The following is a 57,671-nucleotide window of genomic DNA, read 5'->3' on the forward strand; positions in this document are numbered from 1 at the left end:
CAGTATGGAGGCTGAGTCAGATGCCGTCTACGTTAGCCATTGGTCATCTTCTGTGTGAGTGAGTTGAAAAGAGGGTGCCAGACTGGCCTGCGGGCTGGTACATTGGGACACTGCTCAGCCAATACCCTGGGTTTCAGGCCACCGCTGACAACCCGGCAGGCACCAACCACAATAACAACCTTCCCCCAATAGGCGACCAGGCAGGTGAGATGTTGAGTACTTGGACCTTTATGAAGCGCTTCGCGCGGTCACCGGCGGCCATTGGCAGCATCGTACCCAGTAGCCGGTTTCTGGTGACCCGGATGCTGGAAAGCGTTGACTGGCAAGCCACCGACCATATTGTTGAGCTCGGCGCGGGTACCGGCGTCATCACCGCCGCCATCGATGCTCAGCGCAAACCCGGCTCAACGTTCATCAGCTTTGAGCGCGACGACGACATGCGCCACGAGCTGAACGCGCGCTTTCCGGATGTACACACCCATCACGATGCCTTTTTGCTGCCCGATGTTCTGACGAAACATGATCTGAACAGCGTCGATTGCGTGATATCTGGCCTGCCGTTTGCTAATTTTGACAACCAGCAGCGCCATGCCCTGTTTTCAGACATTCACGCGGCCCTGCGCCCGGGCGGGGTATTCATCGCCTTTCAATATACCCGGTTGTTGCAACCCTACTTTCTGTCGGTCTACGGTCGCTACGAATGCAAGCGCGTGCTGATCAACATACCGCCTGCGCTGGTCTATTTTTGCACCAAGCAGTAGCCGACGCTCTTATCTGCTCGGACCCCACCTGAGATATGCCTCTGGCTTAGCCGGTGCGCCGCCCTGCTTTTTGTTGACCTATGCCTGGCTGCAACAGAGCGTACTAACCATGAAACGCCGCAAAATCGTACACTGACCCCAAATCAAACAGCGGAGAGCCCCATGAAGAATCTGAAAGACACGCGTCGCATCGGCCTTGGCTGCATGAACCTGTCGCACGCCTATGGCCCGCGGCCAGCCGAAGCCGACGCCATTACCTTCCTGAATGAAGCGCTCGACCTCGGCTATGACCACCTCGATTCAGCCGCCCTCTACGGCTTTGGCAACAACGAATCGTTGCTCGGCAAAGCCGTGATGCACCGTCGCGATGAGTTTTACCTGGCCAGCAAATGCGGCATGTTCAAGGACGAAACCGGTCAGCGTTCGATCGATGGCCACCCCGATGTGATCAGACAAACCTGTGAAGACGCCCTGCGCCGCCTGAACACCGAGGTCATCGACCTCTACTACCTGCACCGCTGGGACAAGCGCATCCCCATTGAAGAAAGCGTTGGCGCCATGGCCGACCTGGTGCAACAGGGCAAGGTACGCCACCTGGGCCTGTCGGAAGTCTCCGCCGAGACACTGGGCAAGGCGCACCGCGAACACCGGATCACCGCCTTGCAGACTGAATACTCTCTGTGGAGCCGCAACCCGGAAATCGCTGTGTTGCGCGCCTGTGAAGAACTCGACATTACCTTTGTGGCGTTCAGCCCGCTGGCCCGGGGTTATCTGAGCGGCGAACTGACCGACCCGAACCAGCTACCGGAGAACGACATCCGCCGCAAGATGCCGCGTTTTTCAGAGGAACACTATCCGAAAAACCTGGCGCTGCTGGACCCGGTCAAATCAATCGCGGCTGACCTCGGCATCACCCCGGCTCAACTGACGCTGGCCTGGGTACTCAACCAAACGCCGACCATGGTCGCTATTCCCGGCACCACCCAGCTCGATCATGCCCGGGACAACCTGGCCGCCGCCGACATTAAACTCAGCGACGACGTTCTGGACGAACTCGACCGGGCCATCAACCTCGATACCGTCAGCGGCCCGCGCTACGGTAAGGCGACATTGGCTGAAATCGATACCGAGTTGTTCGACAGCGAAAAGGACTAACACGACAGCATCGGCGTTGCGCGGCTTAGAGCCAGAGCTGGGCAACGCCGATGCCACTGGTGATCAGCAACACCCAACCAAGGCCCTGATAAAACCGCGTGGCCTCGGTTTTCAGCAAGCGAGTATGGAAACGCAGCCCCATCACATGACCAATCGCCGCGGCAGGCAGTAACCACAGCTGATGAATCAGTTGCAGATCGACATCGAACGCGATAAACGCCGTCAGCTTGATGCACACCAGAATAAACCAGAGCACAAAGAGGGTGTCACGCAATTGAAAGCGCGGAATTTTTTGCGACACCACGGCGATGATCAGCGGTGCGCCGACCAGAGAAGTGCCGCTGATATAACCGCCTAATGCCAGAAAGACGCCATCAAGCCATTTACTGTTGCTGCGAAAGGGCATCTGCAAAATGTAGGTAATGGAATACAACCCGACAATGACGAATATAATGCCACTCATCACTGCATCGGGCAGGGTCAGCAAACCGAACACACCAACCAGCTTGGGGATCAGCAAGATCAGAATCACGGTGCGCAAATAGCGCCAGTTGATGCTGCCCTCTGCATGCTCCGTATCCGTTGCCTTGGGTCGATTACGATGGCTCTGCCAGACTGTGATCGACGAAAACACCAGCAGGTGAATCGCAATAATCGGCAGAAACACCACGGGACGGTCACTGATCAGCAACAGAAACGGCAACGCCAGAGCCGCCCCGCCAAACCCCAGACCGGAACGCACAAATCCGCTCCAGACAAAGGTCAGGAAGATACCCGTCAGTTGTAACCAGGAAAGATCAGCCACGGCAGGCTCCGTCGAATGGGGAGCACAGTGTAACCGTCTGCCAAAAAATGTCAGCGGTGGGGTTAATCAAGTTTCGACGAAAGGCTGTCCGACCGAACCGCCTGCAACGCCTCGTTCAGCGTTGAAAAGTACTGACTGACCCCCGATACCGGTTTTACCTTTGCGCGAGCGAGAGTTTTCAGCGGCTGGAATTGCAGGTCGGCGATGAAAATACGGGTGTTGTTTCGGCCACAATTTGCAATCAGTTTTTCCAGGGCGGCCAGTCCACCGGCGTCGAGGATGGGCACGCCATCCATATACAAAATGATGTTTCGCCGCTGTTGACACAGTTGCGCGATATCACCAAACACGCGATCGGCAGCCGCAAAAAACAAGGGACCGTTAATTTTCAATACCGTCCAATCTTCGGGCAAGTCACCTTCGACCTGCTTGCGATTTTGGCTGATGTCGGTAACGCGGGTCATCTCGGCGATTTCTTTCACGAACAATACAGCCGCCAGCAGAATGCCCACGGTAATCGCCATCACCATATCGACCAGCACGGTCAGTGAGAAACAGGTCAGAAACACCCAGATATCGCCACGCGGTGCGGTCTTTAGCAAGTGCACGGCTTTGGGCGCCTCACTCATATTCCAGGCGACCATCAGCAGCAAGGCCGCCATGGCGGGCATGGGTAGCCAGGCGAGCACCGGCGCCAGAGCCACCAGACCCAGCAGGACGACACCCGCGTGCACCATGGCCGAAACCGGACTGACCGCACCGTTTTTAAAGTTTGCGGCCGACCGGGCCAGGGCCGCCGTCGCGGTAATGCCGCCGAAGAAGGGAGTAACAATGTTGCCAATGCCCTGCCCCAGCAATTCACTGTTGGCACTGTGCCGCTTGCCCGACATGCCATCGAGCACCACGGCGCAAAGCAGAGATTCGATGGCACCGAGCATGGCAATCGCAAAAGCAGCGGGCAGCAATTCGATGACCAGCGCCCAGCTCAGCCCTACCGGTAAACCATCGCCGCCGGGGCGCTGCCAGGGCCACTCAAAGGCGGGCAGCACCGGTGGTATGCCCTGCCCCATCGACCCATCGGCCAGGGAATAACTGAACCGGCTGCCTATGGTATCGACTGACCAGCCCTGACTGTTCAGCCACCAGGCGATCAGAGAGCCCACCACCACCGCCGGCAAATGCGCCGGCACCGGCCAGCGCAACCGGGGCCAGAATACCAGCACGGCAAAGGTGGCGACGGCCACACACACACTGGGCCAGGCAAGTTCGGGGAGCGACTGTGCCAGAAGCCAGACCTTGTCGGCGGTGTGTTCCGGCATCGACTCGAGGGGTAAACCGAACGCATCCTTCACTTGCAAGACGGCGATCACAACGGCGATGCCCGCCGTGAACCCTAGGGTCACCGATTCCGGAATGTATTCAATCAGGCGACCCAGACGGAGCAAGGCCAGCCCGACCAGAATCAGCCCGGACATCACAGTGGCCAGTAACAGCCCTCCCAGGCCATAGCGCTGGGCAATGGGGTACAGGATGACAACGAAGGCGGCCGTCGGGCCGGAGATACTGAACCGGGAGCCCCCGGTAAGCGCGATGACAAAGCCAGCGATGATGGCGGTGTAGAGGCCATACTGGGGTGGCACGCCACTGGCAATCGCCAGGGCCATGGCCAGGGGAATGGCAATGATGCCGACAGTAATGCCCGCCAGCAGATCACGCACCAGTTTTCGGGGGTCATAGCCTTCCGCCATGACCTCGCGCAAGGCGTGGGCGGGTCGCAAGGAAAACAGATGAGCGCGATGGGGCATGGCAGGTAACGGCCTCTACATTAGAAACACATTATATAACACGGCCAGGGCGCTTCGATAGTGATGCGGGTCAATCGTCTTCGGTTGAGGCAGCCCGGGCACCGTTGGTCCGATGATCTGCCGACAGTTCGGTGGCCACACTGTCCGGCAGTTTCTGGCGCACGGTAGCGCCCAGCTCTTCGAGTATTTCAACCTGACGCACCAGTGACCCGCGACCATCGCGCAGAGTTTTCCAGGCGGTGTCGTAGGTGTTGCTGGCGGTGTTGATCTGGCTGCCGAGCTTTTCCATGTGCATCGCAAAGGTGCGCAATTTGTCGTACACCTTACCGGCCTGATCGAACAGTTGCTTGGCGTTCACATTCTGGCGTTCGAGCGTCCACAGGTTGGCCACGGTACGCAGCGTGGCCAATAAGGTGGTGGGCGTTACGACAACGATATTCTGTTTGAAGCCATCGTTGAACAACGCCGGGTCGGATTGAAAGGCGGCGACAAAGGCAGGCTCGATGGGCATGAACATCAGCACGAAATCCGGTGAGTTCAAACCGTTAAGATGTGGGTAATTTTTATCACTCAAGCTACGAATGTGCTGGCGCACCGCCGCGACGTGCCGTTTCAGGGCCAGGTCGCGTTCCAGTTCAGTGTCTGCAGCGACGTACTGCTGGTAATCGTTCAGCGAGACTTTGCTGTCGATGATCAGGTGTTTGCCGTCGGGCAGGTTGACCAGAAAATCCGGCCGCTTGTTCTGGCCGTTATCGTCTTTAAAGTTGGCCTCCCGGTCGTATTCACGGCCGCGTTGCAGACCGGCGCTTTCCAGAATTTTCTCGGCCTGCATTTCACCCCAGTTACCTTGCAGCTTTTTATCGCCCTTGAGCGCGCGGGTCAGATCATCGGCTTGCTGGTTCAGTTGGGTATTGAGGTCTTTGAGCTGGGTCAGTTGGCTCATCAGCTCAGTGTGGCCCCGGGTATCCTGAGTGTGAATGTCGTCGATGCGCTTGCGGAACTCCTGCACCTGTTCACGAAACGGGGTCAGCAAGGCGTTGAGGCTGGTCTGATTTTGTTCACTGAAACGCTTGCCCTTGGCTTCAAAAATCTCGTTGGCCAGTTGGCTGAACTCGGCCTTCAGGGCATCGCGGGTATCGGTCAGCAGTGCTACCTGTTCGCGATGGTGTTTTTGCTCGGCCTGTTGCTGGGATTCCAGCCCGGCCAGCCGGGTTTCGCGCTGACGCAGCTGTGCCAACAGGCGATCGTTCTGGGTTTGCACGTCGTCGAGCCGGGTTTCCAGTCGCTGCGACTCAGCGGTTTGCCGTGACAGGTCAAACAGCGTTTGCTGGTGTTTGACCTCGGCGTCTGCCAGTTCAGCCTCCAGCTGACGGCGTGTGCGAACGGCGAAACCGCCCACCACCAGCCCCCCCAGGGTGCACGACAGGGCCAGACTGATCCAGACTTCCGGCAATTGCCACCACAGCATCCGGCTCTCCTTGCTTATTGATCAACGGCAGCGCTGGCTTCCCGGGCCATCGGCATCTCCGGTAAGCCCAACGCGCGCCAACGCTCAAACCAGTGCCCGTGCGGAATGGCTTCGAAGGCGTAATGCCGGTCTTGCCAGTCGAATGCCAGACGGTGGGCATGCAGATACAGACGCTCGGCCTCGCTGCCGCCATAGCGTTTATCGCCGATGATTGGACACGACAGGCTTTTCATTGCCACGCGCAGCTGATGCGTCTTGCCCGTTTGGGGTAGCAAGGTATAGCCACGAATACCGGGGGCCAGGGAGATCGACGTAAAACGCGTAATGGCCGGGTGTTCCCGGGTTCGTGCCAGCATCCACTGACCGCGACGGCTGCGCACCATATCGCCAATGACGGCACCCTGTTTTTTACTGGGTTTGTGATCGCTGACGGCGAGGTACTGCTTTTGAATCTGACGATACTGAAACTGCATGCTCAACGCGCGGTTGGCGGCGGCGTTACGCGCCATCAACACCAGGCCGGTGGTCGGTTTATCGAGCCGGTGTACCGGAAAGACATCGCCACCGAGCTGGGCCCGCGCCCAGCGTAATAGCCCCCAACTGTCTTCGGATTCCTGGACCGTCCAGCCTGCCGGTTTGTCGAGCACGCAGAAGTGCGGATTGCATTCGATGATGGCCGGTGGAATCACGTCCAGACACTCAAATCATCGTCGTTGACCGGCAAGTCATCGTTGTGATGACACTGCAGGCGCAGTTTCATCAGGCGTTCGCCCCAGCGGGTGTTTTCGGCGGCAAGATCCGCTTCGTTCAAACGCCAGTCGCGATGTTCCAGCCGAATGGTAAAGCCGCGTTCGGCTTTTTCCAGGGTCCACAACACCAGAGTGTTTTCCCAGTCCGGGTCACCCAGCACGCACAGCCATTCCAGGGTTTTATCGGGCTCTTCCTCAACCACTTTGAGCGTTACCGGACTGTCCAGATCGTCCGAACTCAGTCGCCAGCAATCGCCGCCGGCAATACTGACGGTGCCATCCCACCAGGCTTGCAGGCCGAGCCGGGTTGTCAGCATTTCCCAGATTCGGCTGGCCGGTGCGTCGATTGTGATCTGATGAAGCAATGTAGCCATAACCACCCTCACCCGGCTTGGGCCGGATCTCGTTTCATTCATTCGTCAGCACTATTCTGACACGATTCGCCTGTTCAAGTCGCCCATCGCGAACTATGGTGGCGGGATGTTCATCGCTAACCCGCCCTTATGAATGCACATGGCTCACCGCTGGCGCTGACGCCGGAAGCTTCACTGAATCGCATGCCGGTCGTCATGACCGAGCAAGATAAACCCCGCCCTGCGCGGTACTGGGTTTCAACGCCGGCGTTGCTGTCGCTGATTCACGAACACACCCCGGGTGACGAACGTTCAGTTCGCCAGTTTCTGACGACCTTCAGCGGTGAAGCCGAGGCCGACCAAGCCATTCTGCGGACCTTTGCCAAGCGCTTGATCCGGGTGATCCAAACTGCCCGCACCGGCCAGGCCTGGGCAGACGGGTCCGACTTTCAACGCCAGTACGCGCAGCACTGGCAAAGCTGCGAAACGCTGGTGCTGGCGGGCGGGTTGACCAGTGGTGAGTTTGGCCAGCATCTGGCGCACCTGCTGGAAGCTGCGCTGGCGCCGCTGAACGTGCTGGTCTCTCCCTGGGCCGGGCAAACCGGTCTGGTTGGGCTGGCACAGCACTATGGTTCCGCCGAGCCACTGGTGGTGATGGATTTTGGCGCAACCGGCATCAAACGTGGGCTGGCCTACCATCATGGCAACCGCATTGTTCCTCTGCCAGAACTAACGGTAGACCACTGGCTGGACGATCAGGGCCTGTTCAGGGCAGATGCCTTCCGGGCGGTGTTGAAAGACACCCGCGAGCACCTCGACGGACGCTTGCCACTGGCCATCAGTCTGGCCTGCTATCTCGACCGCGGCCATCCGCACGATTATCACTCGGGCGTTTACCACCGGCTTATAGACGATTGTGAGCACCTGGCGACCACGCTGCACCAGCAGTGGTTACCCAGCGCCGGTTTCTCAGGCCTGGCCTTACTGGAGCACGACAGCACCGCAGCGGCGCTGGCCTTTCGGTTTTCAAAACCGGCCATGATGGTGACATTGGGCACGGGCCTCGGTGTGGGAGTATGCCCGCGGCACGGCGGTGTGTAGCCCGCAAAGGCTGTGCGCAAGTATGCTGAACGGTGCCATCATTTCCGCAGGCCATGGGCAGTGAAGCAGTATCCGCAAGCCTCTCATCAGGGCTATACTGAAAAAACACTTAACCAAGCCGAGGATAGACTGCATGCTGGTAGTGAGTCTGGTCACCGCGCTGTTGCTGTTGCTGGCGACCTTTTTCGTAGGCTCAACAGGTGGCGATGCAGCCCTTGCAGCCGCTGCCGCCACCGTCTTGGTAGTGAGTGCTTACCATCATAGAAACCTCACTGCTATGCACCTTGCCATGCTCGCAGCGGTTACCGTCGTTCCGGTAACCCAGTGGTTTGAAGTGCTGGTGATTGAACGAGACCGAAGTGAGCAACAACAGGTCGTCCGGGAACAGATTGGCCGTCTGTCCAGCCAACTGGAAACCGCGTTGATCGCCAATCGGGGGTATCTGGATGCACTGAGCTTGCTGGTGTCTACGGAACCCGAAGTCAGCCAGGCACGCTACCGGCAATGGTTACAGCAATTGATCCCGGCGCAGACCTTCAGCTTGCTGAATACCACCATCACCAACCAGTTCGTGATCACCCACGTTCACCCTCCCGAACCTCAGAATCTTGCCTTGCTCGGCACCAATCTGGCGCTGGTGCCCGACCAGGTCGATGATATCCGCGAAGTGATGGAAACCCAGGTGGCCAAGATCGTCGGCCCCTTGACCGTGTTGCAAGGTGACACTGCACTGGTCTACCGCCTGCCAATCTTCGGCCAGCCACACATGATCATTTCAGGCGTGGTCTCACTGGATCAGGTCATCGCACGGGCTGTGTCGGGTGTGGATAACCTGAGATTGGGCTTGTCGGTCAGCCGAGGGGATGAGACAACCCGCTTGTTCAGCCAGGGCACACTCGGCCGCCACCGGGTATCCACCCAGTTTGAGCACGGCGGTCTGTCCTGGTCGGTTCTGGCCGAACCCCAGGCCGGCTGGGCAACCCCCAGCCAAACCCTGTGGATGACCCGCGCCTCGGCCTTTACGGTCTGGCTATTCATCATCTTGCTGCTGGGTTCGCAGTACCGCGTCATGCGTCAGCGTGAACAGGAACGGCTGCAGTTGAAGATTCAGGAGGGGAAGTTGCTGGAAGCACAGCGGCTCGGCCGGCTTGGCTCCTGGACCTCGTTGCCTGGCGATCAGTTTGCTCTCTCGGCCCCGCTGATGGAATTGCTCGGCACCGATCAGTCCAAGCTGAATCGGGAGGCGATGATCAACTACATCTACGAGCCCGATCGGCCCTACTTCACCATGCATACCCAGAGCGTACTGGACGGCAGCCAGCCTTTTGCCCGCTTCGAACACCGCATCATTACGCCGAGCGCCCTGCTCTGGGTTGAACAAACCATTGCCGTAAACGACAACCAGGAACTGACCGGGATGCTGCGCGACATCACCGAGATCAAGTCAACCGAGGCCGAGCTGCAAAAGCTGAACTACTACGATTCACTCACCGGGGCGTCCAACCGGAATTTCTTCGGCAAGCAGGTGCAACAGGGCATTTCGCTGTCGCAACGCAACCAGAACCACCTGGCGCTGGTGTTGTTTGACCTCGACAACTTCAAAACCATCAATACCAACTACGGCCACACCGTCGGCGATGAGGTACTCAAGCAACTGACCGAACGCATCAAATACGGCATTCGCACCAGCGATACCGTTGCCCGCCTGTCTGGCGATACGTTCGCCATTTGCCTGCAGAACCTGAAAGACCCGAGCCATTCCATCTTTGTGGCCGATACCCTGCTGAAATCCATCACCGAGATCATTGAGATCGACGAGGTGCGCATCAGCATCACCGCAACGCTGGGCATCGCCACCAGCCCGACCGACGACACCGACTACGAAGGCCTGGTCAAGAAAGCCGAGATCGCCCTGCGCAAGGCCAAAGAGGTCGACCGCGGCAGCTACCAGTTCTATTCCGACCAGATGAACCTCGAAAACGATCGCCGCCAGGACATACTGCGCCTGTTGCCCTATGCCCTGCAAAACAACGAATTTCATCTGGTGCTGCAACCCCGGGTCGACCGGGTCGATCAGCGCTGGCGCAGCCTGGAAGTCCTGTTGCGCTGGAACAGCCAAGAACTGGGCGTGGTGTCACCGGGCGAATTCATCCCCATCGCCGAAGGCAGCCATTTGATCGTGGAAATCGGCAACTGGGTTATCCGACGTGCCCTGGAAGAGTTCAGCGAGCACCTGGATCAGCTTGACGATGACGTCGTCATGTCAATCAACCTGTCACCCAAGCAGCTGGAAGAACGGAATCTCAGCCTGTTCATCGCCAGTGAGATACACCAGGCCAATGTGCCTGCACACCGCGTTGAATTCGAGATAACCGAGCATTCACTGACCGAAGAATCCGACACAACCCTGACCGCCATGGCCGAGCTGTCCTCCATGGGCATTCGCTTTGCCATGGACGATTTCGGCACCGGGTACTCCAACCTGGGCATGTTGCAAGCGCTGCCGCTGCACGTCCTCAAAATTGATCAGCGCTTTATTCAGCGGCTCGAAGACGGGCCCAGGCATCTGGCCCTGGTAGAGGCCATTATCGATCTGGGCCATACGCTCGATCTGACGGTGGTCGCCGAAGGTGTAGAAACCGAATCCCAGCTCAGACTGCTGGCGGAGTTGGGCTGCGACGAACTGCAAGGCTACTTCTTTTACCGTCCGCAACCTTTCACAGAACTGTTAAAAGAGCGCGTAAGCACCTAGCAGGTCAGCCCTGCGGTGCCGCCTCCCAGATAACCGGACTTACCTGGTTCATGGCACCAGGATGTCTAAACTGCGCTTTTAGCTTCAATCTGATCCCTGATCATCTTGCCCAGCGGCGGCAATACCGACCGCTCTACCTGAGCCGCCGGGTCCCACAGCCCCGCCGTTGTTAGTGACCGGGCGCAATGCAGAAAGACTTCTTCGATGTGCACGCAAATAACACTCATCGGTGTCTGCTTCAGGTGGGCAAAGTGCGCCAGGCTGGCGTCGTCGATGCGAATCTCGGCCTTACCATTGATGCGCAGCGTCTCGTGAATACCTGGCACCAGAAACAGACACCCGACCGAGGGGTTCAGCACAATATTGCGCAGTGAATCGAGCCGGTTGTTACCTTTGGCATCGGGGATCAACAGGGTGGTGTCATCGAGTATTTTGACGAAGCCGGGTTCACCACCGCGCGGCGAACTGTCGAGTTGACCCTCCTCGTTCGACGTCGACATCACCATAAATGGCGACAGTGACAGGAACTGGCGGGAGTGTACTTCAAGGGCGGACAATACTTTCTGACGAACCATGTCATGCGGATGGCCATAATGGTCCCGCAGAGCGGCTTCGGAGGTGAGTTTCATACCAATCCTTTCGGGCAGACAGGCCGGCCAGCAATAACCGACCTGAGAATGGGAATCACCTCAAATAATGCCAGATCGGGTGCCATAAACCCAGCCGCTTTCAAGCCAGCGTGCGCGGATCCACTGATTTTTCAGCCCATGCTTTACGGCGCGACCAGGCTGCTGCCAGAACCGTGGTGGCGGCAAATGCCGCAAACAACGCAGCGACCAGCCCGGCAGGCAATAGCCAGCCAGACACCCACCAGGGCAAAGTGGCACAGAGTAGCCAGAACGAGACCGCCAGCCGTGTAGCGTACTTGCGTTGCTCCAGAATCCGGCCATTGATATACAGCCCGCCGCCCAGTGGAACGAAATGCGCCAGTGCCAAGCCAAACGTCAGGTCATTGGTGAACAGCAGGAACCAGACGGTCCAACCCATCAGCACGATGTGTATCGCGACCACAACGGCACTGACGACAGCCGACGGTGCCTTGTTGAACTTCTGTTGCGTGTCCGGCAGACAACGCGGCAAAGGATGGTTTTCCTTAACGTCCTCCGGTCGCCAGCCGGTAGGCATAAACCAGATACGCAGTTTGTCTTTCCAGCTACGGGCGTGCCAGGCATCCTGAATCAGTTGCCCCCAGACATGCCAGTTGGCGAAAAACGGATTCCAGCTGTGCAGCGGCTTACGCACGCCATACGCACAGGGTTCGTCGGCAAGCTCCGGCTGGTACGTCCGGAACAGGCGGTCCCAGAGAATGAACACACCGCCAAAATTGCGATCGATATAAGGATCGTTAATGGCATGATGCACCCGGTGGTTCATCGGCGTCACAAACACCTTTTCATACCAGCCCAGCGTGCCGATAAAGCGGGTATGCACCCAGTACTGATAAATCAGATTCAGAGAACCGACGGTGACAATCACCTCGGGCGGAAAGCCGACAAACAGCATGGGTAAATAGAAAATCGAGCCGATCACAAAGCCATTGAACGGCTGGCGCAATGCCGTAGAGAGATTGAATTCCTCACTCTGATGATGCACCACGTGAATGCCCCAGAGCACATTGATCTGATGCTGACTGCGGTGGCTCCAGTAATAGCAAAAATCATAGAACACAAAGGCCACTACCCAGAGCAGCGGCGTCATGGTCAACTCGCCGTGGGGCAGCACCGCCCACAGCGTGGCATAGGCCAAGAAGCTTACCAGCCGGGTAGCAAAGCCCATGGTCTGGCTGAGCATACCCGTGCTGAGTGAGGCGATGGCATCATTGGTGCGGTAATAACCGGTTTGCTTGCGCCAGTCGACAACCAGCTCGATCAACAGCAACAGCATAAAGCCGGGAATGGCATAGAGAATCAGATTCACGCAGAACCTCCACTGGCTGACCCGACTGCAGTATAGCCGCCCGGTCGCCGTGTATTATTGTTATTAAAGCGACAGTCTGACCCCGCACGCGGGCCAAAGGCAACCGATGGTCCGCGCCTCCGCTTTAGAAGTGCCTAATACTCAAAACCGAACGCTGACCTTGGCGTTCTGTTCATCAATCCCGTAACGCTTTTTTTCAATCCCGCAACAAAGCCCGCACAATACAGAACTGGGCCAGGTAATAAGTCAGCATCACTGCCCAGGGTTGCCCCGGGAACGGCGACGCGAACAGGCCAATGGCGATCAGAGAGTCTGACAGAATAAACACCGCCGCCCCGAAAAAAGCCGGGTACAACGCAAAACGGCTGTTCAAGGCCGCCACGCCCATGAACAAGATGGCGACCATGTACGCCAGCACCGGCACTGTAAGAGCTTCCAGGTTTGGCCAGCACCAGATCAGCACCGCCATGGCCCACACCAGCAAAAACACCACCCAGGCAAACCGGTCAGGCCGCCAGGCAAAGCGCCGGGCAAACAAAACACCGTACGTCAGCTGCGCCACCAGAAAAGCACCGAGCCCAAACACAAAGAGGTTCAGCTCCAGCAGCACATCACCCAACGAACTGATCAGAATAGCCACTAATAACAATGGCTTCGCTGGCACCGAAGGCGCACGCAACACGGCAACGGCCAGCAACCAGATCGGCGCCGCCTTAATCACCCACTCGAACGCAAAGGGCGAGCCCAGCATGGCAATCAGGTAGATCAGCGCCAGTGCCCAGTAGCTTTGTTTAATCGCAATGCTCATTCTGCTATTCCTTTGGCTTTTTGCCGTAATTGCGTCAACAGCAAGGTCAACGCAACACCCACGATGACACAGACAATGCCCAGCCACTGAGCCCCCGACACCGGCTCACGCAGCACCACAAGTGTCAGCAACGCATTGAACAGCGGCGCCGTGGTCATCATCAGCCCGGCTATGTTGGCGTTACTGGCCCCCACCGCCTTGATCCAGGAAAAGAACGCGACCAGCGACGGAAACACCGCCACATAAGCCACCGTCCACCACAAGTCAGTCGGTGGTATCAGAATCTCGCCGCGCAAAGCCCCACTCAGCCAGAACGGTACGATCATCAAACTGCCCAGACCAATGAAAAAGGTCAGCATGCCCACGCTGTTCACTTCCCAGACCGGCAGCTTCTTCAGCATCACCGAATAGAACGACCAGCTGATCAACCCGATGAAAAAGATACCGTCACCAATCAGCGACTGGCCGCCAATACTGAGCGCCATCTGGCCATCGGTCAGCACCACAAAGGCACCAAAGACTGCCAACGTGGCGGTGAGCCACTGGGCAACGCTCATACGGCCTATGCCCAGCCAGGCACTGAGCATAAAGATCATCACCGGCATCAGCGCCGCCATGGCGCCCACATTCACCGGCTGGGTGTATTTAAGCGCCCAGTACTGAAGCGTGTTGTACAACGTGACACTCAACAACGCCAGTAACAGCAAGGTCTTGAAATGAGTGCGATACCAGGCCCACTGGCGTCGGATGTGCGGAATACCAAAAGGCGCGATCAGCAAAAACGCCAGCCACCAGCGAAACTGGGACAGCGTAAAGGCCGGTAGAGACACCACGGCAATCTTGCCGACGATGGCGTTAGTCGCCCAAAAAAAGTTGGCCATCGCCGAGAAACCAATAGCGATGAGGAGCTGGCGTGAAGTCATTATTATTCGCGTATCGTTGGAATTTATTATGGAGTGGGAGTGTCGGGGTTTTGGAAGTGTGAGGCAAGTTTTAAGGAGCTTCGAGCTTCGAGCTTCGAGCTTCGAGCTTCGAGCTTCGAGCTTCGAGAATACAGTATTGAACCGAAGCCGCATGATGCTAGTGTCAGGTGCCGGTTATGCCTATCCGGGGTAGTCCGCAACATGGATGTTGCGGTCTAGGCCCCATGGAAGGGTTTACGCCGACCCCGGATAGGCATAACCGGTAACTGGCACGGACTCCTTCCACGACACCGAAACCAAACTCCGAATTTTACGCAAAAAAAAGCGACCCGAAGGTCGCTTTTTTGACAAGCCACTAAAGCCTGTTATTTCTTGCCGCGCAGTCGCTTCAGTTCGCGCAGGGTACGCAACTGGGCTGACGCACGCGCCAGATCAGCTGCCACCACGGCGAATTCTTCTTCGGCGATTTTGCTGGCGATAACTTTCTCGGCATCGGCTTTGGCTTTTTCAGCCGCCGCCATGTCAATGTCACCACCACGCAATGCGGTATCGGCCAGAATGGTCACGACGTGCGGCTGGACTTCAAGGAAGCCGCCGGATACGTAGAACACTTCTTCCGACCCGTTCTGCAGAATCAACCGAACCGGTGCCGGGTTCAGCCGTGTCAGCAAAGGCGCGTGGCTGGGCTTAACGCCCAACTCACCCATTTCGCCCTCACAAACGACGGTTTCAACCAGCCCCGAGAAGATGTTTTCTTCCGCGCTGACGATGTCGCAGTGTACTGTCATAGCCATGTTAACCCCCGGCGCGATCAGCCCTTCTTGGAGCGAGCGTTGTAAGCTTCCATCACTTCATCGATGGTGCCTTTCATGTAGAAATCCTGCTCGGGAACGTGATCGTACTCACCGTCCAGAATGCCCTGGAAACCACGGATGGTTTCTTTCAGCGACACATACTTGCCTGGCGCGCCGGTGAAAATCTCGGCCACGTGGAACGGCTGAGACAGGAAACGCTCAATCTTACGGGCGCGGGCTACAATCATTTTGTCTTCATCAGACAATTCGTCCATACCCAGAATCGCAATGATGTCCTTCAGCTCTTTATAGCTCTGCAGAACACCCTGAACGCCACGGGCACAGTCGTAATGCTCGTTACCGATAACCAGCGGGTCGAGCTGACGCGAGGTTGAACCCAGAGGATCAACCGCCGGGTAAATACCCAGTGCGGCAATATCACGGCTCAGTACAACGGTTGCATCCAAGTGAGCAAAGGTTGTGGCCGGTGACGGGTCGGTCAAGTCATCCGCAGGTACGTATACTGCCTGAACCGAGGTAATAGACCCGGTCTTGGTTGACGTAATACGTTCCTGCAGAACACCCATCTCTTCCGCCAGCGTCGGCTGGTAACCTACCGCAGACGGCATACGACCCAGCAGGGCTGATACTTCAGTACCGGCCAGGGTGTAACGATAGATGTTGTCCACGAAGAACAGAACGTCACGGCCTTCGTCACGGAACTTCTCGGCCATGGTCAGACCGGTCAGTGCGACCCGCAGACGGTTACCGGGGGGTTCGTTCATCTGGCCGTAAACCATGGCCACTTTCGATTCGGACAGCTTGTCCAGCTTGATAACACCGGCTTCGGACATTTCGTGATAGAAGTCGTTACCTTCACGAGTCCGCTCGCCCACACCCGCGAACACAGACAAACCACTGTGCTCGGTCGCGATGTTATTAATCAGCTCAAGCATGTTTACGGTCTTGCCTACACCGGCACCACCGAACAAACCAACCTTACCACCCTTGGCGAACGGGCAGATCAGGTCGATTACCTTGATGCCGGTTTCCAGCAGGTCCTGGCTTTGTGCCTGTTCGGCGTAAGTCGGGGCGTCGCGGTGAATGACCATGTGGTCATCGGCACCGATGTCGCCGCGCTCGTCGATAGGCTCGCCCAATACGTTCATGATACGACCCAGGGTCGCAACACCCACCGGTACGGTGATACCCGTGCCGGTGTTTTCCACGCTCAGTCCACGCTTAACGCCTTCGGTGCTGCCCATGGCAATGGCACGTACGATGCCGTCGCCCAACTGCTGCTGCACTTCCAGGGTCAGGTTTACTTCAGCGACTTTCAACGCGTCGTAAACTTTCGGTACGTTGTCACGCGGGAATTCCACGTCGACAACGGCGCCGATAATCTGTGTGATACGTCCGCTACTCATCTTCTGTATCCTCTCAAAACCGTTTTATGAAACCGCTGAGGCGCCACCCACGATCTCGGCGATCTCTTGGGTAATGGCTGCCTGACGCGCCTTGTTGTATTCCATATTGAGACTGTCGATCAGCTCCCCGGCATTATCGGTGGCGTTCTTCATCGCCATCATGCGCGAGGCCTGTTCGCAAGCCAGATTTTCCACCACGCCCTGATACACCACCGATTCGACATAGCGAACCAGCAAATGATCCAGCAGCGCTTCGGCATTTGGCTCGTAAATGTAGTCCCAGGTATGTCGGCGCGACGTCTCGTCTTCAGCGGCCTTCAATGGCAACAGCTGCTCAATTCCGGGCTTTTGCACCATGGTGTTCACAAATTCGTTGTACACCACAAACAAGCGGTCAATCTTGCCGGCATTGAAGTCGTCGAGCATGACTTTCACACCGCCAATCAGGTCACTCACAGCGGGTTTATCGCCCAGCTGCGTCATGGTCGCGACAACGTCGTAACCGCGTGACTTGAAGTAACCCGTACCCTTGCTGCCAATGGCACACACTTGCACCGTAGCGCCCTTCTGTTTCCAGTCGGCAACGTCTTTGGCGACTTGCTTGAACAGGTTGACGTTCAACCCGCCACACAGTCCGCGATCGGTTGAGACTACGATGTAGCCCACCCGTTTGACGTCGCGTTCCATCAGATAAGGATGACGGTATTCGGGGTTGGCGTTCGCCAAATGCCCGATCACCGCCCGGATTTTGTCAGCATAGGGCTTGCTGGCGTCCATCCGGTCCTGAGCTTTACGCTTTTTACTCGCAGCGACCATCTCCATCGCGGAAGTAATCTTCTGCGTGTTTTTAATGCCCGATATTTTCGTGCGAATCTCTTTTCCGGCTGCCATAGCAATGCCTCAGTTCAATCGGCTGTCCGAAGACAGCCGGTGAATTACCAGGTCTGCGTTGCTTTGAATTTTTCCAAAGCGTCCTTCAGCGAACCGGCAATCTCGTCGTTGTAGTTGCCGGTATCGTTGATCTGTTTCATCAGATCCGCGTGTTCGCTGTTCATGTAGGAGTGCAGTGCCGCTTCAAACCGACCGACTTCTTTGATTTCCAAAGCTTTCAGGTGGCCTTCGTTGGCGGCGTAAACTGAGACAGCCATTTCTGCAACCGTCAGCGGTGCATACTGGCCTTGCTTCATCAGCTCGGTAACGCGCTGACCATGCTCCAGCTGAGCCTTGGTCGCTTCGTCAAGATCCGACGCAAACTGGGAGAATGCCGCCAGTTCACGGTACTGTGCCAGAGCGGTACGAATACCACCGGCCAGCTTCTTGATGATCTTGGTCTGGGCCGAGCCACCCACACGCGATACCGAAATACCGGCGTTCATCGCAGGGCGAATACCCGCGTTGAACAGGTCAGTCTCCAGGAAGATCTGACCGTCGGTAATGGAGATCACGTTGGTGGGTACGAACGCAGATACGTCACCACCCTGGGTTTCAATGATGGGCAGTGCGGTCAGAGAACCCGTTTTGCCCTTCACTTCACCCTTGGTGAACTGCTCAACGTATTCAGCGTTCACGCGCGAGGCGCGTTCCAGCAAACGGGAGTGCAAATAGAAAACGTCACCCGGGAAGGCTTCACGGCCCGGCGGACGACGCAGCAGCAGAGAGATCTGACGGTATGCGACGGCCTGTTTGGACAGGTCATCGTAAATGATCAGAGCGTCTTCACCGCGGTCACGGAAGTATTCACCCATGGTGCAACCAGCATACGGCGCCAGGAACTGCATGGACGCAGGTTCTGAGGCCGAGGCGGCAACAATGGTGGTGTATTCCATGGCACCGTGCTCTTCCAGCTTGCGCACCACGTTGGCGATGGTCGATTGCTTCTGACCGATCGCCACGTAGACGCACTTAATGCCGGAGTTTTTCTGAGCCATGATGGCATCGACGGCCAGCGCGGTCTTACCGGTCTGACGGTCACCAATGATCAGCTCACGCTGACCACGGCCAATCGGCACCATGGCGTCAACGGCTTTATAACCGGTCTGAACCGGCTGGTCGACCGACTGACGGGCAATAACGCCCGGCGCGACCTTTTCCAGCGGATCGGTCAGGGTGGTTTTCACCGGGCCCTTGCCGTCGATCGGGTTACCCAGGGCGTCGACGACGCGACCGAGCAATTCCGGACCAATGGGAACTTCCAGGATGCGACCGGTGCACTTACAGGTCTGGCCTTCGGCCAGATCCTTGTAGTCACCCAACACGATCGCACCAACAGAGTCTTGTTCCAGGTTCAGGGCCATACCGAACAGCCCGTTGTGGAACTCAATCATCTCACCAGACATGACATCGGCCAGACCATGAATACGCACGATACCGTCGGATACGCTGACGATGGTGCCTTCGTTCTGGGCCTTGGAGCTGGTATCGAGTTTGCCGATACGCTCCTTGATGATGTCACTGATTTCTGAAGGATTCAGTTGCTGCATTCTTTTTCCCTCACTAGGAATTCATTGCTTCAGCGAGTTTCGCCAACTTGCCGCGGACCGACCCGTCGATGACCGTGTCACCGGACCTGATCACCACACCGCCCAGTAATGACTCGTCGATTTCGACGGTCAACTGCACCTGGCGGCTGAATTTGGCGGTCAGTTTGTCGGCCAGCGTCTTTTGCTGGCTGTCGCTCAAGGAAAATGCACTGGTCACCAGAACATCGGCGGTTTTTTCCTGCTCCGCTTTCAGCACTTCGAACTGTTCGCTGATCTCGGCCAGCAGTGCAAGACGACGATTTTCTGCCAGAACGCTGACCAGGTTAGACCCGCCCTCGTTCAGAGCATCGCCGGCGAGTTGCTGCAAAGTTTTGGCTTTGTCAGCGGCGGACAGCTCAGGGTTGGCAATGAGACGTTCAACCGTCTCATGCTGACTGATAGCGGCCAGTGTCGACAATTGCGTCGACCAGGCGTCCAGTTGCTTACTGTCCAGAGCTGCGTTGAACGCGGCTTTGGCGTAAGGACGGGCCAGCGTACTTAATTCTGCCATGATCCCTCCTTACAGCTCGGCTGCCAGCTTATCCAACAACTCGCTGTGTTTTTTCGCGTCGACTTCGGAGCCCAGAATGCGTTCCGCACCGGCCAGGGTCAGTTCGGAGATCCGGCTGCGCAGTTCTTCCCGCGCGGCGTTCACTTCCTTATCAACCTCGGACTGGGCAGCGGCCACAATGCGCTCACCTTCTACACGAGCTTCAGCTTTCGCTTCATCAACCAACTGCGCGGCGCGCTTGTTGGCTTGCTCGAGGATGGCAGCGGCTTCCTGCTTGGCTTCCTGCAGCTTTTTCGCCACATCGTGCTGTGCCAGTTCAAGATCTTTGGCAGCACGGTCGGCAGAATCGAGCCCTTCGGCAATTTTCTTCTGGCGGGCCTGCATGGCATCCATAATTGGAGGCCATACAAATTTGGCGCAGAACCAGACGAAAATGGCAAAGACGACGATTTGTCCAATAAACGTTGCGTTGAAATTCACGCCTTCACCTCGTTTTGGTTGGTTTAATCAGAGTACCCAAAGGACCGATTGATTAACCAGCCACTACGAAGATCAGGTACATCGCGATACCAACACCGATAATGGGGATCGCATCTACCAGGCCGGCAACGATGAAGAATTTGGTTTGCAGCATGGGGCCCAGTTCAGGCTGACGTGCTGTAGAGTCCAGCAACTTACCACCCAGCAAGCCGATGCCAATAGCAGCACCGATTGCACCAAAACCCATCATGATCGCAGCGGCAACAAATACCAGTTCCATGTTTTTCTCCTAAGTTTTCTATCGTTAAGGTTTAGAGCTTTCAAGTTAAAACGTTTTTTCAAAATCCGGGGCAGCCATCGAGCCTACCCGACGACCCGACTAGTGGTCTTCGTGGGCCTGACTCAGGTACACGATGGTCAACACCATAAAGATGAACGCCTGCAACGGAATGACCATGATGTGGAAAATAGCCCACGCCATTTGCAGTACGCCACCAAACACAGCGAAGAAGATGCCGGCACCAAACATCAGCGCGATCAGAATAAAGATCATTTCCGCTGCGTAGAGGTTACCGAACAGACGAAGACCGAGAGAGAACGGCTTCGCGATCAGTCCAACCAGCTCCAGGAAGAGGTTGAACGGAACAAAGATCCAGTGATTAAACGGTGTGAACGACAACTCCTTGATGAAACCAAATCCCTTCACTTTGAAGGAGTAGTAGATCATCAGGAAGAATACAAACACCGCCGTACCCAAAGTGATGTTAGGGTCGGTCGAGGGAACGATCTTCTGATACTTCACGCCCAGCAGTTCAAGCGTGTAGGGGATCAAGTCGACCGGAATGATGTCCATCAGGTTCGACAGGAACACCCAGACGAAGACGGTCAGCGCGATCGGAGCAATCCAAGGGTTCTTACCGTGGAAGGTATCCCGCACCTGGCTGTCAATGAACTCGACGATGGTTTCAACAAAATTCTGCATGCCTTTGGGCACGCCCTGAGTGGCTTTCATGCCCACTCGCCAGAACGTAAACAGAAAAATCGCACCCAGAAGAACCGACCAGATCATGCTGTCGACATGAAACGCCCAGAACCCCATTTGGTTAAACTCTGCGGAACACGCCCCCAGAACCCACTGAGTGGTTTCCAGCGTCGAGCCGTCGCACATCGTTGCACCCGCTTCCAACTTCCCATAAGTGAGGTTGGTCAGGTGGTGCGAGATGTACTCACCCGCATTGGCATAACTGCCTGCTTCACTTGCCATATGTCACTTTACCCCTATTGGCCGCCCGTTAGAGCGGTTACTTAACCAGAATCGGTGCCAACATTGCTGACAGGGTGTTCAGTACGACCACTACCAGCAACATTGTTGTGGCATTCAGGTCCGGCTGGGTCACCCACACCGGTATCAAACCTGCTGCCAGAATAATCCATTTGCCAAACAGCCCCTGGGACGTCGCGACCACGAAGAGGGCTGTGTAGCGCGAGCCGAAATGCCGCAGGCTGCGCCAGGTAAAATAACTTTGTGCCACCACACAGAGGGCACCGGCCAGCATCACTTCAAACCAGACATCCGGGATCACTACGGCCACTGCCAGGCCGAGGATCAGGGCGGTAACTGCCTGACATGTCACCAGCCGCCAGGCCGAGGGCCGGGGAACCGGTTTGGGCCTTGCTTGTTGAAAAACCACTGTTCTGTCCCGGTTATTGTCGTTTGCCCTGTTAATCATCCCGTTCAGCGGTATTCGTAGGGCTGAACGGTCGGGCGGTTTGGGCGCCTTTCCCAAGGCTTGCCCCGCTTATCATCCGGGTTTGAGCGGTACCGTGCCATTGGAGGCTCGGCAAAACTCGGCAGAGTATATTGGAGTCGGCTAGTCGCATCAACACGCAACACACTCTCTTTCCGACCAAGCCACGTCCGGGCAAATGGCTGTTTTTGAACGCAATTTGACACGACCGAACACTGTCAGGCCCTACTTTACGTGGTTCAGGATACCGTCGAGCTCATCCAGGCTGTTGTATTTGATCACCAGGGAGCCCTTGCCGCGCGCGCCATGCTTGATCGACACGGTTGCGCCCAGGCGCTGCGACAGCATCTCCTCCAGGTTTTGGATGTTGGCGTCGGCTTTGTGCTCCGAACGATCCAGTCCGGTTTTTTTGCCTTCGACCAGGTTGCGCACCAATTGTTCGGTCTGTCGCACCGTCATGCCCTTGGCAACCACCTGGCGCGCCGCTTCTATTTGCTGCTCGCCCTGGACACCCAACAACGCCCGGGCATGGCCCATTTCCAGGTCGCCGTGCTCAAGCATACGGCGTACATCGGCTTCCAGACTGATCAGTCGCAGCAGATTAGTCACTGTCACCCGGTTTTTGCCGACGGCTTCGGCCACACCGGCCTGCGTCAGATCGAATTCCTTCTGCAGGCGCTGCAGTGCCAGCGCTTCTTCCATCGGGTTCAGATTTTCACGCTGAATGTTTTCGATCAGCGCCATGGCGATAGCGTCTTCGTCAGAGACATCGCGAATCACGGCTGGAATCTGATCCAGCCCGGCCATCTGTGAAGCGCGCCAGCGGCGTTCACCGGCAATGAGTTCGAAGGATTCAGGGCCCTGTGGACGCACCACGATGGGCTGCATCACGCCCTGGGCGCGAATGGATGCGGCCAGTTCTTCCAGCGCATCGGCCGACATGTCGCGCCGCGGCTGGTAGGTGCCCCGATGTATCCACTCGACCGGCAGCATGCGCAAGCTGCCATCGTTGACGTGGGAGACCGGCTGATCGGCAATGGCCTCGACTTCCCGTCGGGTAGTGATCAGGGCGTCCAGGCCGCGTCCCAAGCCTCGTTTCTTAGCTGCCATTTACACAGATCCTGTCAAATGTTCGGTATCGGGTGGCTTGACGCCCTCGACCCGGCGAACCAGCTCTCCGGCCAGCGCCAGGTACGCCAGCGCGCCTTTGGAGGAGCGGTCGTACTGCAATACCGGGGTGCCATAGCTGGGCGCTTCCGCCAGCCGCACGTTGCGCGGAATCACCGAGCTGAAAAGTTTGTCGCCAAAGTGGTTTTTTAGCTGATCGGATACATCGTTGGTCAGGCTGTTGCGCGGGTCGTACATGGTGCGCAGCAGGCCGCCGATTTCGAGCTTCGGGTTCACCACTTTCTGAATGCTTTGAATGGTGTCCATCAATGCGGCCAGGCCTTCGAGTGCGTAATACTCGCACTGCATTGGGATCAGTACCTGCTCGGCGGCGGCCAGGGCGTTTACCGTCAGCATGTTGAGCGACGGCGGGCAGTCGATAAAAATATAGTCGTAATGGTGCTTCACTTCGGCCAGGGCATACTGCAGCCGGTGCTCTTTCATTTTCACCGACATCAGTTCCACTTCGGCCGCGGTTAGATCGCCGTTGGCAGGCAGCAGGTCGTACCCGGCTTCGGGTGTGGCGACAATCGCCTCGGCGCAGCCGGCTTTGCCGGTGATCACATCGTAGACGCTGAGGTCGATGTCATTCTTGCTGATGCCACTGCCCATGGTGGCATTGCCCTGGGGGTCCAGATCCACGACCAGCACCTTGCGCTTCATCGCCACCAGAGAGGCGGGCAGATTGGTGGCGGTGGTGGTCTTGCCGACCCCGCCTTTCTGGTTGGTAATGGCAAAAATATGTGTCAAAGCCGAATCCTTATGTCGTTCGGGCCGACAACTGTACCAGATGTCGCGCGTCCGCACTGAGTAAAGCGCTGCCCGGAACGGTAAGCGGTGTGACCCGATCGACCTGGATATCGCCCGGCAAGGCAGCGATCTCATCGGTCGGGTACAGTCCTTTCATGGCCAGAAAATGGCCACCCGGTGCCAGCAGATGCCGGGATTTTGCCACCATATCGGCCAGGGTGGCAAAGGCACGTGACGATATTTGTGAGAAGGTGCGCCCTGGCTGCCAGGCTTCGAGGCGGCTGTGCACCACGGCAACGTTAGAAACACCCAGCTCCAGCTTCACTTGAGTCAGAAAACGAGTCTTCTTGCCATTGCTGTCGAGCAGCGTAACGGGCTTCTCCGGGTCTACCAGCGCCAGAATCATGCCTGGCAGGCCCGGCCCGGTGCCGACATCCAGTAAATCACCCGGGCCAACGAACGGCAGTATCGATAAGCTGTCGAGCAGGTGCCGGGTAATCATTTCCTCGGGCTTGCGCACCGAGGTCAAATTGTAGGCCTTGTTCCACTTGGCCAGCAGCGCATGGTAAGCCAGCAACCGTTGTTGAACAGCCGCCTCAAGCTCAATATTCAGTTCAGCCAGACCGTCGCTTAACAGCGATGCATAGCGCTCACTCATGCGCTGTGCTTCTCAACCTGAGCGGCCTTGCTGGCGGCGGACTGCTTCTTCAGATGAATCAGCAACATTGAGACTGCCGCCGGTGTGACCCCGGAAATACGCGAGGCTTGCGCCAGTGTTTCCGGCCGGGTTTGCTTCAATTTCTGCTTCACTTCATTCGACAGGCCGCCGATGGCGTCGAAATCCAGTTCGGCCGGCAGTTTCATACTCTCGTGGCGGCGCAGGGTGTCGATGTCGTCCTGCTGGCGCTGGATGTAGCCTTCGTACTTGGCACTGATCTCGACCTGTTCGCTCACGGCTGGGTCGAGCGATTCAGTCGGCACCAGTTCGGCGATGTCGGCATAGGTCAGTTGCGGCCGTTTCAGCAGGTCACGCAGCGTCGTCTCGCGTGACAGCGGCTGTGCCAGTTTGTCGTGCAATGCTTGCGCCTCGGCCGACTTCGGCTGTACCCAGGTGCTGTTCAACCGCTGGGTTTCACGGGCAATGGCTTCCTGTTTGGTGCTGAACGCCGCCCAGCGGGCGTCATCGACCAGGCCCAGTGACCGGCCGGTTTCGGTCAACCGCGCATCGGCGTTGTCTTCACGCAGCAGTAAGCGATATTCGGCGCGACTGGTGAACATCCGGTACGGTTCCAGCGTGCCCATGGTGATCAGGTCGTCCACCAGCACACCCAGATAGGCTTCATCGCGGCGCGGCGTCCAGGCGTCTTCACCGGCAGCACGACGGGCCGCGTTGACCCCGGCCAGCAGGCCCTGGGCGGCGGCTTCTTCGTAGCCGGTGGTGCCGTTGATCTGACCGGCGAAGAACAGATTGCCGATGAACTTGGTTTCCAGGCTGTGTTTGAGGTCACGCGGATCGAAGTAATCGTATTCGATGGCGTAACCGGGCCGGGTGATGTGGGCGTTTTCGAAGCCCTTGATGCTTTGAATAAAGTCGATCTGAACGTCGAACGGCAGGCTGGTGGAGATGCCGTTCGGGTACATTTCGTAGGTGGTCAGGCCTTCAGGCTCGACGAACACCTGGTGACTGGTCTTGTCGGCAAAGCGGGTGACCTTGTCTTCAATCGACGGGCAGTAGCGCGGGCCGATGCCTTCGATTTCACCGGCGTACATGGGCGACTGGTGCAGGTTGTCGCGGATGATGTCGTGCGTGCGCTCGGTGGTATGCGCGATCCAGCAGGCCACCTGACGCGGGTGCTCTTCGACACGGCCCATATAGGACATCACCGGCAGCGGCGTGTCGCCCGGCTGTTCGGTCAGTTGGCTGTAATCGAGGCTGCGGCCGTCGATGCGCGCCGGGGTACCGGTTTTCAGCCGGCCCACCCGGAATGGCAGTTCACGCAAACGCTGCGACAGTGCATTGCTGGGCGCATCGCCCATGCGGCCGCCGGAGTAGTTCTGCATGCCAACGTGGATTTTGCCGCCCAGGAAGGTGCCGGCGGTCAGCACCACGGTGGTGGCCATGATGTGAATACCCGTCTGGGTCACAACGCCAGTAACCACGTCGTTTTCCAATAACAGGTCGTCGGCCGACTGTTGAAACAGTTCAAGGTTCGGCTGCAGCTCAACGATTTCCCGAATCGCGGCCCGGTACAACTGGCGGTCGGCCTGAGCGCGGGTGGCGCGTACGGCCGGACCTTTACGGCTGTTCAATACCCGGAACTGGATACCGGCGCGATCAGTCGCACGCGCCATGGCGCCGCCGAGGGCGTCGATTTCCTTGACCAGATGACTCTTGCCAATGCCCCCAATGGCGGGGTTGCAGGACATGACCCCGACGGTATCGGCGTTGTGGGTCAGCAGCAACGTCTGGGCACCGGTGCGGGCAGACGCGAGCGCCGCCTCGGTTCCGGCATGACCGCCACCGATCACTATGACATCGTAACGCTTGGGAAATTGCACTGAACACCTCGGGTTGAACTGAGCCGGGGCCTGGTGATCAAATTTTCACCAAATCCCGGAAAATGGGGCGCAGATTATACGGATTAACAGGGGCGTTTGGCACCCCCTTTTCTTACTGTGGCTCGGGCTTGTTTGGCGGCTTTGGTCCGCGACGGGCACCGGTGGGTGCCTCTGCGGGGGTCGGCGTGAATCCGTCCATGGAGCCTAGACCGCAACATCCATGTTGCGGACTACCCCCGCAGAGGCACCCACCGCCACCCATCGCTCGCTTTCCAGTCAATTCTGAATGCTTTTACAACCGACCATGAACCGCTTTTCGAAATACTTCAGTCAGCACGGCTGCGTTCAACGGTTGTGGGTTGCCACCGGCTGAGGGGTCAACGGCGGCGAGGCGGCCGACCTCGTATGCCTGATCGTCAGGCACGTCGATCTCAGCCAGGGTGTGGGGAATGCCCAGCTCACGCCGGAAATCCAGCACCCACTGCAGCAAGGCGTCGAAGGAAGTGTCTTGCAGGCCTACTGCCTGGGCGACCGGTACCATGCGGTGCTCAATGCTGGCGCGGTTGTGCACCATGATGTAAGGCAGTACCACGGCGTTGGTGAGGCCGTGATGGGTGTTGTACATGGCGCCGACGGCATGGGATATGGCGTGTACGCCACCCAGCCCTTTTTGAAAGGCGATGGCGCCCATGCTGGCCGCAGTGAGCATTTTGGTGCGCGCTTCCAGGTTGTTGCCGTCTTTGTAGGCGACTGGCAGCGACGCCGCGACCAGGCGCATGCCTTCCAGCGCGATACCTTCACAGATCGGGTGAAAGCCCGGGGCGCAGTAGGCTTCGAAGCTGTGGATGAAGGCATCCAGACCGGTTGCGGCGGTGATGTGGGGCGGCAAGGCGGTGGTGACTTTCGGGTCCAGAATGACGGCGACTGGCAGCATCTTCGGGTGAAAGACGATGATTTTGCGGTGTTCGGCTTCGTTGGCGATGACCGAGGCCCGCCCGACTTCCGAGCCGGTACCGGCCGTCGTCGGAATGGCGATGACCGGAGCGATGCCATTGGCGTCGGCGCGGGTCCAGTAATCGCCGATGTCTTCAAAATCCCAGATCGGTCGGGTCTGGCCCGACATAAAGGCAATGGCCTTGCCAACGTCGAGACCGCTGCCGCCACCGAGGGCAACGACGCTGTCGTGCCCGCCCTGACGATAAGCGGTTACGCCCGCTTCAACCATGGGGCCAGTCGGGTTGCCTTCCACGTCGGCAAAGAGTGCCGCGCTGAGACCAGCACTGGTCAGCGCCGCCAGGGTGTCTGTCACCATGGGCAAGCCAGCGAGCCCACGATCGGTGACCAGCAGCGGCGCCTTGAAGCCCAGCTCCTGGCACAGCTCGGGCAGTTCCTTCAAACGGTCCGGGCCAACCAGGATGCGATTGGGCATGCCCCAGTTTGCGATTAACGAGGTGTCGGTGGTCATGGGTCAGCCTCCGCTGGGCAGTCGTAAGTGAAAACTCTTGGGTTGGGTCAGGGCGTCGTAACCGATTTCGGATAGCGAGGCACCCCGGCCAGTGTGTTTGACGCCGGTCCAGGCCAGGGCCGGATCAAGTACATCGCAGCGGTTCATAAACACCGTGCCGGTCTGGATCTCGCGCCCGAGGCGTTCGGCAGCGTCCAGATCCCGCGTCCAGATAGAAGCGGTCAGGCCAAATTCGCTGTCGTTCATCAGTTGAATGGCTTCTTCATCCGACGCCACCGTCATGATGCCGACTACGGGGCCGAAGCTTTCTTCGGTCATCACGCGCATGCTGTGATCGACACCGGTCAGAATCTGCGGTGCCAGGTAAGCGGTGCCGGGTTTATCTTCAGGGAATTCTCCGGGCTGAATCAGCGCTTTGGCGCCGGCCTTGACGGCGTCGGCAATCTGGCCGCGCACGAAATCGGCCGCCGAGGCTTTGACAAGCGGGCCAAGCGTAGTCGACTGTTTCAGCGGATCGCCCAGCACCAGTTTGCGGGTTTCAGCGACCAGCGCATCAATAAAGGGCTGATACACATCCTGATGCACATAGATGCGTTCCACTGAACAGCAACTTTGGCCGCTATTGAAGAATGCGCCGTCGGCCAGGTTGACCGCCGCGTCTGCGATATCGACATCGGCCCGCACGTAAGCCGGGTCTTTTCCGCCCAGTTCCAGCGCGGTACCGGCAAACTGTCCGCTGTCGGCAATCGCCTGTTGAATGCTCTGACCGCCGCGCACTGAACCGGTAAAACTGACAAAGCGAATCGCCGGTTCTTTCAAAATAGCCGCCGAGGTGTCGTGGCTTATCGTGACGGCCTGAAAAACGCCTTTTGGCAATCCAGCCTGTTCCAGAACCCGTTGCAACCGCTCGGCACACAACAGCGTTTGTTGTGCATGCTTAAGCAACACCGCATTGCCTGCCGCCAGCGCCGGCCAAACCGTATTGACCGCCGTCATGTACGGAAAATTCCAGGGCGCAATGGTCAGCACGACGCCAACCGGGTCGCGCCGGATGTAGCGTTTAAAACCGGGTTTGTCGGGCATTTCCAGATCGGCCAGGGCACGCGGTGCAATGTCCAGCATGTAGCGGGCGCGTTCGCTGAAGCCATTCACTTCACCGCCGCCCTGAGCAACAGGGCGACCCATCTGCCAGGCCAGTTCTTCTGCTAACTCGTCGCGCTGCTCATCAAGCAGTTCAACCGCCCGCTCCAATATTTCCAAACGCTGTGCCAGCGGCATGGCTTGCCATTTTTTCTGTGCGGCCGACGCTTGTTTTACAGCTTCACGGGCCTCAGCCTCGGTTAGATAAGGCCGCTCGGCATACTGGGCGGCGTTTACCGGGCTGATGATTTTTGCCATCTCAGTCATTCTTGGCTTCCTGTTAATCGTCTAGATGATTTCAAAGTAGCGCTGCAATTCCCAATCGGTAATCGCCTTTCGGAATTCCCGTTCTTCCCATTCGCGTGTTGCCGCGTAGTGATCAACAAAGGCGTCGCCGAAGAGTTCGCGTGCAGCGTTTGAGGCGCGCAAGCGACCGGCAGCATCCATCAGGGTGGCGGGCAGGGTGCGTTCGGGCGAGAACTCGACATCGTAGGCCGTGCCGGCGATGGGCGCGTCCGGCTCGACCTGGTTTTCGATACCCCACAGGCCTGAAGCCAGTGCCGCCGCCAACGCAATGTATGGGTTAATGTCTGCGGCTGAAATGCGGTATTCGACACGTTGTGATTTGGGTGAGCCGGGGATCGCACGCAAGGCACAGGTACGGTTTTCAATGCCCCAGCTGGCCGCCGTGGGTGCCCAGGCACCCGGAATCAGGCGGGTGTAGCTGTTGACGGTGCAAGCGATCATCGCCAGGAACTCAGGCATTAATGCCTGTTGTCCGCCGATGAAGTGTCGCATGGTCTCAGACATCTTGTGTTCGCCACCGGCTTCATCGTAAAACGCCGAAGTACCGTCTTTTTTGTGCAGCGATACATGCATGTGACCGCTCTGGCCCGGGTAGTCGGCCGACCACTTGGCCATGAAAGTGGCCATCATGCCGTTGCGCTGGGCGTAAACCTTGGTGAAGGTTTTAAACAGCGCGGCTTTGTCGGCGGCGTTCAGGGCGGAATCGACCGCCAGGGCCGCTTCCAGTACACCGGGGCCGGTTTCGGTGTGAAAGCCTTCCATCGGCATGTCCATGGCGTTGCAATAATGCATGAAGTCGTTGTAAAACTCGGCCATCACCGAGCTGCGCAATACCGAATACCCGAAAAAGCCGGGCGTGATGCTGGTCATCTGCTGGTAGTGTTTGTCGCGCACCGACTTGGGGGTTTCTTCAAACAGGAAGAACTCGAATTCGCAAGCGGCAAGTGCGTTGAACCCAAGGCCGTCGGCACGCTCCAGTACACGACGCAGCAAACCGCGCGGGCAAATGGTTTCGGCCGGGCCAGTGAATTCACAGAGGAAAAACAGGGTATTGCCTTCCGACGGGATCTCCCGGCAGCTGTCCGGTACGATGTTGACCCAAGCATCCGGGTAGGCCGTGTGCCAGCCGGTGTAGTCGACGTTGTCGTAGAGTTGGTCGTTACTGTCCCAACCCAGCACCACATCACAAAAGCCGAAGCCGCCTTCCAGTGCCGACAGGAATTTACTGCGGCTCATGTACTTGCCGCGCAGTACTCCATCAATGTCGAATACCCCGACTTTTATCTGGCTGGCATTGCGCTCTTCAATAATGGCTTTGGCGTCTGCTTTGGTTTTTACATCTCTGGGCTGCATCTCAACACTCCTTTTGAACTGGCCTATAGATATACCTCTCCCGCCTGGAAGAGTCATCGGTTTGGCTTAAAAAAATCTGAAAGATGCTGTTCAGCCAAACCGGTCAGGCCGAAACGCACCAAGGTCGACCGCCGGTGGCTCACCGTCGACCAGTTGGCCCACTATCTGTGCACTCCCGGCTGAGAGTGTCCAGCCGAAGGTGCCATGCGCAGTGTTGATGAACAGGTTGTCAGCCGGGCCCTTGCCGATGGCTGGCGGGCCGTCCGGTGTCATCGGCCGGAACCCGGTCCAGGCTTCGGCCGTCTCCAGATCGGCAGCCCCCGGGAAACGCATGGCGGTGGCACGTTTCAGCGTGTCGAGTCGGCGGGCAGGTATGTCGCGGTTAAAGTCAGCCAGTTCGACAAAACCGGTTACCCGCAGCCGGTCGTTCAGCCGGGTGGCCACCACTTTGAATTCATCGTCGATCACCGTCGATTGCGGTGCTTTGTCGGGGTTGGTCAGCGCCGCCGTCAGCGAGTAACCCTTGACCGGGTAAAGCGACAATTTCAGGCCAAACTCCCGGGCAACCTCCGACGACGCCGCACCGGCACAGAGCACAAAAGCATCGGCTTCGAGCTGTTCGACAGCACCCGGTTCATTGGCACGGGTCAGCACCAGGGCTACGGGCTTACCGGCCTCGGTAATGACCTCGGCAACCGACTGGCCGTAATGGAAGGTCACACCCTGCTCAGCGCAAACGTCAGCCAATGCCCGGGTAAACTGGTGGCAGTCACCGGTGCCGTCGTCTTTCAGGCGCAAGGCGCCCAGGATCGGCGGGTTGCGGGCCAGGCCGGGTTCGACCGAATACACCTCATCGGGTTCCAGCATTTGATGTTCTATGCCCAGACGTTGCAACAGCGCCGCGTTGTCGCGCAAACCTTGCTGGCTTTTTGCATGACTGGCCAGTTCCATCAGCCCTCGGTGGCCACCGGAAAAATCGAAGGGGTGTTTCTGTTCGATGTCGATAAAACAGTCGCGACTGTAGGCCGCCAGCTTCAGCATGGCGACTTTGTTCGACTCGAAGAGCCCGGGCTGGCGAGCATAGCGCCAGGTATCCCAGAGAAAGCGCAGCGTCGACAGTGACGGCGGTTGTTTCATTTTCAGCGGGCCGTCAGCCGAGAGCAACCAGGGCAATGCCTTGCCAATCATCGCCGGCGACGCCCAGGGGTAAACGTAGCCATAGCTGCGCTGGCCTGCGTTGGCCTTGCTGGTTTCCATTCCCGCGGATGACTGAGGGTCAATCACGCTGACCGTATGGCCACGCTGGCGCAAGGCCCAGGCGGTCGTCACACCGACCACACCGGCTCCAATAACCGCTATATGCATGCTTCAGGCTCCTGAGTACTGCTGCCAGACTTCGATGGCGGCGGCCAGGTCTTCCAGCGACGCACCGACCGATTTAAACACCGTAATCTCCTCGCCGCTTTCGCGGCCCGGGGTTTTGCCACGCAATAGATCGGCCAGGTCGGCGCAGACATCGTCGAATGTGAAGTCGCTTTCGTCCATAGCCTGCAACAGGTCACCGGCCTCTCCCCGGGCACCCGCGTAGGTATCGACGTACACCTTGCCGCGAGTTATGGCCATGCTGTCGCACTCGCGCATGGTGGGTCGAAAGGCACCGACCAGATCCAGATGCGCACCGGGTTTGAGCCAGTTGCCTTTCACCAGGGCCTCGGTTGACAGCGTGGCACAGCTGACGATGTCGGCCTGGCTCACGCCGTCTGCCAGGTCGGTTACAACACCGGTTTCAAAGCGGTCCTGATACTGCATTGCCAGCGCTGCGGCTTTCTCCGGGTTGCGCCCCCAGACCTGCACTTTCCGAATGGGCCGCACGCTGGCGTGGGCTTCAATCAGCATGGGGGCCAGCTTGCCGGTGCCGAGCACAAGCAGTGTTGCCGCGTCTGGGTGCGCCAGTTCCCGCGCGGCCAGTGCCGACGCAGCGGCGGTTCGACGCCGGGTCAGCTCGCTGCCATCGATGCAAGCCAGGGGCTGACCGGTCTCGCCATTGCTGAGTAAATAAACCCCGGAAATCGCCGGCAAGCCGGCGGCCGCATTTTGCGGGTAGACGTTGACCATTTTCACACCCACGTAACCGTCCTTCTGCCAGGCGGGCATCAGCAGCATGGTGGCCTCACCGTCTTTGCGATGCATCGCGTGATGATGGCGTGGAGGCGCTTCAACACCGTCGACAAAGGCGCTCGCAATACGCTCGATCAGTGCCGGCCAGGCGAGCAACCGAGCCGCCTGTTCGCTGCTAATGACTTCCATTGAATGCCTCCATGTCCAGGATTGACGCTGTTCAGATTAGATTTTCATCATACGAGGCTGACCCTCTGTTGCAAGCACCGTACTTTTTGTTGGGTTATCGCTGTTGCTGACGGGTACCGCCATAGCGAGCGTTTCCCTAACGGCCTGGACAGCGTTTACAACCCGGACACCCGGCCGTTTATGCCGGCCCATATACAGACACCGCTGAACGAAAGCGTCCGGTTTTCAATGAAAAACGGCTATTTGCTGGGCGCACTTGAAGAAAAGGCAGGTGTAAACATCAGTCTAAGTGTTAAGCTGGGCCTGGATGCATTGTTCTGAATACGCCGATGACATCAAAAGGACAGCTTGCCACGACAGGGAATCGAGACACCGAACCGCCTTCCAGAGGCCGGTTGGGTAGCTGGGTCCCGTGGCATTCCCCCCCCTTACAGCGATGCATTAGCATCGCCTCTGTGCTGACGTTTCTGGCGTTCAGCCTGTCAGGCCTGCTGTATACCAGTGCGGTCAGTGCCGAGATCCGATTGTCGCAAATCAACAACCATCTTACGCTGAATGCACTCAACGGTGGGCTGTTGCCCCTCGATACGCCTCCCAGCCTCGATGCCTTGCCGCAGACGTTCGATAGCACCCCGAATTTTGGTTATATCCGGGACGACCAGAAGGCCTGGCTGGCCCTGAGTGTGGTGAACGATACCGAGCAATCCGAGTGGACGCTGGCCATCAACGCCGAGGCTGCCGATTACGTGGATGTCTATTCGGTTTTGGCGGGCCAGGCCATTAACCTGAATGCCCCCCTGTTTATCGCTGGCGACCGCCGCCCCAGCGACCTGCGCCGCTATCCGTTCCCCGGGTACCTGGTGCCAATCGTCATTGCCCCCGGTGACACCCGGGAAATCTACATCGCCGCCTATGGCCGCAGCACCCTCGCGCTCGACGTCAGTCTGAACGATGAAACGGCCCAGATACACTCGGCCACCCGCGAAATGCTGCTCGATGTACTGCTGATCACACTCAGTGGCGCCATGCTGCTGTTCAACCTGGTGATGTGGCAGGTAGACAGAGACCGGTTCCGCTTCAATTACCTGATCTACCTGAGCGGCATGATTCTGTTTTCGGTATACAACTCAGGGGTTGGCTACCTCTACCTCTGGCCCGATTCCGTCTTTTTTCAACAAAATGCGGCGTTTTTCGGGCTGGCGATGTTCTTTTGGGGCGGCTACAGTTTTTGCCAGCATTTCCTTCGAACCCGTACTCACTACCCGCGGTTGCACCATGTGCTGAGCGGGTTGCGCTGGCTGGGTATCGCATCAATCCCCTTTGGCCTGCTGGATATGATCAGCCACGCGGTCACCATAGTGACTCTGGCCAATCTGATCTTTTTTGTAACGGTTATCTATCTCGGCATCAGTGCTACCCACAAGGGTCTGAACTCGGCGCCGCTGTTTCTGATCAGTTGGTCGGGCATGGTGATCTGTGCCGTTATCTACAACCTCTATGTGCAGGGCGTGCTGCCCTCCAACTTCTTTGTACAACGCGCCCTGTTGTTTGGTGTGGCTTATGAGTCGCTGTTGATGTCGGTGGCTCAGGCCAATTATCTGCGCAACGATCATCGCGCGCGCGAGGAGCGTGAAGCCGAAGCCAAAGAAGAAGCCTTGCAGACCCTGGCCCGGCTCGATCAGGCCTTACAGGATGCACGCGACGCCAACCGCAGCAAGGATGAGTTTCTGCGTCTGGTCAGCCACGAGTTGCGCACCCCCATCACCCACGCGCTGGGTGCACTGGCCGAACTGGCCAGCAGCCCGCTGAAAGCTCGGCAGCAGGAATTGCTGTATTTGCTGCAAAACGCGACTCACACCACTCACCACCAGGTGGAAAGTCTGCTTTCCTACGCCGAATTACTGGCCTACCCGGTGGTCAGCCGCCCAGCGGTGGTTGACGTTCGCAGTCGACTTCAGGATTGCCAACACCGGCTGTCAGCGGCTTTCTCGACCCACGGCCGGGCCTGCTCCCTGATCGGGGCCGACACCTTGCCCGGCGCCTTGTCACTCGACTGGCACAACACCCAGCATATTCTGGATCACTTGCTCGACAATGCCCTGCAGCACAGCCAGTCCGGCGATATAGAAATGAGCGCACATTTCGACGCCACTGCCCAGCGGCTAAACCTGACCCTGCGCCAGCCCAACCCCATTGATACCATTCATACGCCACCGGTGACCGACCTGGCCAACCACGAAAGTCCGACCGACAAATCCTCCCTCACGGGCCCAACGCTCAACCTCTATCTCAGCCAGGCCTTTGCCGACATTCTGGGCGCCGAACTGAGCCGCGAGCAACAGGCCGACCACACCCTGACCCGACTAAGCCTGCCTTGCACCAGCGCGCCCGAGCAGGAAGGCGGTACTGCTGAGGCGGCGCCCCTGGCAGGCAGCAAAGTCCTGATCGTCGAAGACAACCTGCTTAACCTGAAATTACTGACCGCCATTCTGAAACGAGAGCGATGTGAACTGGAGGTTGCCTACGACGGACTGGGTGCGGTGGAGCATGCCGCTGCGATTAAGTACGACTACATTTTGATGGATTGTCAGATGCCGAAGATGGATGGCTTCGAAGCCACCCGTCAGATCCGCAAAAGTGATGGCCCCAACGCCAACACCCCCATACTGGCGATCACCGCCAACACCATGGAACGCGATCGCGACGAAGCCTTCTCGGCGGGCATGGATGACCTGATTCCCAAACCCTTCTCCCGCCCGATGCTGGTAGAGCGTCTGCTGCACTGGCAACAGGGCCGCTCAACCTGACTGCCCGCTGAATCCGGCCCGCCATCTTTACGCACAGCGACTGGCCCGTGCCGGCATCGCGAGGTAAGGTTGCTATACAGAGTTTTGACAGACCGCTGACGATGCCTACAAAACCGATGTTCCCAGCCGACAACCCGACGCCCACCTGCCACCTGCGCAGCCTGCTGCTGATCACCACAGCCAGCCTGTTCCTGGCCGGTTGCGCTGGCTACCAGAGCTATGAAGCCGGCTCGTACAGCCAGCCGGTCGCTACCGGTCAATCCACACAATCACCCGGTAACACCGGCACCGCACCTTCCAGCCATTCCGCCGTCGTAAGCCAGTTACAACAGGTTTACCAGCGCTATCAGGGCACGCCCTACCGCTATGGCGGCACCACGCCCGCCGGGTTTGATTGTTCAGGGTTCATCGTAACGGCCTACCGGGAAGGACTGAACCGCATCGTGCCCCGCACCACTGAGTTGATGTTAAGCCAGGGGCAGTTTGTACGGCGCGACCAGTTGCGCGAGGGGGATATCGTTTTCTTCCGCATCGGCGGAAAAGACCAGCATGCGGGTATTTACCTGGGGGATGACCGCTTTATTCATTCGGCCACGTCGGTTGGCGTAACCGAGTCATCACTCGGCAACGCCTATTGGCAACAGCGGTATTCTCAGGCGAGACGTTTTCTTTAGTGGTTTGGTTTCGGAGTTCGACTTTGTTGTGTTGCCAAAAATCCGTGCCAGGCACCGGGTGTGTCTATACGGGGTCGGCGTAAACCCATCCATGGGGCCTAGACCGCATGATATGAATCCCATCCATGGGATTCACCCTTCAGGCTCGCTGCGCTCATGCTAAAACGCTCCCGGCGTTTTAGTCCATGTTGCGGACTACCCCGGATAGACACACCCGGCGCATGGCACTCAGTTGGTTGCGAACTCCAATACCCAAGCAGCTACCTCAGCGGCGGGGCGTACAGTAAGCCGCCTTTGTTCCACAGCTGATTCAGCCCCCGCTCGAAGCCCAGGGTTGAATCCACACCGACATTGCGCTCGAACACCTCGCCATAATTGCCCACCTGACGGATGATCTGATACGCCCAGTCGGCTGACAGGCCCATGGCGCGGCCGGTGTCGGCGTTTACGCCGAGCATGCGCTGGATCACGGGTTTGGGGGATTCCCGCATGGCGTCGACATTGCTCTGGTTAACGCCGTATTCCTCGGCATTGACCATGGCGTAGACCGTCCACTTGACGATGTTGTACCACTGCATGTCGTCCTGCCGAACGGCCGGCCCCAGGGGTTCCTTGGAAATAACCTCAGACAGAATGGTGACGGCCTGAGGGTTTTTGAGCCGGGTGCGCTGGGCATACAGCTGCGACAGATCGGAGGTTAAGACGTTGCACCGGCCGGCCTCGAAGCCGCGCAGCGTCTGGTCGGAAGTGGCGAAGACCACGGGCTGGTAGTTCATGCCGGTTTCCCGGAAGTAATCAGCCACATTCAATTCGCTGGTGGTGCCGCCCTGAATGCAGATCGCCGCGCCATCCAGTTCCGGTAGCCCGCTGATCCCTGAAGACTGGGTCACCATAAAACCCTGGCCATCGTAGAACACAATGCCCGCGAAGATCATGCCGAGGGTGGTGTCCCGGGCGTGGGTCCAGGTGGTGTTGCGCGACAGCATGTCCACTTCGCCGGAACTTAGGGCGTTGAACCGGTCGCTCGGCGGCAGCGGCGTGTAGCGTACTTTGCTGGCATCGCCCAGCACGGCCGCCGCAACAGCCCGGCAGACATCCACATCGAGACCGCTCCAGCGGCCTTCGGCATCGGGGTTCGAGAAGCCGGGAATCCCGGTCGAGACACCGCAATCGAGGTAGTTTTTGCTGCGCACATCACTGAGTGTTGAGGCCTGCGACGCGGTCGCCACCAGTGTCAGCCCCGCCACAACTCCCATCATTAGGCGCCCTGCGGACGCTACTGCCTTGCTACCCATTCTAAACCCCTGCTGTCGCTACCCGTGCCCGGGGGCATCGAGTGTTTGAGCCTGGTTGACACGGCCCTTCGGTTGCCCGGTCACTCTCGCCGGACAGGCACCGGTGCAGGCTGAAGGTAACAGCCTGACCACCGCCTATCATTTACTGGCTGATCGATCCGGTCAAGGAGGGCAGATCGAGACCCAGATCCGGGCTGCGCATCGTGCCAGACCAGTTCATGCCAAGATTAGACGGCCATTCGCCGCTGCGCAGGGCTTCGAGCAAGGAGACACCCAGCCCCCCAAACCCCAGCGACACCTCGGTCGTCTGGCGCTGAGTAACGCCCGCCCCGATGTCCATTTCCGACAGCGACATTCTAGAGAGGCTGCGCCCGTCGGCTTCGATGCCCACATCGAAAGGGCCGGTTGCCAGACCAAACCGGTTTGGGTTGGTGACCACCAGGTCCAGTGCCAGCGTCAGGCTGGTGAAGCCGATGTCTTCGACCCGCCAATCAGCCAAGCTAACCTGAGGCGATTTCGGCACCGGCACGGTAAAGTCGTGCGACCAGTCGAGCTGGCGTGCGCCCAGCACGGGCACCGACAGCGTCGGTTGCAGTTTCAGTTCCAGGTTGGCTTCGCCAGCGGCGTAGGCATCACGCGCACGCTGCAACAGACCGGCGGCGGTGACGGTCCAGTCGAATTCCAGGGTGGTGGATGAGCGAGCCGCCAATCCATTCAGTGTAGGGGTGCCCAAGTCGATCCAGGGTTCGCCGTCGAGCCAGAGCTGGGCGGCAAATTCGGTGATCGGCAGTCGATAGGCGTTGGGGTTAGTCAGTTTGACCTGGCTGGAGCCGTTGACGCCGGTCCAGGTAATGCCGGTCAGCCGGGTGGACTGGTGATCAAAGCTGGGCTGACGATAGGCATCGTCCACCCCAAAACCGGCACAACCGCTGAGTATGAAGGCGGTGGCAACCAGGCCACCCAGACTTAACCATTGCTGACGCATAGTGTCGATTCCATTAACTTGAGAAAGCTCCACTCTACTGGATATGACCTGTAAGGTCGCGCCTCAGACGATCAATTTTCAATAACCCGCAAAACCTCCAGGCACGCACACAACGTGTGGTAATCACACTTGGCACCGGCGGCGCTCTTCTCGTTCGAGACTTTGCGGTTATCCCGGTACAGCACCCGGAACCAGGCACCGAAGTCATGGTCGACAAAGTGATCCCAGCTGTATTGCCACAGCTGCTGGTAACAGTCGCGGTAGCGTTCGTCACCGGTGGCCTGCAATAACAGCGCGGCGGCGGCAAAGCTTTCGGCCTGTACCCAGAAGTATTTGTCGTCATCACACCATTGACCCTGGGAATCAAAGCCATAGACCAAGCCGCCGTATTCGGCATCCCAACTGCTTTGCCAGGCGCGGTCGAACAGGCTTTTTGCACGTTCAATATAGCGCGGTTGCGGGTCGTGGCGGTGCAACATCAGCAGCAGCTTGGTCCACTCGGTCTGATGGCCGGGCTGGAAGCCCCAGGGGCGGTAGAGGTTTTTCGGGTCGTCTTTGTTGTAGTCCCAATCGATGCTGAAGTCGGTTGTGTAGTGTTCCCAGATCAGCCCATCGGTGAGGTCGGCCTGGCGGAAGGCGATGTTGTTGGCGAGGGTTGTGGCGCGTTCGAGAAAGCGTGTGTCCTGGCTGGCTTCATAGGCGGCAATCATGGCTTCGCACAGGTGCATGTTCGAGTTCTGGCCGCGGTAGTCGCTAAGCACGCAGTCGGCACTGAGTTCGTCGGCATAGAGGCCGTGCTCAGCTTGCCAGAAGCGTTGTTCGAGCAAATCGTAGGTGCGATGCAGTGGCTCGGTATTGCCAATGACGCCGGCTTTCAGACAGGCGGAATAGGCGAGCAATACGAAGGCATAACCGTAGGCTTGCTGAGTCAGGTCTTCGGGTTCATGGTCACGCAGGGTCCAGGCGTACAGGCCTTCTTCTTCGCGCCAGTGCACCTGTTCGACATAATCCAGACCACGGCGAGCGCGAATGCGATACTCCTCTAGGTCGAAATGCAGACCCGCCAGGGCGTAGTTCACCACCAGGCGGGTGCTGCTGACCAGCTGGCGAAAGCCGGGGTCAAACACATCGCCGTTGTCATAGTAATTATGAAAGAAACCACCGCTCGGGTCGTCGACTCTCGGGTCGTAAAACGCCAGTATCGACTGACAATGCTGATTCAGAAAATCACGATCATAAAAGTTCACAGAGCGGTCCTCTTTCTCATTTGGTTGCTTTGGCTATGTCGCATCAAAACCGCATCGCATGCCGGTGCTAGTCTCCTGAGCGATTGCTGAACCTTGAAACGGTGAAAATTAACGCTCAATAAAATCCGCTTTCTCAATGATTTGCAACTCACGGACCGGTTTTCTCTGGTCGATATGGTCCAGCAGCAAACTCACCAATTGCCGTCCGACTTTGTGCAGATCCTGATGAAAACCACTCACCGGTGTGCGGAAGTACTCGGGCAGAGGTGAGGTTTCCAGCGTGACCAGATCGCAATCGGTACCGACGACCCGGCCGCTGTCGTGCAAGCCGGCCAGTACGCCCATGGCGGCGATTTCGGTGCCGCAGATGATGCCATCGGGTTGCCAGTCACTGTGTAGCCACTGCCGGGTTTGAGCGCGGTAGTCGGTTGCCTTCGCTTCGATCAGCAATTGCCGGTGTTCATTGAAGTCGAGGCCGGCTTCCAGCAGGGCACGCTGAAAACCGACCTTGCGATGCCAGCCATAGAGGAAATGCTGCGGCGGTGTCAGCATCACCAGTTTGCGGCGACCGCGTTCGAGCAGGTAGCGGGCGGCGCGGTAGCCGAAGTCGATGTTGTCGGTATCGTAATAGGGGTGCTGAATCGACAGTTCAGTACGGCCGAAAGTGACCAGAGGCAGGTTCATCGAGTGCAGGTATTTCACCCGCTCGTCTTCGCTGCGGGTGATGTTCAGAATCACGCCGTCGGCCAGGCCGTGTTCGGCAATGTAGCGTACCGGCTCCAGCGCTTCCTGGTCCGGACGGCCGGGGATGATCGTCAGGTGATAAGGGGTGTCAGCCAGCCCAGCGGTCAGCCCTTCGATCAGCGGCAGCGTGCCCAGGTCGCCAACAATTTCGCCCGGCTTGATCACCGGCATGACCAGGGCGATAACGTGGGTCTTGCCCGTTTTCAGGCCAATACCTGAATGGTTGGGCCGGTAGCCCAGCTCTGCGGCTGCGGCTTTCACCCGTGCGATGGTTTCGGGTTTCACTTCGGCACCGCCCTTTAAGGCGCGAGACACGGTGGACACCGATAAATCGAGGTACCGGGCCAGCGTCTTGAGCGTTGCTCTGGGTTTATCTGGCGTCATGGCGCCCTTCCTCTACTGGAACACCCGTCATTTCAACCGCACCATGGTGCCCATGGTTTCCCGGTAGCTTGCTGCCAGGTGATAAACCGCCAGTTCATCCCGACCCAATGGCTGACCTTGCCAGCGAAGGGTTTTGGTCTCGCCAGGCAGCAGGGTGAAGCTGTTATCACTCCAACGGCCGGTGCCGGGGCTGTCGAGGGTAACATAGTGCGCTGGCACGTCGGTTCTCAAGGTAACCCAGAGACCTTCCGCATCTTTACCGGTCTCAATCGCCAGCATTGCCTGTGGCAAGTCGAGGTGCTTCCACACCGCGAAGTAAGTGGTGGCGTCGCACTCGCCTTTGATAACGGGAATCGCAATTGCGCTGGTTATTTGCTCAAGTTCATAGTCGCCGCGGGCGACGGCAAAGGTTTCGGTGGGGTCTTCGGCGGTTACTTCTGCCAGGCACAGGCTTTCCCCGGCTTCCAGTCGCTGGTTGATCGGCGTTGTTTGCACGACTTTCCCGTCTAGCCCGATGATTTGCCACTGGCCACTCAGCCGGGCTGGTACGGGTAAGTCGTTCACGGCAACCAGTTGCTGCGTCGCACCTTCGCCGATCCAGAACCATTGCACCGGCTGGTAAAACCGCCGGGCGTGGTAGTGCATCTGCTTCCAGCCGCCACCGTATTCCAGGCTGCTCCAGGAGGCCACTGGCCAATTGTCGTTTAGCTGCCAGTAGAGAGTACCCATGCAATGCGGGCGCAAGGTGCGCCAGTATTCGATGGCGGTTTTCATCGCAATGGCCTGTTGCACCTGGCTTAAATACAGGAACTGGTCGAAGCCCATCGGGAAACGAAAATAGCGGGTGAACATCTCGACGATCTTGGCGTTGCCGGCCGGGTTTTTCTGATGCACTTCCATTACCGGGCTGGTGACATTGCGGTCACCGGGTTCGGTAAACGATTCGATAACGCCTTTCGACGGGAATGACTGATAGCCAAATTCGCTGCAGAAACGCGGTTTAATGTCGTAGTAGGCGGAAAAGGATTTGCCCGAATGCCAGACATCCCAGTAATGGATGTCGCCTTTGTTGTCATCGTGCCAGGCGTCGCCAAAATCCAGTTCACCGTTGCAGGGTGAACTGGGCCAGAACACCCGGCTCGGGTCGCCATGTTGCACGGTGTCGTCCAGCACCCGATTCAGTCGGTCGTAATTAACCAGATACTTTTCGCGGTTGTTGCGTGACGTTTCATACCAGTTAATGGCGCCGATCACTTCGTTGTCGCCACACCAGATCGCGATACAGCCGTGACTTTGCAAGCGCCGAATCTGCCAGTCGACTTCGGGCGTAACGTCGTCCAGAAAGGCGGGGGTGCTCGGGTACAACGAGCAGGCGAACATCAGGTCCTGCCACACCAGCAACCCGAGGCGTTCGCAGGTTGCATAAAAAGCATCATGTTCGTACAGGCCGCCGCCCCAGACCCGGATCATGTTGAAATGCGCCGCCGCAGAGGCTTCGAGCAGATGCTGATAGCGCTCGGGTGTGTGTCGTGCTGGGAAGGCATCGGCCGGTATCCAGTTGGCGCCTTTGGCGAAGATTTCGACGCCGTTGACCACGACCACCATGCGGTTACCCGCTTCGTCGGCACTCAGATCCCAGTACAGATCTCGCAGGCCGATGTCGCGTTGCCAAAGCTGGCCGTCCAGTTCGACGGCTAACCGATACAGAGGCTGATCACCATAGCCATTAGGCCACCAGAGCGATGGGTTGGTCACGATCAATTCGGCTACGCCCTGGGTCTGGCCCGGCACCAGGGTTAATTCAACCGGTTCCGCGCCGGGCAGCCCCAGGTGAATACGCTGCTCGGTTTGCGCGGCACCAATCGTATCGACCGTGACCGCCAACCGTGCCTCGCCGGGCTGGTGATGCTGGGTAACCCGAACCGTATCCAGCAATCGATCTGAATGGACCTGAATCAGCGGCGCTGTATAGAGCCCGGTCGACATCAGACAGATGCCCCAGTCCCAGCCGGCATCGCACTGGGTTTTACGCACCGTGTTCATGTGCGGTATCTGATTATTCGATTCGCTGTAGGGTACCGGGAACGGCAGCTGGGCCGCCCGCTCGGCACCGAGCTGGGCCGCATCGTGCAGGGTTATACGCAGACGGTTTTCGCCAACCCGGGCCTGGGGTGAGATGTTCAAATAAAACCGCCGAAACAGGTTCGACAGCGTCGCTACCGGCTCATCGTTCAGCGTAATGGTGGCGTGAGTGTCCAGATACTCCAGCTGCAGCGTGATATCCCGGGCAAGATCAGCCTTGCTCAAGTCGAAGCTGCGTTCCAGCACCCAACGTTGCTGATGCACCCATTGCACCCGGGCCTCGTTATCCCGATAGAACGGGTCAGGCAGGTCACCGGCCTGCAACAGCACATGGTGCACATCGACCGGAATCTTAACGTCGTAGCAATGCCGCGGTGTGTCTTCGCGAAACAGTTGCCACCGATCATCGAGGCTTAGGGTAGTGGTGGGCACTGGCTGTCTCCGGTTGAGCTGAACCCGTCATTCTACCCAGGCGCCAACCAAAATAACAACGTTACGATTTTTAGGCCAGCCTGCGAGCGTAATCCAGGTGATTCTCTATGACTAACCAGATATTCGCCGACATTAACGTCATTTAATCAACCATTCTGACTCACAAAAACGATCATAACGTTGCAACTTTATCAACATTGGAACAGCGAATGATCGTCAGCGACGCGGTTTCACGACGAAACCGATGCACCGTGAAGCAGTACTCACTACCGAAACTGTGATGACCATCATGTAACTGAACCCGGGTGCTTCCCACAACTACCAGCCCCTCTATAGAATCGCCCTTCCTGAAAGGACTGAACCATCAACATGGAGCACACATCGTGTATAAAGTGATTCCCCTGATCGTCCTGTGTCTGGCGTTATTTGGCTGCAACAGCAGCGGTTCCAGTGATTCCGGCTCAGACGCTGCTTTTGAACCAACCACCGTCGAACTTGAACAATTGACACTGCTCGATGTCACTGGCCGGCCTCTGGCGAATGTCTCGTTTTCTATCGATGCCGATACCGCCGAACGGTCCGCCAATACGCTCTCCGGCGGGGTTTACACTACCGACGCCACAGGCTCGGTCGCCATACCGTTTCTGGGCACAGGCAACTATACACTCAGCATCGACATCGAAGGCGATGACACGGCACTCAGCGTTAAAGTCGGCATCAACAACACCAATCCGGTTGCCGTGATTGCGATGCCGGTCTTGCTCGAAGAGGACAACACCCTTACCCCGGTGGGAGACAAAGGGTTCTTTGCGTCGTTCAACGGCATCATTTACGACAGCAAGGGTCCTGTTGAAGGTGCCCAGATAGAACTCTCGGCAGGCGCCGCCACTAACGGGGCCATCGCGACCGCCATCAGCGACGAAAACGGGCATTACAGTCTGATCGTCAACGTCGGCCAGGCCATCGTGCCGTCGCTCGGTAACGTAGTCTGGCGCGTAACGCACGACGACTTTTCACCACTGGTCATCACCAACCTGGATATCCTGGGTACTGGCGCGGTCACCGGCTTCAACCATGTCCTGGTAGAAGGCAGCGCGTCTGCTGAGGTCCTGTATCAGGAAACCTTCAGCCAAACAGGCTCCAATGCCGTCTGCGGCGCCTGGACAAGCGACACTGTTGATGGCGGAGTACTAAATTTGTGGCACAGCCATGCCGCAAACCAGGGCCTTCGCAACCAGGCTCTCGAGGATAACCTGGTCAAACTGGCACCCGATGATCAAAGTGACGGCGCCATTCCAAATCCAGAGACTACCCGGGCGTGCTGGTATGGTCAGCCAGGTGATGCCCCGGCGACCGGGCAAGGCAATTTCATCGGAACCGCTGAAGAAACCGGAGGTGGAGTCACCCTTGATGGCGGCACGTCGGACGAACCCAATGCAGGCGCCATTGTTTCACCGCTGATTGATCTGACCTCAGCCAGCGGCCCATTGTCGGTGACCTTCCGTAACTGGTGGGAGATAGAATCGGTTAACCCCAACAACGAAGGGTTTGATCTGATGTCCGTTCAGATCCGCACCGATGGTGGCGATACCTGGACCACCCTGGCCAGACTCAACCCGCTGTCGGACCCGGTGGGTCAGGCAGACCGAGCACCATTGCCCTACAGTAACCGCGGCTACAACAAAGCCCCAGCGTGGCTGTGGCAAGAGCCTATCGACATCAGCGAATTCGCCGGTGAACAGATACAACTCCGCTTGGCATTCGATACGGTCGATGAACTCTACAACGGCTTTCGTGGCTGGCAGGTGGATGAAGTGCGCATCATCAACCAGGCCGGCAGCTTCCCCCGCTGGGCGGGTAGCGATGACGATTACACGGACGACGAGGGCGACCTTCAACTCAGCGACATCAGCCCGGTTCAAAGCCTGCCTTTGGCAATTGGGGAAGACTACAGCTTTAGTGTTACCGCGGAATTCTCTGGCGATGCAGAGAACGTTCAATTGCAGATGTCCTACATCAGCTTTACAGACTTGATCAATGCCGAGGAGCCGACCCTGCTCGCGGAGTTAGCGCCAGGCATCACTAGCGGCACCCTAACCAGTGCACCAACGTCGGCGGAGGATGACCTGTTCATCATTTTGATCGAGGTTATTGATGACCAGGGAACTGAGCTGGCATCCGAGTCTGTTTCCTACGGTGCTTTCTGACTCCGCTTAGCCTCTTTCCCGGCCTAGCCGGGCAGGGAAAGAGGCACGCGGTCAGTGTTGCCTCAAAGGGGCTCTGACCATACCGCAAATTCATTGCCACTGGGGTCGGTGAAATGAAAGCGCCGGCCACCGGGGAAGTCGAAAATGTCCTGCACGATGGTGCCACCGGCCGCTTTGACCTGCGCCAGTGTGTCCGCCAAAGCAGCGCTGTATAGCACCACCAAAACACTGCCGTTGGCGGTTGTTGACACCTGTTCGGACTTGAAAAAACCACCATCGAGCCCTGCATTTTCAAGGGCGACGTAGTCGGGCCCGTAATCCACAAAGGACCACCCGAACGCCGCTGCGAAAAAGCGCTTCGTGGCTTCGATGTCACGCGAGGGCATTTCGAGGTAATTGATCTTTCCGGTCGCTTTCATAGCGTTCTCCCTAACTGTGCTTGGCATGGTAAAACCAGCACTACGAGACCACTTTTGCAGAGCCCTGTCAACCAGTAGTTTATACAGTGATTTATTCCTCCCTGCCGACGGCGTATCGTGACTTTTGACAGATCTCCCAGCTTTAGAACCGGCTATCCTTGAACCAGGTACCCCTGCAAGGATGACGATGAAAGCGATCACTTACCGAACCTACGGTTCACCCGATGTACTGCAAGTCGAGGAAGTTCCCAACCCAACGCCCAAAGACGATGAAGTCTGTATTAGGGTTCACGCGGCCGAAGCCACCAAGAGTGACTGTGAACTGCGCAGTTTTCGCTTTCCGGTGAACTGGTTCTGGTTGCCGTTGCGGCTGTTTCTGGGTGTTTTCAAACCCCGAAAACCCATCCTCGGCGGTTATTTCGCCGGAGAAGTCGTGTCAGCCGGTGCCAGCGTCACCCGGTTCAAACCCGGCGACCGCCTGTTTGGTTCAACACAGATCCGAATGGGCGCTTATGGTGAGTATCTGTGCCTCCCCGCCCACTACACCCTGGCCCGGGTACCGGACTCAGTGTCATCAGAAGCCGCTGCAGCGGTGCCACTGGGTGGGCTGAACGCCCTGCATTTCATGAACTGTGCCGGTATTGAACCCGGAGACAAGGTGCTGATTAACGGTGCTGGGGGCAGTATTGGCAGCTTTGCCGTGCAAATCGCCAAGTCGATGGGCGCCGAGGTCACCGCCGTTGACGCCGGGTTCAAGGAAGACCGATTGCGACACATCGGCGCCGACCATTTTATTGATTACACCCGCACCGATCCGACTCAACAGGGCCAGACCTACGACGTCGTTCTCAACATGGTGGCGCAAAGCGACTATTCGGCCTGGGTGAATACACTCAACGACGGCGGTCGCTATCTGATCGGCAACCCCCGGCTATCCGACATGCTGCGTGCTGCGATAACCAACCGTTCCACCCGCAAAAAAGTCACCGTAAAACTGGCGGGCGAAACGCAGAAGGAACTGGAGACACTGGCCGAGATGATCAAAGCCGGTGACATCAGCCCTTTGGTGGATAGGGTTTACCCGATGACTGACGCTGGTGAGGCCCACCGCCGGGTTGAAACCGAGCAGCGTGTGGGCTGCGTGGTCATCTCCCTGAGGGATTAAACCCGGCGATGAAGCAGAGCCTCGCCCGCCAACAGCCGCCGAATATTATCGGCTGCACCTTGCATAATGCCGTCGACCGACCGGTCACTTAAGCCAGCAACATGGGGCGAGGTGATCAGATTCAACGCAAAGATCGGGTCCTCCGGGTTAGGCGGTTCCTGCCAGAAAACATCCAGGGCAGCACCCGCCAGGTGTCCGTTTACCAATGCGGCTTGCAGGGCATCACGTTCAACCAGCCCCCCACGACCGACATTGATCAGATAGCTCCCGGGATTCATCTGCTCAAACCGGGCGGCATTGAATAACTGATGCGTCTGGTCGGTATCGGGCAGCGTTAACACAACCAGATCCGACGCTTTCAGCAACGCAGGTAACCTATCCGGTCGCCCCAGCCAGTCCAGCCCAAACTCCGAGGCCAGAGCCGCATCCGGTTCACGCTTTATCGCGATCTGGCGCACGCCAAACCCATTGAGTCGTCGGCTGACCGCTTGCCCGATCGCACCAAACCCAACAATGCCTACCGTAGCACCCATAAGGCTGCGGCCAACCGGCACACCCAATTGTTTTTTCTGGCGCTGCTCCGGGTGCTCCGCCGTACGCCGCATCAGCGACAGCATAAAATAGATCACCATCTCCGCTACCGAATCGGCATTGCCCGATACATCGGTCGGAACATTGGCCACCGCGATGCCTCGGGCTCGCGCCGCTTCCAAATCCACGCCTTCCAGCCCGGCGCCAATCTGTTGAATCAATTGCAACCGGTCTGCGGTTTGCAGCAGCCCCGCATCGATACGACTCATGGTGGGAATCACCACATCGTACCCGGCGAGGTTATTCGGGTTGAGCCCACCGGCGGTAAATGTGACCTCGGGCAGTGCTGTGCGGAAACGATGCAGAATCCCGCCCCAGGCGTCTTCCGGGGCCGCAAAGAGAACGTTCATCGGGAGTCCTGAGTGTGAGTGTTCCCCTATGCTAACGTATTTTTCCAAGGGAAGAGTGGCCGCACTGCAAGTGCCCTATTCTTCTCTCCTTAGGCACTGCGCGCTCCGGTACGAACCAATACCCACCCCCACACAGCCCGATGTGTGTTAAACATCAGCAGGTTACCGCTCACAATCATCACCAGCCCAATCAGTGCACTGGCATGCCACTGGTAGCCTTCGTATATCGTCGACAACACCAGCGCCACCAGGGGAAACAAGACAGTGGCATAGGCCGCTTTACCAGCCCCAATGCGCCCGACCAGCATAAAGTAGGCACCAAACCCCCCGATCGACCCGATAACGGCCAGGTAGACCAGTGCACCCAGATACCTGGGCTCCTCTGGCAGACTGAAACTCGCCCCCTGTGCCACAGCGATCAACCCCATAAACAAGGCCCCGTATAGCATGGCAAAGGCATTGGTCGAGTTGATTTGCAGCCCACGCCGCTGATGCCGAACCGATACCATGTTGCCAAGTGAAAACCCGAAAGTACCCAACAACGAGAGCCCAACCGCACCCAGCAAGGTCCAGGTAGCCTCAACGGCGATCAGATCCTGCCAGAAAATCAACACCATGCCCGGCAGACCTAGCGCCAACGCCCCATAGAACACCCGGGGTACGGGTGTGCGAAAAAACAGATAGCCGTTAACCGCATTAAACAGGGTCGACATCGAAAACAGAATGGCGATCAGCCCGCTGGGCAGGTAGGCCGCAGCGGTGTAGAAGCAATAGAAATTCAACCCGAAAACACAGCCACCCTGCAGCAGGCAATACAGATGGTCACTGGCACCCAGCGCCTGGCGGCGGCGCGACAGCGTAAGCCCGGCCAGCAATACCAGCGCGGCGATTAGAAAGCGGTAGAAGACGGAGACCGGTACGGCCACATCGCCCACCTGCCAGGCGATGGCCAGCCAGGTCGACCCCCAGATCAGAACCGTCGAGATGTACAAAAGGCTATTCATGGTGCGCTGTTCCCACTGTGATACGCGTTAGCCGCAGTATCGCCGAACTCACTATGGCTGGCTTGCAAGCACTTGCGCCACTTTGCCTGTTCTTGCGGTTATGTGAGTCGTCAGATTGAAAATCCTACCGGGCCTGAGTACTGTTAGCCCAGTTCCGAGGAGCCACACCATGTCTGCCGATACACTCACCCATTACCCCAGAATGAAACAGACGCAAGCCCGTCTGGTGAGCAGCACCCGGCTGAAAAACGGCATGGCGCTGGCGCAATCAGGACGACCGAATAGACAACATTCAGTCCAATCATCACACGTTAAGCGTTTACCTGAACGGCGCTGAGAACTCTCTGCGCCGACAGGGGTCCCGCACCGTGGGCAGCCAGAGCAGCAACAGCGTGTGCCTGATGCCCGCCAGCCTGACCACCAACTGGGACGTGCTCGGACCCATCTCACTGCTGCACTTCTATTTCAGCGACGCTCACCTGAGCCAGTTGATCGAACAGGTATGGGATAAGGATGGCCGAAGTGTACAACTCGATGAAATCGACTTCGCCCAGGATAACCTGCTCACCCAGCTGTTTTGCACCACCCTCAGCCAGAGCAACTGGCAAGACCCTCTGGACCAGCTGGCACTGGATTCAGCCACCCAAACGGCGCTGATACACACGCTGCGCCATTACAGCCAACGCCGCCTGCCAACCCTGCGCCCAACCGGCGGCTTGCCGGCCTGGCAGTTGAAACGGGTCGTGGAATACATCGAACAGCACCTGAACCAGGCCGTCACCCTGGCCGATATAGCCGGGGTAACCGGGCTGAGTGACTTTCACTTTGCCCGCATGTTCAAACAGGCCACGGGCTACCCACCCCACCGCTACCTGCTGCACCGACGCCTAAGCCGGGCCCGTGAACTGCTCGCCGGAACACCACTGACGATGACCGAGATTGCGTTGCGTTGTGGATTTGGGTCGAGCAGTCATTTCAGCAACCGCTTTCGTGCAAAGGCAGGTATCAGCCCCACTGAGTTTCGCAGGCAACACAGTAGCCAGCGCGGCCGGTTTCGGTAGGCCCCCTGCCTCAGAGATCTCAGTAAGCCGGACTACCCCTCACTCAGGCAGCTATGACGCGAACTATCGTCGAGGTCCAGCGGCAGTACCAGGGTGCTGAATTGCAGCGTGCCGGCCTGGTTGCACAACTGATCGATCTCGTTTGCATCATCCAGCCAGTCGTCGGCCGGGTACTCGGCGTTCAGCACTGGTTTACCGGCATCGATAAAGGGTTCCAGCAGGCCACATTCATCGTACTCAAAGCACTGCTCATTCACTGCAAAATCGAAATAGTCGACCAGCGCCTCGACGTGATCGAGGTCATTTTTCAGACCAACTGACAGGCCGCGCTTGTGTGCCTCATTGGCGATAAAGCGGTTGTAGGCCAACTGATCATTAGCCGTGAAGTTGAACCCGGGGTCGTTGAGATAACCATCCATATTATCTGGCTCAACGCCATCACAGCCTTTGTCACGGGCCAGATCGAGCCGTTCCTGCATAATGCGGTGCACATTGGATGAGCGGATATCCAGCCAGCGCTCATCGGGCCAGCCATCAAGGGTATTGCCCAGTTCATTGCCGCTGAAGCTGGCTTCGTCATCGCGCCAGTTCTCATAGGAGCCGGCAGAGAAATAGCAAATGACTTTGCGACCATCAGAAACGTTCAGTTTTTGAATGGTTGCTTCAGAGGTATCGAACAGATCGACGTCGTAGATCGCAACGTCATAGCTGTCGTTCAGTGAAGAGCCATCTGGCACCAGCAGTTGCCACTGCCAGGTAACGCCCACTGGCGGTTGGTACCAGTTCTCGCCGGTAACCGGTGCCACATTCACCGGCAACGGACTGTTAAGGTCGGCCACCGACGAAGCGGTTTCCTGGCAACCTGCCAACACCACTATAAACGGAACCACTAACCCTAAAGTTGTTTTCACGAAGCAAGCCTTCCCCTGTTAACCGGTCACTATTGTGCTATCGCCTCTTACGGCAACCAATGCGTTTGTAGCACGCCGGACAAGACATAGCGTCTTATTTGGTCAACCATTGCTACCAAAGACAGCAGCGACACAAGACCGTTTGAATAATGGTGCTACCAAGCCCTGTCGCAAACAGACATAAATTGGGCGTTGCTATGACCGCAGCGTCGACTCAACCGTGTAACGATCTGACCGTCTGCAAAGACCCCAGCGTGCGAGGGCACTTTATGATCAGGATGTTGTCCGGTGTTTGGCCGCTTTTGCTGGGCATTGTGCTCATTATGCTGGGCAATGGCATGCATTTCACCCTGATCGGTCTGCGCGGTGGGATTGAAGGGTTTTCGGCCGCTGAACTGGCTATTGTTACCTCAAGTTATTTCGTGGGGTTTTTGTCCGGTGCCCGCTACAGCCCCAAATTGATACGCCGGGTGGGCCACGTCCGAGTCTTTGCGGCACTGGGCAGCTTCATGTCGGCGGGGCTTATTGCCTTTCCGTTGCTGACCGAGCCCTGGGCCTGGTCACCGCTAAGACTGCTTGTCGGCTTTTGCATGTCGGGCATCTACGTCACTGCCGAGAGCTGGCTGAACGATGCGGCCACCAATGAAACCCGCGGCAAAGTGCTCTCGGCCTACATGATCGCGCAGACACTCGGCATCATTGGCGCCCAGGGGCTACTGACGCTGGGCGATGCAGGCACTTCCGTGTTGTTCATTGGCGCCTCGATTCTGGTTTCCATTTCCTTTGCCCCCATTCTGTTAACCGTAACGCACGTACCAGTGGTCGAAGTGGCACGGCCAATGTCCCTGCGAGACCTTTTCTCCGGCTCGCCACTCGGTACCGTTGGTATCTTTCTGCTGGGCAGCGTCTACGCCACTCAAACGGGCATGGGCGCCGTCTATGGCAGCCAGATCGGGCTGACGCCGACCCAGATCGCCCTGTTCGTGGCGATGCTGTTTGCCGGTGCCCTGCTGCTGCAGTACCCGATTGGCTGGTTGTCAGACAGAATGGACCGACGCAAGCTGATCTTCGGCGCCGCCACGCTCGGCGCTGTGTCCTGCGTTGTCGGCTGGGTCACCGGTGGCAGCCTTTGGCCATTGATGATGGCGGCCTTTTTCGCCGGTGGCGTCACGACGCCACTCTATGCGTTGTTTCTGGCCTATACCAACGATTCATTGTCCGCTGAAGATATGGCGTCGGCCTCTGGCGGGCTGGTGTTCACCTTCGGGCTTGGTGCCATTACCGGCCCACTGGTAACGGGCTGGGCAATGGAGGGGTTGGGGCCCTACGCCTTCTGGCCCGTGCTCGGCGCTACCTTCACCTGTATTACGCTCTATGCGCTCTACCGCATGACCCAGCGCGCGGTGACGCCCGTTGAGGCAACCGAGCACTACCTCGGCGTTGTGCCTACCGCCTCACCCGTAGCGGTAGAGGCCGCCGGGGTTTGGGCGGCTGAACATGCTGAAGCCGAGCGTGAAGCAGAGGATGAGGCAACAACCCCATCCTGACCCTTTCAATCAGACATTATTCCTGCGCCTTCAGGCTGCCACACCCTGTGGCGTACCGCGCAATGTCAGCAACGACAACCCCGCGGCTACCAACGAGCACAGCGCAATGGCCGCCGTCAGCATCAGCGGAGTACCGTCGAACACCAGGCTGACAACGGCGATGGCCAGCGCACCCAGCATCATTTGCAAGGTGCCGCCCAGGGCGGCAGCCGTGCCTGCAATGGGGCCATGCTCTTCCAGCGACAACACCATGGACGTGGGGACAACCAACCCCAGAAAGGCATAGGTAATAATCAGCAAGGTGACCAGTAACGGAAAGCTGTCATTACCCAGGGCAACCAGCCCAAACATCAGGCAGGCTGACAGGGCATACCCGGCCACGGCCCATTTAACCACGGTAATGGAGCCGAAGCGGACGCCGAGGTTGGCAGCCACCTGGCTGGTGGTGAAAAAGCCCAACGCGTTCAACGCAAAGGCGAGGCTGAACTGGAATGGCGTCAGGCCGTAATAGCCGGTGTACAAAAACGAGGCCGTTGCCAAAAAGGCAAAGAAGCTGGCCATACCCATACCGCCGATCAGGGTCAGGCCCATATAGCCCGGGTCACGGAACAACACGCCGAAGGCCTTCATCATGGCGTTGAACCGGAACGGCGCCCGTTCTGCCGGCGCCAGCGTTTCCTTCAACGAAAACACCGTCAACAACAACCCCAGCACCGACGCAACGGCCACGGCCAGAAAGACAGCGCGCCAGCCGAACGGCACGATGATGGCCGTGCCCATCAATGGGGCCAGCATCGGCGAAATGGCGATCACCAGCATGATGGTCGACATCAGCCGCGTCGCTTCGGTACCGGTGTAGCGGTCGCGAATGACCGCTCGCGGAATGGACATCACCGCGGCGGCCCCAACACCCTGCAGAAAACGCAGTGCAATCAGCCACTCGATGGTAGGCGCAAGCGCACAGCCAATCGACGCGACGCCAAAAATGCCCAGGCCAAAATACAGCGGGGGCTTGCGGCCGAACACATCGGAGGCCGGCCCGTAAAACAGCTGACAGATACCAAATGCCATGAAAAAGGACATCAACGTCCACTGAGCAGCCGATACCGAGGCCCCCAGATCTTCACTGATGGCCGGCATGGCCGGCAGATACATATCGATGGCGAAAGGACCAATCCAACTGAGCAGGCCAAGTACAAGGGCCATTTTAATCATCTCGATGTTCACTGAAAATTCCTTGGGTGTTGATAAAAAAACGAGAGGGAACCGAAAGCGGGCTATGGTAACGCTTTCTCAAGGCAGGTCCACGACTGTTCGGCTTTCTTTAAATAGGTGTTGAGTCAGTCTTCCTGAAATCGATGGGGATAAGTGCGCTAAACGCGTCATCTACCCTCCACTCGGACCTCCGCCGATACTTCTTGTGGTGACGCTGCGGTTTTCAGTGCCGCGCCCTGTGACGGCTTTCTCATAAGTCCATGTCGACGGACTGACTGGCTTGATGGCCTTATCCCCGTGCCTTTACTCTGGTCGTTTACAGGTCCAAGGACTTGAACAACCATAGAGGCGGGTTTCAGGATGAATCTTGAACAACTGATCGACCAAATTGCCGATGCTGAGCAACGCAGTGGGCACCAGGTTTCCCTGGAAGACGTATTGTCTCAAATTGGGCGACGTTCTTTCGGGCCCTTACTATTGCTGGTGGGGCTGATTACCATGGCACCGTTGGTCGGCGATATACCGGGTGTGCCGACGCTGATGGCCATCATCGTCGTTCTAACGGCCGTGCAATTGTTGCTGGGACGCGACTATTTCTGGTTTCCCAACTGGTTGCTCAGACGGTCCATATCGAACGAGACGTTAAGCAACGTCACCCGCTGGTGTCGCAAGCCCGCGCGGCTTGTCGACCGCTTGCTGCGCCAGCGACTCGTTTCCTTTGCCAGAGGCCCGGCAAATTATGCCATCGCCTTCGTCTGTCTGATCATTGCCGCGGCCATGCCATTGATGGAGATTGTGCCCTTCAGCGCCAACGGTGCTGGCATAGCCTTAACCTCTTTCGGTCTGGCATTGATCGCCCGGGACGGACTGCTCGCACTGATCGCCTTTGTGACTACTGCGGCGACCATCATGCTGGTGCTCACCAGTCTTCTATAGACCCGACCAGCTTTGTGCACTTGCAAACCGGGCAAGCACACGCCTTGCGACCCTGTCACTTAGCGAGCGGTGGTGTACCCAGGGTGGTGGCATCACCCGGCTCTCGGAAGTCGCGTGTTTCTTATTGCAGAAATCAGGTAGCAGCCATTAGGGGAAACCACCCAAACCAGCCCCTTCACGGTACTCAAACCCGGAAAAATCCGCTGGCGTGCCTGTGCCTGAAAGATCCTGAGCCGCCATACCCACAAAGGCCCCCGTAAAATTATTGCCTGCGCCGGTACCGGCTTCGTCACTGAGCACAGAGTAGTCCAGCTTCAGTGGCAGCCGTTGCCAGTTTTCACCCTGGCTCGCCCAGGAAAAATACAGATGTTCAAAGTCCACCTCGGCCCGTAACCGGACCGGCCCCTGGGCTGGCAGTGGAATACGATGGCCGTTCAGCGGGTAATGTCCATGGCCATTGGCATCGGCCAGGCAACTCATGACATCCAGGCAGCGGCCGAGGGTTTCGTCATGGCTGATAAACAAATAATGATACTTGCGGCTGTTGTAGTAACACACCAACCCAGCCATCTGCTGGAAATGCCTGGGCTGAAAGTCCAGGGTAGTCGAGGCTGTAAACCGCTGGCTTTGCTGACGTCTGGCCACCAGTGAACTGTTGAACAAACTCCCAAGCGATTCCCTTCCGTACAAGCGCAAATAGCCCGGGCGTTCACTCAGACTGAACAGGGTTTCCGGGAAGGGTGTGCGCAACCACTGAAAATCCACCGGCAATTGGCGGGCAGTGAACCGGTAGTCAATGTCGGCTTCCCGGGCCGGCGTAGATGTGTGGTTTCGCGTCTCTGGCCCCGGCACCTGAATCTGGGGCGACAGGCAGTCTGCATCTGGCCATAACCAATCGTCATCCCCCCAGGTCAGCTTCTGAATAGCGGTTTCTCGGCCCAGGGGACTGCGCCCCCGGTTGGCCAGTGGACGGCTGCACAGATGCACCAGATAAGTTTCCCCCTCCGGGGTTTCAACCAGGTCGCCATGGCCGGCTCGCTGCAAGGGGCATTGCGGGTCAAACCGGGCGGTGATCAGGTGCTGCTTCGGATGCAATTCATAGGGGCCGGTTAATTGGCGAGACCGCGCCAGTGTGCAGGCGTGGTCGTATTCAGTCCCCCCTTCAGCCGTCAGCAGGTAATAGTAACCATTGCGTTTGTAGAGGTGCGGCCCTTCCACCATGCCAAGGTCACTGCCGGCAAAGATAGTGTGCACCGGGCCGACCGGGGACAGGTTATCCCGGTCAAGCTCTTGCAGCACTATGCCACCAAAAGAGGGCTTGTCTGGCCGGTAATCCCACAGCATGTTCAGGAACCAGCGGCGACCATCGTCGTCGTGAAACAGCGAAGGGTCGAAGCCACTGCTGTTGATGTAAACCGGCGCCTGCCAGTCGCCATCGATCGTGGTGCAGCGGGTGATGTAATTGTGCGCGTCTTTGGCATCGCCACTGTGGCGTTTAACATCGGTGTAGACCAGATAAAACACGCCCTCGCTGTAGGTCAGGCAAGGTGCCCAGACACCACAGGAATCCGGATTGCCGCGCATATCCAACAGGTCGGGCCGGTTCAGTGGCCGGCTGACCAGCCGCCAGTTAACCAGATCGGTCGAGTGGTGAATCTGCACCCCCGGGTACCACTCAAAGGTGGACGTAGCGATGTAATAATCATCACCGACCCGGCAGATCGACGGGTCTGGATTAAAGCCGGGAAGAATCGGGTTGTTGATGGTTGCACGCATTAAAAAATTACCCTTTAACCGCACCGCCGGTCAGCCCGGCGACAATGTACTTTTGTGCATACAGAAAGAAGGCTACCGCCGGCAAAATGGTGACAGTAATGTAGGCCAGAATACGATTCCATTCAGATCCGTACTGGCCACGAAACTCCATCAGCCCCAGGGGCCAGGGGTAAACGCTTTGATCGTTCAGCATGATCAGCGGGAAAATATAATTGTTCCAGCTACCCACCAGAATGAACACACCCACGGTGGCCAGAATGGGTTTTGACAGTGGCATCACGATGGTCCAGAAAAACCGGCCATAACTGCAGCCATCGACCAGGGCTGCCTCGAACAATTCTTTCGGCAATTGCTCAAAGAAGGTTCGGAACAACAGCACGCTCATGGCCAGGCCAAACGCAACCTGAGGCAGAATGACGCCCGCATAGGTATCGAGCAATCCGATGTCCCGAATTTTGATGAACAGCGGAAGAATCGCAGTAGCGCCGGGAAACATCATGCCCAGAATCACGTACGAATACAGATACTGTTTGCCGGCAAACCGGATGTGCGAGAAGGTGAATGCCAGCATGGAAGCGATGATCAACACCAGGGCAACAGTAAAGCCGGTAATGACAACGGAATTGAGCATCATCTGCCAGGTCATGCTGCTGGTG

The 57,671-nt window shown here is 57.9% G+C and carries 50 protein-coding genes (1 of these 50 running past the window's edge); 11 read left to right on the forward strand and 39 right to left on the reverse strand.

Annotation, left to right across the window (positions count from 1 at the left end):
- Positions 1-209 precede the first annotated feature (209 nt).
- Both EP166_RS14720 and EP166_RS14725 read left to right on the forward strand, forming a co-directional pair.
- Positions 210-761 (forward strand): class I SAM-dependent methyltransferase, encoded by a 552-nt coding sequence (locus EP166_RS14720; protein WP_164743956.1) that lies wholly within the window; start codon positions 210-212, stop codon positions 759-761.
- A gap of 162 nt (positions 762-923) precedes the next feature.
- Positions 924-1,916 (forward strand): aldo/keto reductase, encoded by a 993-nt coding sequence (locus tag EP166_RS14725; protein WP_127558418.1) that lies wholly within the window; start codon positions 924-926, stop codon positions 1,914-1,916.
- Positions 1,917-1,941: 25 nt separating this feature from the next.
- Here the strand turns inward: EP166_RS14725 and EP166_RS14730 are convergent, their stop codons facing one another.
- From EP166_RS14730 to EP166_RS14750, 5 genes are all read right to left on the reverse strand, one after another.
- A complete protein-coding gene (locus EP166_RS14730) occupies positions 1,942-2,721 on the reverse strand; it encodes a TSUP family transporter (protein ID WP_127558420.1) in 780 nt (259 codons plus the stop codon).
- Between the two features lie 62 nt (positions 2,722-2,783).
- Positions 2,784-4,526, reverse strand: coding sequence for a C4-dicarboxylic acid transporter DauA (gene dauA, locus EP166_RS14735; protein ID WP_127558422.1), 1,743 nt, complete (start codon positions 4,524-4,526; stop codon positions 2,784-2,786).
- A gap of 70 nt (positions 4,527-4,596) precedes the next feature.
- Entirely contained in the window at positions 4,597-5,994 is a 1,398-nt protein-coding gene (locus tag EP166_RS14740; RefSeq protein ID WP_127558424.1) for a DNA recombination protein RmuC, read from the reverse strand.
- 14 nt (positions 5,995-6,008) lie between these two features.
- A complete protein-coding gene (locus EP166_RS14745; protein ID WP_127558426.1) occupies positions 6,009-6,683 on the reverse strand; it encodes a pseudouridine synthase in 675 nt (224 codons plus the stop codon).
- Complete coding sequence (locus EP166_RS14750) at positions 6,680-7,117, reverse strand: SRPBCC family protein (protein ID WP_164743957.1); 438 nt, start codon at positions 7,115-7,117, stop codon at positions 6,680-6,682. The genes EP166_RS14745 and EP166_RS14750 overlap by 4 nt, the downstream gene beginning before the upstream one ends.
- Positions 7,118-7,246: 129 nt before the next feature.
- Here EP166_RS14750 and EP166_RS14755 point away from each other — a divergent pair, with 129 nt between their 5' ends.
- Positions 7,247-8,197: a hypothetical protein gene (locus EP166_RS14755; RefSeq protein WP_127558430.1), complete on the forward strand. Its 951-nt coding sequence runs from the start codon at positions 7,247-7,249 to the stop codon at positions 8,195-8,197.
- Positions 8,198-8,330: 133 nt separating this feature from the next.
- Positions 8,331-10,949, forward strand: a complete 2,619-nt coding sequence (locus tag EP166_RS14760) for a bifunctional diguanylate cyclase/phosphodiesterase (protein WP_127558432.1) — start codon at positions 8,331-8,333, stop codon at positions 10,947-10,949.
- Between the two features lie 65 nt (positions 10,950-11,014).
- On the opposite strand, the gene EP166_RS14765 is transcribed toward EP166_RS14760, so the two are convergent.
- The 22 genes from EP166_RS14765 to lhpI all read right to left on the reverse strand — a co-directional run bounded on the left by EP166_RS14765 (position 11,015) and on the right by lhpI (position 33,183).
- Complete coding sequence (locus EP166_RS14765) at positions 11,015-11,578, reverse strand: MSMEG_1061 family FMN-dependent PPOX-type flavoprotein (protein ID WP_127558434.1); 564 nt, start codon at positions 11,576-11,578, stop codon at positions 11,015-11,017.
- A 100-nt stretch (positions 11,579-11,678) separates the two neighbouring features.
- Positions 11,679-12,926: a sterol desaturase family protein gene (locus EP166_RS14770; protein ID WP_127558436.1), complete on the reverse strand. Its 1,248-nt coding sequence runs from the start codon at positions 12,924-12,926 to the stop codon at positions 11,679-11,681.
- 196 nt (positions 12,927-13,122) lie between these two features.
- Positions 13,123-13,734 (reverse strand): lysoplasmalogenase, encoded by a 612-nt coding sequence (locus EP166_RS14775; RefSeq protein WP_127558438.1) that lies wholly within the window; start codon positions 13,732-13,734, stop codon positions 13,123-13,125.
- Complete coding sequence (locus EP166_RS14780; protein WP_127558440.1) at positions 13,731-14,810, reverse strand: EamA family transporter; 1,080 nt, start codon at positions 14,808-14,810, stop codon at positions 13,731-13,733. Before EP166_RS14780 ends, EP166_RS14775 begins: the two co-directional genes overlap by 4 nt.
- Before the next feature lie 212 nt (positions 14,811-15,022).
- On the reverse strand, positions 15,023-15,451 hold the full coding sequence (locus tag EP166_RS14785; RefSeq protein WP_127558441.1) for a F0F1 ATP synthase subunit epsilon: 429 nt from the start codon (positions 15,449-15,451) through the stop codon (positions 15,023-15,025).
- Positions 15,452-15,468: 17 nt separating this feature from the next.
- Positions 15,469-16,878, reverse strand: a complete 1,410-nt coding sequence (gene atpD / locus EP166_RS14790; protein ID WP_127558443.1) for a F0F1 ATP synthase subunit beta — start codon at positions 16,876-16,878, stop codon at positions 15,469-15,471.
- Between the two features lie 24 nt (positions 16,879-16,902).
- On the reverse strand, positions 16,903-17,769 hold the full coding sequence (gene atpG / locus EP166_RS14795) for a F0F1 ATP synthase subunit gamma (RefSeq protein WP_127558445.1): 867 nt from the start codon (positions 17,767-17,769) through the stop codon (positions 16,903-16,905).
- Between the two features lie 44 nt (positions 17,770-17,813).
- Positions 17,814-19,358 (reverse strand): F0F1 ATP synthase subunit alpha, encoded by a 1,545-nt coding sequence (gene atpA, locus EP166_RS14800; RefSeq protein ID WP_127558447.1) that lies wholly within the window; start codon positions 19,356-19,358, stop codon positions 17,814-17,816.
- Between the two features lie 13 nt (positions 19,359-19,371).
- Complete coding sequence (locus EP166_RS14805; protein ID WP_127558449.1) at positions 19,372-19,908, reverse strand: F0F1 ATP synthase subunit delta; 537 nt, start codon at positions 19,906-19,908, stop codon at positions 19,372-19,374.
- Between the two features lie 9 nt (positions 19,909-19,917).
- On the reverse strand, positions 19,918-20,388 hold the full coding sequence (locus EP166_RS14810; protein WP_028671025.1) for a F0F1 ATP synthase subunit B: 471 nt from the start codon (positions 20,386-20,388) through the stop codon (positions 19,918-19,920).
- Between the two features lie 52 nt (positions 20,389-20,440).
- A complete protein-coding gene (atpE, locus tag EP166_RS14815) occupies positions 20,441-20,668 on the reverse strand; it encodes a F0F1 ATP synthase subunit C (RefSeq protein ID WP_028671026.1) in 228 nt (75 codons plus the stop codon).
- Positions 20,669-20,767: 99 nt separating this feature from the next.
- Positions 20,768-21,652 carry a F0F1 ATP synthase subunit A gene (gene atpB / locus EP166_RS14820; protein WP_127558451.1) on the reverse strand — a complete coding sequence of 295 codons (885 nt, stop codon included), beginning with the start codon at positions 21,650-21,652 and terminating at the stop codon, positions 20,768-20,770.
- A gap of 37 nt (positions 21,653-21,689) precedes the next feature.
- Positions 21,690-22,022: a hypothetical protein gene (locus EP166_RS14825; RefSeq protein ID WP_127558453.1), complete on the reverse strand. Its 333-nt coding sequence runs from the start codon at positions 22,020-22,022 to the stop codon at positions 21,690-21,692.
- Positions 22,023-22,361: 339 nt separating this feature from the next.
- Positions 22,362-23,246 carry a ParB/RepB/Spo0J family partition protein gene (locus EP166_RS14830; protein ID WP_127558455.1) on the reverse strand — a complete coding sequence of 295 codons (885 nt, stop codon included), beginning with the start codon at positions 23,244-23,246 and terminating at the stop codon, positions 22,362-22,364.
- Positions 23,247-24,053, reverse strand: coding sequence for a ParA family protein (locus EP166_RS14835; RefSeq protein ID WP_127558457.1), 807 nt, complete (start codon positions 24,051-24,053; stop codon positions 23,247-23,249).
- 10 nt (positions 24,054-24,063) lie between these two features.
- Entirely contained in the window at positions 24,064-24,711 is a 648-nt protein-coding gene (rsmG, locus tag EP166_RS14840) for a 16S rRNA (guanine(527)-N(7))-methyltransferase RsmG (RefSeq protein WP_127558459.1), read from the reverse strand.
- Entirely contained in the window at positions 24,708-26,612 is a 1,905-nt protein-coding gene (gene mnmG / locus EP166_RS14845) for a tRNA uridine-5-carboxymethylaminomethyl(34) synthesis enzyme MnmG (RefSeq protein WP_127558461.1), read from the reverse strand. Before mnmG ends, rsmG begins: the two co-directional genes overlap by 4 nt.
- A 292-nt stretch (positions 26,613-26,904) precedes the next feature.
- The gene (locus EP166_RS14850) at positions 26,905-28,077 is read right to left on the reverse strand and encodes an iron-containing alcohol dehydrogenase (RefSeq protein WP_127558463.1); all 1,173 of its coding nucleotides are present in this window, start codon (positions 28,075-28,077) and stop codon (positions 26,905-26,907) included.
- A 3-nt stretch (positions 28,078-28,080) separates the two neighbouring features.
- Positions 28,081-29,484 carry an aldehyde dehydrogenase family protein gene (locus EP166_RS14855; protein WP_127558465.1) on the reverse strand — a complete coding sequence of 468 codons (1,404 nt, stop codon included), beginning with the start codon at positions 29,482-29,484 and terminating at the stop codon, positions 28,081-28,083.
- Positions 29,485-29,505: 21 nt separating this feature from the next.
- Positions 29,506-30,876 (reverse strand): glutamine synthetase family protein, encoded by a 1,371-nt coding sequence (locus EP166_RS14860; protein ID WP_127558467.1) that lies wholly within the window; start codon positions 30,874-30,876, stop codon positions 29,506-29,508.
- 90 nt (positions 30,877-30,966) lie between these two features.
- Positions 30,967-32,241 (reverse strand): D-amino acid dehydrogenase, encoded by a 1,275-nt coding sequence (locus tag EP166_RS14865; protein WP_127558469.1) that lies wholly within the window; start codon positions 32,239-32,241, stop codon positions 30,967-30,969.
- Between the two features lie 3 nt (positions 32,242-32,244).
- Complete coding sequence (lhpI, locus tag EP166_RS14870; protein ID WP_127558471.1) at positions 32,245-33,183, reverse strand: bifunctional Delta(1)-pyrroline-2-carboxylate/Delta(1)-piperideine-2-carboxylate reductase; 939 nt, start codon at positions 33,181-33,183, stop codon at positions 32,245-32,247.
- Between the two features lie 455 nt (positions 33,184-33,638).
- On the opposite strand from lhpI, the gene EP166_RS14875 reads away from it, so the two are divergent.
- On the forward strand, positions 33,639-35,990 hold the full coding sequence (locus EP166_RS14875) for a 7TM diverse intracellular signaling domain-containing protein (RefSeq protein WP_164743959.1): 2,352 nt from the start codon (positions 33,639-33,641) through the stop codon (positions 35,988-35,990).
- Positions 35,991-36,091: 101 nt separating this feature from the next.
- On the forward strand, positions 36,092-36,664 hold the full coding sequence (locus tag EP166_RS14880) for a C40 family peptidase (protein WP_246026308.1): 573 nt from the start codon (positions 36,092-36,094) through the stop codon (positions 36,662-36,664).
- A 260-nt stretch (positions 36,665-36,924) separates the two neighbouring features.
- On the opposite strand, the gene EP166_RS14885 is transcribed toward EP166_RS14880, so the two are convergent.
- From EP166_RS14885 to EP166_RS14905, 5 genes are all read right to left on the reverse strand, one after another.
- Entirely contained in the window at positions 36,925-37,959 is a 1,035-nt protein-coding gene (locus EP166_RS14885) for an amino acid ABC transporter substrate-binding protein (RefSeq protein WP_246026309.1), read from the reverse strand.
- Between the two features lie 142 nt (positions 37,960-38,101).
- Positions 38,102-38,944 carry an LEA/WHy family protein gene (locus EP166_RS14890; RefSeq protein WP_127558475.1) on the reverse strand — a complete coding sequence of 281 codons (843 nt, stop codon included), beginning with the start codon at positions 38,942-38,944 and terminating at the stop codon, positions 38,102-38,104.
- Positions 38,945-39,015: 71 nt separating this feature from the next.
- Entirely contained in the window at positions 39,016-40,191 is a 1,176-nt protein-coding gene (locus EP166_RS14895; RefSeq protein ID WP_127558477.1) for an AGE family epimerase/isomerase, read from the reverse strand.
- A 108-nt stretch (positions 40,192-40,299) separates the two neighbouring features.
- Positions 40,300-41,319, reverse strand: a complete 1,020-nt coding sequence (locus tag EP166_RS14900; protein WP_127558479.1) for a LacI family transcriptional regulator — start codon at positions 41,317-41,319, stop codon at positions 40,300-40,302.
- Between the two features lie 27 nt (positions 41,320-41,346).
- On the reverse strand, positions 41,347-43,833 hold the full coding sequence (locus tag EP166_RS14905) for a beta-mannosidase (protein ID WP_220432595.1): 2,487 nt from the start codon (positions 43,831-43,833) through the stop codon (positions 41,347-41,349).
- A 383-nt stretch (positions 43,834-44,216) separates the two neighbouring features.
- Between EP166_RS14905 and EP166_RS14910 the strand changes: the two genes are divergently transcribed.
- Positions 44,217-46,040 (forward strand): hypothetical protein, encoded by a 1,824-nt coding sequence (locus EP166_RS14910; RefSeq protein WP_127558481.1) that lies wholly within the window; start codon positions 44,217-44,219, stop codon positions 46,038-46,040.
- A gap of 62 nt (positions 46,041-46,102) precedes the next feature.
- Here EP166_RS14910 and EP166_RS14915 read toward each other — a convergent pair whose 3' ends face one another.
- Positions 46,103-46,459, reverse strand: coding sequence for a VOC family protein (locus tag EP166_RS14915; protein WP_127558483.1), 357 nt, complete (start codon positions 46,457-46,459; stop codon positions 46,103-46,105).
- A gap of 187 nt (positions 46,460-46,646) precedes the next feature.
- Here EP166_RS14915 and EP166_RS14920 point away from each other — a divergent pair, with 187 nt between their 5' ends.
- Positions 46,647-47,624, forward strand: coding sequence for an NAD(P)-dependent alcohol dehydrogenase (locus tag EP166_RS14920; RefSeq protein ID WP_127558485.1), 978 nt, complete (start codon positions 46,647-46,649; stop codon positions 47,622-47,624).
- On the opposite strand, the gene EP166_RS14925 is transcribed toward EP166_RS14920, so the two are convergent.
- Together EP166_RS14925 and EP166_RS14930 are read right to left on the reverse strand one after the other, a co-directional pair.
- Positions 47,621-48,565, reverse strand: coding sequence for a 2-hydroxyacid dehydrogenase (locus EP166_RS14925; protein WP_127558487.1), 945 nt, complete (start codon positions 48,563-48,565; stop codon positions 47,621-47,623). The two genes, EP166_RS14920 and EP166_RS14925, sit on opposite strands and share 4 nt — an antisense overlap.
- Before the next feature lie 89 nt (positions 48,566-48,654).
- Positions 48,655-49,569 (reverse strand): DMT family transporter, encoded by a 915-nt coding sequence (locus tag EP166_RS14930; protein ID WP_127558489.1) that lies wholly within the window; start codon positions 49,567-49,569, stop codon positions 48,655-48,657.
- Positions 49,570-49,937: 368 nt separating this feature from the next.
- Here EP166_RS14930 and EP166_RS14935 point away from each other — a divergent pair, with 368 nt between their 5' ends.
- Positions 49,938-50,630: a helix-turn-helix domain-containing protein gene (locus EP166_RS14935; protein WP_127558491.1), complete on the forward strand. Its 693-nt coding sequence runs from the start codon at positions 49,938-49,940 to the stop codon at positions 50,628-50,630.
- Positions 50,631-50,662: 32 nt separating this feature from the next.
- On the opposite strand, the gene EP166_RS14940 is transcribed toward EP166_RS14935, so the two are convergent.
- Positions 50,663-51,541: an endo alpha-1,4 polygalactosaminidase gene (locus EP166_RS14940; RefSeq protein WP_246026310.1), complete on the reverse strand. Its 879-nt coding sequence runs from the start codon at positions 51,539-51,541 to the stop codon at positions 50,663-50,665.
- Positions 51,542-51,810: 269 nt separating this feature from the next.
- Here EP166_RS14940 and EP166_RS14945 point away from each other — a divergent pair, with 269 nt between their 5' ends.
- Positions 51,811-53,088 carry an MFS transporter gene (locus tag EP166_RS14945; protein WP_127558493.1) on the forward strand — a complete coding sequence of 426 codons (1,278 nt, stop codon included), beginning with the start codon at positions 51,811-51,813 and terminating at the stop codon, positions 53,086-53,088.
- Between the two features lie 30 nt (positions 53,089-53,118).
- On the opposite strand, the gene EP166_RS14950 is transcribed toward EP166_RS14945, so the two are convergent.
- Positions 53,119-54,315 carry a multidrug effflux MFS transporter gene (locus EP166_RS14950; RefSeq protein WP_220432596.1) on the reverse strand — a complete coding sequence of 399 codons (1,197 nt, stop codon included), beginning with the start codon at positions 54,313-54,315 and terminating at the stop codon, positions 53,119-53,121.
- 348 nt (positions 54,316-54,663) lie between these two features.
- Between EP166_RS14950 and EP166_RS14955 the strand changes: the two genes are divergently transcribed.
- Complete coding sequence (locus EP166_RS14955; protein WP_127558495.1) at positions 54,664-55,239, forward strand: exopolysaccharide biosynthesis protein; 576 nt, start codon at positions 54,664-54,666, stop codon at positions 55,237-55,239.
- Between the two features lie 147 nt (positions 55,240-55,386).
- Here EP166_RS14955 and EP166_RS14960 read toward each other — a convergent pair whose 3' ends face one another.
- The gene (locus EP166_RS14960) at positions 55,387-57,015 is read right to left on the reverse strand and encodes a glycoside hydrolase family 43 protein (protein ID WP_127558496.1); all 1,629 of its coding nucleotides are present in this window, start codon (positions 57,013-57,015) and stop codon (positions 55,387-55,389) included.
- Between the two features lie 7 nt (positions 57,016-57,022).
- Positions 57,023-57,671, reverse strand: the 3' portion of a protein-coding gene (locus EP166_RS14965; RefSeq protein ID WP_127558498.1) for a carbohydrate ABC transporter permease. 194 nt of this gene lie beyond the right edge of the window; only the last 649 of its 843 coding nucleotides appear in the window; its start codon lies beyond the right edge, outside the window — the gene reads right to left on this strand; it ends in the stop codon at positions 57,023-57,025.

Origin of the sequence: Saccharospirillum alexandrii, from assembly GCF_004000275.1 — a bacterium.
Lineage (GTDB): Bacteria > Pseudomonadota > Gammaproteobacteria > Pseudomonadales > Natronospirillaceae > Saccharospirillum > Saccharospirillum alexandrii.

Coding starts and splice junctions, on each gene's coding strand:
- EP166_RS14720 (WP_164743956.1), top strand. CDS start 210: ATGTTGAGTACTTGGACCTTTATGAAGCGCTTCGCGCGGTCACCGGCG.
- EP166_RS14725 (WP_127558418.1), top strand. CDS start 924: ATGAAGAATCTGAAAGACACGCGTCGCATCGGCCTTGGCTGCATGAAC.
- dauA (WP_127558422.1), bottom strand. CDS start 4,526: ATGCCCCATCGCGCTCATCTGTTTTCCTTGCGACCCGCCCACGCCTTG.
- EP166_RS14740 (WP_127558424.1), bottom strand. CDS start 5,994: ATGCTGTGGTGGCAATTGCCGGAAGTCTGGATCAGTCTGGCCCTGTCG.
- EP166_RS14750 (WP_164743957.1), bottom strand. CDS start 7,117: ATGGCTACATTGCTTCATCAGATCACAATCGACGCACCGGCCAGCCGA.
- EP166_RS14755 (WP_127558430.1), top strand. CDS start 7,247: ATGAATGCACATGGCTCACCGCTGGCGCTGACGCCGGAAGCTTCACTG.
- EP166_RS14760 (WP_127558432.1), top strand. CDS start 8,331: ATGCTGGTAGTGAGTCTGGTCACCGCGCTGTTGCTGTTGCTGGCGACC.
- EP166_RS14765 (WP_127558434.1), bottom strand. CDS start 11,578: ATGAAACTCACCTCCGAAGCCGCTCTGCGGGACCATTATGGCCATCCG.
- EP166_RS14775 (WP_127558438.1), bottom strand. CDS start 13,734: ATGAGCATTGCGATTAAACAAAGCTACTGGGCACTGGCGCTGATCTAC.
- EP166_RS14780 (WP_127558440.1), bottom strand. CDS start 14,810: ATGCGGCTTCGGTTCAATACTGTATTCTCGAAGCTCGAAGCTCGAAGC.
- EP166_RS14785 (WP_127558441.1), bottom strand. CDS start 15,451: ATGGCTATGACAGTACACTGCGACATCGTCAGCGCGGAAGAAAACATC.
- atpD (WP_127558443.1), bottom strand. CDS start 16,878: ATGAGTAGCGGACGTATCACACAGATTATCGGCGCCGTTGTCGACGTG.
- atpG (WP_127558445.1), bottom strand. CDS start 17,769: ATGGCAGCCGGAAAAGAGATTCGCACGAAAATATCGGGCATTAAAAAC.
- atpA (WP_127558447.1), bottom strand. CDS start 19,358: ATGCAGCAACTGAATCCTTCAGAAATCAGTGACATCATCAAGGAGCGT.
- EP166_RS14805 (WP_127558449.1), bottom strand. CDS start 19,908: ATGGCAGAATTAAGTACGCTGGCCCGTCCTTACGCCAAAGCCGCGTTC.
- atpE (WP_028671026.1), bottom strand. CDS start 20,668: ATGGAACTGGTATTTGTTGCCGCTGCGATCATGATGGGTTTTGGTGCA.
- atpB (WP_127558451.1), bottom strand. CDS start 21,652: ATGGCAAGTGAAGCAGGCAGTTATGCCAATGCGGGTGAGTACATCTCG.
- EP166_RS14830 (WP_127558455.1), bottom strand. CDS start 23,246: ATGGCAGCTAAGAAACGAGGCTTGGGACGCGGCCTGGACGCCCTGATC.
- rsmG (WP_127558459.1), bottom strand. CDS start 24,711: ATGAGTGAGCGCTATGCATCGCTGTTAAGCGACGGTCTGGCTGAACTG.
- EP166_RS14850 (WP_127558463.1), bottom strand. CDS start 28,077: ATGACCACCGACACCTCGTTAATCGCAAACTGGGGCATGCCCAATCGC.
- EP166_RS14855 (WP_127558465.1), bottom strand. CDS start 29,484: ATGACTGAGATGGCAAAAATCATCAGCCCGGTAAACGCCGCCCAGTAT.
- EP166_RS14860 (WP_127558467.1), bottom strand. CDS start 30,876: ATGCAGCCCAGAGATGTAAAAACCAAAGCAGACGCCAAAGCCATTATT.
- EP166_RS14865 (WP_127558469.1), bottom strand. CDS start 32,241: ATGCATATAGCGGTTATTGGAGCCGGTGTGGTCGGTGTGACGACCGCC.
- lhpI (WP_127558471.1), bottom strand. CDS start 33,183: ATGGAAGTCATTAGCAGCGAACAGGCGGCTCGGTTGCTCGCCTGGCCG.
- EP166_RS14880 (WP_246026308.1), top strand. CDS start 36,092: ATGCCTACAAAACCGATGTTCCCAGCCGACAACCCGACGCCCACCTGC.
- EP166_RS14885 (WP_246026309.1), bottom strand. CDS start 37,959: ATGGGTAGCAAGGCAGTAGCGTCCGCAGGGCGCCTAATGATGGGAGTT.
- EP166_RS14890 (WP_127558475.1), bottom strand. CDS start 38,944: ATGCGTCAGCAATGGTTAAGTCTGGGTGGCCTGGTTGCCACCGCCTTC.
- EP166_RS14900 (WP_127558479.1), bottom strand. CDS start 41,319: ATGACGCCAGATAAACCCAGAGCAACGCTCAAGACGCTGGCCCGGTAC.
- EP166_RS14915 (WP_127558483.1), bottom strand. CDS start 46,459: ATGAAAGCGACCGGAAAGATCAATTACCTCGAAATGCCCTCGCGTGAC.
- EP166_RS14920 (WP_127558485.1), top strand. CDS start 46,647: ATGAAAGCGATCACTTACCGAACCTACGGTTCACCCGATGTACTGCAA.
- EP166_RS14925 (WP_127558487.1), bottom strand. CDS start 48,565: ATGAACGTTCTCTTTGCGGCCCCGGAAGACGCCTGGGGCGGGATTCTG.
- EP166_RS14930 (WP_127558489.1), bottom strand. CDS start 49,569: ATGAATAGCCTTTTGTACATCTCGACGGTTCTGATCTGGGGGTCGACC.
- EP166_RS14945 (WP_127558493.1), top strand. CDS start 51,811: ATGATCAGGATGTTGTCCGGTGTTTGGCCGCTTTTGCTGGGCATTGTG.
- EP166_RS14955 (WP_127558495.1), top strand. CDS start 54,664: ATGAATCTTGAACAACTGATCGACCAAATTGCCGATGCTGAGCAACGC.
- EP166_RS14960 (WP_127558496.1), bottom strand. CDS start 57,015: ATGCGTGCAACCATCAACAACCCGATTCTTCCCGGCTTTAATCCAGAC.